The 57,278-nt window shown below is 47.3% G+C and carries 61 protein-coding genes and 4 tRNA genes (2 of these 65 only partly in view); 54 read left to right on the top strand and 11 right to left on the bottom strand.

Annotation, left to right across the window (positions count from 1 at the left end; genetic code table 11):
- On the top strand, nt 1-338 hold the 3' portion of the coding sequence (gene ileS, locus AB3N00_RS17025; RefSeq protein ID WP_413035643.1) for an isoleucine--tRNA ligase. The gene continues 2,761 nt to the left of window position 1, outside the view; 338 of the gene's 3,099 nt are visible here — the last part of the coding sequence; the start codon falls outside the window, past its left edge; it ends in the stop codon at nt 336-338.
- Between the two features lie 146 nt (nt 339-484).
- Nucleotides 485-835: a DUF5665 domain-containing protein gene (locus AB3N00_RS17020; protein WP_413035642.1), complete on the top strand. Its 351-nt coding sequence runs from the start codon at nt 485-487 to the stop codon at nt 833-835.
- Between the two features lie 17 nt (nt 836-852).
- Here AB3N00_RS17020 and AB3N00_RS17015 read toward each other — a convergent pair whose 3' ends face one another.
- Nucleotides 853-1,596 carry a TraR/DksA C4-type zinc finger protein gene (locus AB3N00_RS17015; RefSeq protein WP_413035641.1) on the bottom strand — a complete coding sequence of 248 codons (744 nt, stop codon included), beginning with the start codon at nt 1,594-1,596 and terminating at the stop codon, nt 853-855.
- A 219-nt stretch (nt 1,597-1,815) separates the two neighbouring features.
- Here AB3N00_RS17015 and lspA point away from each other — a divergent pair, with 219 nt between their 5' ends.
- The 8 genes from lspA to AB3N00_RS16975 all read left to right on the top strand — a co-directional run bounded on the left by lspA (nt 1,816) and on the right by AB3N00_RS16975 (nt 8,398).
- On the top strand, nt 1,816-2,310 hold the full coding sequence (gene lspA / locus AB3N00_RS17010) for a signal peptidase II (RefSeq protein WP_413035640.1): 495 nt from the start codon (nt 1,816-1,818) through the stop codon (nt 2,308-2,310).
- Between the two features lie 55 nt (nt 2,311-2,365).
- The gene (locus AB3N00_RS17005; protein ID WP_376768977.1) at nt 2,366-3,286 is read left to right on the top strand and encodes an RluA family pseudouridine synthase; all 921 of its coding nucleotides are present in this window, start codon (nt 2,366-2,368) and stop codon (nt 3,284-3,286) included.
- A gap of 109 nt (nt 3,287-3,395) precedes the next feature.
- Nucleotides 3,396-4,649 carry an LL-diaminopimelate aminotransferase gene (locus tag AB3N00_RS17000; RefSeq protein ID WP_110821237.1) on the top strand — a complete coding sequence of 418 codons (1,254 nt, stop codon included), beginning with the start codon at nt 3,396-3,398 and terminating at the stop codon, nt 4,647-4,649.
- 186 nt (nt 4,650-4,835) lie between these two features.
- Nucleotides 4,836-5,750, top strand: coding sequence for a decaprenyl-phosphate phosphoribosyltransferase (locus AB3N00_RS16995; RefSeq protein WP_413035639.1), 915 nt, complete (start codon nt 4,836-4,838; stop codon nt 5,748-5,750).
- Between the two features lie 35 nt (nt 5,751-5,785).
- Nucleotides 5,786-6,418 (top strand): HAD family hydrolase, encoded by a 633-nt coding sequence (locus tag AB3N00_RS16990; protein WP_413035638.1) that lies wholly within the window; start codon nt 5,786-5,788, stop codon nt 6,416-6,418.
- A complete protein-coding gene (locus AB3N00_RS16985; protein WP_175397621.1) occupies nt 6,415-6,735 on the top strand; it encodes an EamA family transporter in 321 nt (106 codons plus the stop codon). Before AB3N00_RS16990 ends, AB3N00_RS16985 begins: the two co-directional genes overlap by 4 nt.
- Nucleotides 6,725-7,042 carry a permease gene (locus tag AB3N00_RS16980; RefSeq protein WP_413035637.1) on the top strand — a complete coding sequence of 106 codons (318 nt, stop codon included), beginning with the start codon at nt 6,725-6,727 and terminating at the stop codon, nt 7,040-7,042. Before AB3N00_RS16985 ends, AB3N00_RS16980 begins: the two co-directional genes overlap by 11 nt.
- A gap of 54 nt (nt 7,043-7,096) precedes the next feature.
- Nucleotides 7,097-8,398: a DUF6080 domain-containing protein gene (locus AB3N00_RS16975; protein ID WP_413035636.1), complete on the top strand. Its 1,302-nt coding sequence runs from the start codon at nt 7,097-7,099 to the stop codon at nt 8,396-8,398.
- A 140-nt stretch (nt 8,399-8,538) separates the two neighbouring features.
- Here AB3N00_RS16975 and AB3N00_RS16970 read toward each other — a convergent pair whose 3' ends face one another.
- Complete coding sequence (locus AB3N00_RS16970) at nt 8,539-11,214, bottom strand: YhgE/Pip family protein (RefSeq protein ID WP_413035635.1); 2,676 nt, start codon at nt 11,212-11,214, stop codon at nt 8,539-8,541.
- 657 nt (nt 11,215-11,871) lie between these two features.
- On the opposite strand from AB3N00_RS16970, the gene pyrR reads away from it, so the two are divergent.
- The 15 genes from pyrR to AB3N00_RS16895 all read left to right on the top strand — a co-directional run bounded on the left by pyrR (nt 11,872) and on the right by AB3N00_RS16895 (nt 29,148).
- Nucleotides 11,872-12,435 carry a bifunctional pyr operon transcriptional regulator/uracil phosphoribosyltransferase PyrR gene (gene pyrR / locus AB3N00_RS16965; RefSeq protein WP_413035634.1) on the top strand — a complete coding sequence of 188 codons (564 nt, stop codon included), beginning with the start codon at nt 11,872-11,874 and terminating at the stop codon, nt 12,433-12,435.
- Nucleotides 12,435-13,346 carry an aspartate carbamoyltransferase catalytic subunit gene (locus AB3N00_RS16960; RefSeq protein ID WP_413036061.1) on the top strand — a complete coding sequence of 304 codons (912 nt, stop codon included), beginning with the start codon at nt 12,435-12,437 and terminating at the stop codon, nt 13,344-13,346. The genes pyrR and AB3N00_RS16960 overlap by 1 nt, the downstream gene beginning before the upstream one ends.
- A gap of 125 nt (nt 13,347-13,471) precedes the next feature.
- Complete coding sequence (locus AB3N00_RS16955; protein WP_413035633.1) at nt 13,472-14,776, top strand: dihydroorotase; 1,305 nt, start codon at nt 13,472-13,474, stop codon at nt 14,774-14,776.
- 390 nt (nt 14,777-15,166) lie between these two features.
- Nucleotides 15,167-16,309: a glutamine-hydrolyzing carbamoyl-phosphate synthase small subunit gene (gene carA / locus AB3N00_RS16950; protein ID WP_413035632.1), complete on the top strand. Its 1,143-nt coding sequence runs from the start codon at nt 15,167-15,169 to the stop codon at nt 16,307-16,309.
- A gap of 1 nt (nt 16,310) precedes the next feature.
- Nucleotides 16,311-19,529: a carbamoyl-phosphate synthase large subunit gene (carB, locus tag AB3N00_RS16945; protein WP_413035631.1), complete on the top strand. Its 3,219-nt coding sequence runs from the start codon at nt 16,311-16,313 to the stop codon at nt 19,527-19,529.
- A 101-nt stretch (nt 19,530-19,630) separates the two neighbouring features.
- Nucleotides 19,631-20,371 carry an orotidine-5'-phosphate decarboxylase gene (pyrF, locus tag AB3N00_RS16940; RefSeq protein ID WP_413036060.1) on the top strand — a complete coding sequence of 247 codons (741 nt, stop codon included), beginning with the start codon at nt 19,631-19,633 and terminating at the stop codon, nt 20,369-20,371.
- Nucleotides 20,368-21,009 (top strand): orotate phosphoribosyltransferase, encoded by a 642-nt coding sequence (gene pyrE / locus AB3N00_RS16935; RefSeq protein WP_413035630.1) that lies wholly within the window; start codon nt 20,368-20,370, stop codon nt 21,007-21,009. Before pyrF ends, pyrE begins: the two co-directional genes overlap by 4 nt.
- Nucleotides 21,010-21,448: 439 nt before the next feature.
- The gene (locus tag AB3N00_RS16930; protein WP_413036059.1) at nt 21,449-22,222 is read left to right on the top strand and encodes an ABC transporter ATP-binding protein; all 774 of its coding nucleotides are present in this window, start codon (nt 21,449-21,451) and stop codon (nt 22,220-22,222) included.
- On the top strand, nt 22,185-23,300 hold the full coding sequence (locus AB3N00_RS16925) for an efflux RND transporter periplasmic adaptor subunit (RefSeq protein ID WP_413035629.1): 1,116 nt from the start codon (nt 22,185-22,187) through the stop codon (nt 23,298-23,300). The genes AB3N00_RS16930 and AB3N00_RS16925 overlap by 38 nt, the downstream gene beginning before the upstream one ends.
- Nucleotides 23,300-26,224: an ABC transporter permease gene (locus AB3N00_RS16920; protein ID WP_413035628.1), complete on the top strand. Its 2,925-nt coding sequence runs from the start codon at nt 23,300-23,302 to the stop codon at nt 26,222-26,224. The genes AB3N00_RS16925 and AB3N00_RS16920 overlap by 1 nt, the downstream gene beginning before the upstream one ends.
- A 2-nt stretch (nt 26,225-26,226) precedes the next feature.
- Complete coding sequence (locus tag AB3N00_RS16915; protein ID WP_175397568.1) at nt 26,227-27,090, top strand: ABC transporter ATP-binding protein; 864 nt, start codon at nt 26,227-26,229, stop codon at nt 27,088-27,090.
- 20 nt (nt 27,091-27,110) lie between these two features.
- Nucleotides 27,111-28,559, top strand: a complete 1,449-nt coding sequence (locus tag AB3N00_RS16910; RefSeq protein ID WP_413035627.1) for an ABC transporter substrate-binding protein — start codon at nt 27,111-27,113, stop codon at nt 28,557-28,559.
- 149 nt (nt 28,560-28,708) lie between these two features.
- Nucleotides 28,709-28,873: a hypothetical protein gene (locus tag AB3N00_RS16905; protein WP_413035626.1), complete on the top strand. Its 165-nt coding sequence runs from the start codon at nt 28,709-28,711 to the stop codon at nt 28,871-28,873.
- A gap of 71 nt (nt 28,874-28,944) precedes the next feature.
- Nucleotides 28,945-29,018 (top strand) — tRNA-Met (locus tag AB3N00_RS16900).
- 56 nt (nt 29,019-29,074) lie between these two features.
- Nucleotides 29,075-29,148, top strand: a tRNA-Ile gene (locus AB3N00_RS16895).
- A gap of 91 nt (nt 29,149-29,239) precedes the next feature.
- On the opposite strand, the gene AB3N00_RS16890 is transcribed toward AB3N00_RS16895, so the two are convergent.
- Nucleotides 29,240-29,911 (bottom strand): SOS response-associated peptidase, encoded by a 672-nt coding sequence (locus AB3N00_RS16890; RefSeq protein WP_413035625.1) that lies wholly within the window; start codon nt 29,909-29,911, stop codon nt 29,240-29,242.
- Between the two features lie 197 nt (nt 29,912-30,108).
- Here AB3N00_RS16890 and AB3N00_RS16885 point away from each other — a divergent pair, with 197 nt between their 5' ends.
- From AB3N00_RS16885 to AB3N00_RS16865, 5 genes are all read left to right on the top strand, one after another.
- On the top strand, nt 30,109-30,534 hold the full coding sequence (locus AB3N00_RS16885; RefSeq protein ID WP_413035624.1) for a hypothetical protein: 426 nt from the start codon (nt 30,109-30,111) through the stop codon (nt 30,532-30,534).
- A gap of 197 nt (nt 30,535-30,731) precedes the next feature.
- Nucleotides 30,732-32,285, top strand: coding sequence for a tetratricopeptide repeat protein (locus AB3N00_RS16880; RefSeq protein WP_413035623.1), 1,554 nt, complete (start codon nt 30,732-30,734; stop codon nt 32,283-32,285).
- A gap of 301 nt (nt 32,286-32,586) precedes the next feature.
- Nucleotides 32,587-33,270, top strand: coding sequence for a hypothetical protein (locus AB3N00_RS16875; RefSeq protein ID WP_413035622.1), 684 nt, complete (start codon nt 32,587-32,589; stop codon nt 33,268-33,270).
- Between the two features lie 93 nt (nt 33,271-33,363).
- Complete coding sequence (locus AB3N00_RS16870) at nt 33,364-33,489, top strand: YjcZ family sporulation protein (RefSeq protein ID WP_413035621.1); 126 nt, start codon at nt 33,364-33,366, stop codon at nt 33,487-33,489.
- Between the two features lie 165 nt (nt 33,490-33,654).
- Entirely contained in the window at nt 33,655-33,984 is a 330-nt protein-coding gene (locus AB3N00_RS16865) for a DUF1904 family protein (protein ID WP_413035620.1), read from the top strand.
- A gap of 93 nt (nt 33,985-34,077) precedes the next feature.
- Here the strand turns inward: AB3N00_RS16865 and AB3N00_RS16860 are convergent, their stop codons facing one another.
- Together AB3N00_RS16860 and AB3N00_RS16855 are read right to left on the bottom strand one after the other, a co-directional pair.
- Nucleotides 34,078-35,313 carry an MFS transporter gene (locus tag AB3N00_RS16860; RefSeq protein WP_413035619.1) on the bottom strand — a complete coding sequence of 412 codons (1,236 nt, stop codon included), beginning with the start codon at nt 35,311-35,313 and terminating at the stop codon, nt 34,078-34,080.
- Nucleotides 35,314-35,484: 171 nt separating this feature from the next.
- Nucleotides 35,485-35,673, bottom strand: a complete 189-nt coding sequence (locus tag AB3N00_RS16855; RefSeq protein WP_413035618.1) for a DUF6199 family natural product biosynthesis protein — start codon at nt 35,671-35,673, stop codon at nt 35,485-35,487.
- Nucleotides 35,674-35,959: 286 nt separating this feature from the next.
- On the opposite strand from AB3N00_RS16855, the gene AB3N00_RS16850 reads away from it, so the two are divergent.
- Nucleotides 35,960-37,114, top strand: a complete 1,155-nt coding sequence (locus AB3N00_RS16850; RefSeq protein WP_413035617.1) for an ATP-binding protein — start codon at nt 35,960-35,962, stop codon at nt 37,112-37,114.
- A gap of 115 nt (nt 37,115-37,229) precedes the next feature.
- Nucleotides 37,230-37,715 (top strand): DNA-entry nuclease, encoded by a 486-nt coding sequence (locus tag AB3N00_RS16845; protein WP_413035616.1) that lies wholly within the window; start codon nt 37,230-37,232, stop codon nt 37,713-37,715.
- Between the two features lie 75 nt (nt 37,716-37,790).
- On the opposite strand, the gene AB3N00_RS16840 is transcribed toward AB3N00_RS16845, so the two are convergent.
- Nucleotides 37,791-38,027, bottom strand: a complete 237-nt coding sequence (locus AB3N00_RS16840) for a hypothetical protein (protein WP_413035615.1) — start codon at nt 38,025-38,027, stop codon at nt 37,791-37,793.
- 225 nt (nt 38,028-38,252) lie between these two features.
- Between AB3N00_RS16840 and AB3N00_RS16835 the strand changes: the two genes are divergently transcribed.
- The 7 genes from AB3N00_RS16835 to AB3N00_RS16805 all read left to right on the top strand — a co-directional run bounded on the left by AB3N00_RS16835 (nt 38,253) and on the right by AB3N00_RS16805 (nt 44,746).
- Nucleotides 38,253-38,711: a hypothetical protein gene (locus AB3N00_RS16835; RefSeq protein WP_413035614.1), complete on the top strand. Its 459-nt coding sequence runs from the start codon at nt 38,253-38,255 to the stop codon at nt 38,709-38,711.
- Nucleotides 38,712-38,999: 288 nt separating this feature from the next.
- Nucleotides 39,000-39,085: transfer RNA gene (locus AB3N00_RS16830), tRNA-Leu, on the top strand.
- Nucleotides 39,086-39,351: 266 nt separating this feature from the next.
- Complete coding sequence (locus tag AB3N00_RS16825) at nt 39,352-42,273, top strand: insulinase family protein (protein WP_413035613.1); 2,922 nt, start codon at nt 39,352-39,354, stop codon at nt 42,271-42,273.
- A 306-nt stretch (nt 42,274-42,579) separates the two neighbouring features.
- A complete protein-coding gene (ung, locus tag AB3N00_RS16820; protein WP_413035612.1) occupies nt 42,580-43,248 on the top strand; it encodes a uracil-DNA glycosylase in 669 nt (222 codons plus the stop codon).
- Between the two features lie 19 nt (nt 43,249-43,267).
- Nucleotides 43,268-43,687 (top strand): hypothetical protein, encoded by a 420-nt coding sequence (locus AB3N00_RS16815; RefSeq protein ID WP_413035611.1) that lies wholly within the window; start codon nt 43,268-43,270, stop codon nt 43,685-43,687.
- Nucleotides 43,688-43,911: 224 nt separating this feature from the next.
- A complete protein-coding gene (locus AB3N00_RS16810; RefSeq protein ID WP_413035610.1) occupies nt 43,912-44,499 on the top strand; it encodes a TIGR00730 family Rossman fold protein in 588 nt (195 codons plus the stop codon).
- Between the two features lie 115 nt (nt 44,500-44,614).
- Nucleotides 44,615-44,746, top strand: coding sequence for a YjcZ family sporulation protein (locus AB3N00_RS16805; protein ID WP_217506391.1), 132 nt, complete (start codon nt 44,615-44,617; stop codon nt 44,744-44,746).
- A 231-nt stretch (nt 44,747-44,977) separates the two neighbouring features.
- On the opposite strand, the gene AB3N00_RS16800 is transcribed toward AB3N00_RS16805, so the two are convergent.
- A complete protein-coding gene (locus AB3N00_RS16800; protein ID WP_413035609.1) occupies nt 44,978-45,250 on the bottom strand; it encodes a hypothetical protein in 273 nt (90 codons plus the stop codon).
- Nucleotides 45,251-45,487: 237 nt separating this feature from the next.
- On the opposite strand from AB3N00_RS16800, the gene AB3N00_RS16795 reads away from it, so the two are divergent.
- From AB3N00_RS16795 to AB3N00_RS16775, 5 genes are all read left to right on the top strand, one after another.
- On the top strand, nt 45,488-46,225 hold the full coding sequence (locus AB3N00_RS16795; RefSeq protein ID WP_413036058.1) for a glycerophosphodiester phosphodiesterase: 738 nt from the start codon (nt 45,488-45,490) through the stop codon (nt 46,223-46,225).
- Between the two features lie 235 nt (nt 46,226-46,460).
- Entirely contained in the window at nt 46,461-47,516 is a 1,056-nt protein-coding gene (locus AB3N00_RS16790; RefSeq protein WP_413035608.1) for a FecCD family ABC transporter permease, read from the top strand.
- Between the two features lie 2 nt (nt 47,517-47,518).
- Nucleotides 47,519-48,550, top strand: a complete 1,032-nt coding sequence (locus AB3N00_RS16785; RefSeq protein ID WP_413035607.1) for a FecCD family ABC transporter permease — start codon at nt 47,519-47,521, stop codon at nt 48,548-48,550.
- 297 nt (nt 48,551-48,847) lie between these two features.
- Nucleotides 48,848-49,162 (top strand): hypothetical protein, encoded by a 315-nt coding sequence (locus tag AB3N00_RS16780; RefSeq protein ID WP_413035606.1) that lies wholly within the window; start codon nt 48,848-48,850, stop codon nt 49,160-49,162.
- Between the two features lie 104 nt (nt 49,163-49,266).
- Nucleotides 49,267-49,854 carry a DUF3221 domain-containing protein gene (locus AB3N00_RS16775; RefSeq protein WP_413035605.1) on the top strand — a complete coding sequence of 196 codons (588 nt, stop codon included), beginning with the start codon at nt 49,267-49,269 and terminating at the stop codon, nt 49,852-49,854.
- A gap of 164 nt (nt 49,855-50,018) precedes the next feature.
- Here the strand turns inward: AB3N00_RS16775 and AB3N00_RS16770 are convergent, their stop codons facing one another.
- Nucleotides 50,019-50,921 carry a manganese catalase family protein gene (locus tag AB3N00_RS16770; protein WP_413035604.1) on the bottom strand — a complete coding sequence of 301 codons (903 nt, stop codon included), beginning with the start codon at nt 50,919-50,921 and terminating at the stop codon, nt 50,019-50,021.
- A gap of 215 nt (nt 50,922-51,136) precedes the next feature.
- On the opposite strand from AB3N00_RS16770, the gene AB3N00_RS16765 reads away from it, so the two are divergent.
- From AB3N00_RS16765 to AB3N00_RS16750, 4 genes are all read left to right on the top strand, one after another.
- Nucleotides 51,137-51,409, top strand: coding sequence for a hypothetical protein (locus AB3N00_RS16765; protein ID WP_413035603.1), 273 nt, complete (start codon nt 51,137-51,139; stop codon nt 51,407-51,409).
- Between the two features lie 74 nt (nt 51,410-51,483).
- Nucleotides 51,484-51,804 (top strand): DUF3889 domain-containing protein, encoded by a 321-nt coding sequence (locus tag AB3N00_RS16760; protein ID WP_413035602.1) that lies wholly within the window; start codon nt 51,484-51,486, stop codon nt 51,802-51,804.
- Between the two features lie 250 nt (nt 51,805-52,054).
- Nucleotides 52,055-52,267: a hypothetical protein gene (locus AB3N00_RS16755; RefSeq protein WP_175395735.1), complete on the top strand. Its 213-nt coding sequence runs from the start codon at nt 52,055-52,057 to the stop codon at nt 52,265-52,267.
- A complete protein-coding gene (locus AB3N00_RS16750) occupies nt 52,261-52,542 on the top strand; it encodes a hypothetical protein (protein ID WP_413035601.1) in 282 nt (93 codons plus the stop codon). The genes AB3N00_RS16755 and AB3N00_RS16750 overlap by 7 nt, the downstream gene beginning before the upstream one ends.
- Before the next feature lie 189 nt (nt 52,543-52,731).
- Here the strand turns inward: AB3N00_RS16750 and AB3N00_RS16745 are convergent, their stop codons facing one another.
- From AB3N00_RS16745 to AB3N00_RS16735, 3 genes are all read right to left on the bottom strand, one after another.
- A complete protein-coding gene (locus AB3N00_RS16745) occupies nt 52,732-52,968 on the bottom strand; it encodes a DUF3892 domain-containing protein (RefSeq protein WP_413035600.1) in 237 nt (78 codons plus the stop codon).
- Between the two features lie 109 nt (nt 52,969-53,077).
- Nucleotides 53,078-53,521: a GNAT family N-acetyltransferase gene (locus AB3N00_RS16740; protein WP_413035599.1), complete on the bottom strand. Its 444-nt coding sequence runs from the start codon at nt 53,519-53,521 to the stop codon at nt 53,078-53,080.
- Between the two features lie 236 nt (nt 53,522-53,757).
- A complete protein-coding gene (locus AB3N00_RS16735) occupies nt 53,758-54,006 on the bottom strand; it encodes a hypothetical protein (RefSeq protein WP_413035598.1) in 249 nt (82 codons plus the stop codon).
- 140 nt (nt 54,007-54,146) lie between these two features.
- Between AB3N00_RS16735 and AB3N00_RS16730 the strand changes: the two genes are divergently transcribed.
- The 6 genes from AB3N00_RS16730 to AB3N00_RS16705 form a co-directional block, all read left to right on the top strand.
- Nucleotides 54,147-54,219 (top strand) — tRNA-Val (locus tag AB3N00_RS16730).
- 325 nt (nt 54,220-54,544) lie between these two features.
- Entirely contained in the window at nt 54,545-54,964 is a 420-nt protein-coding gene (locus tag AB3N00_RS16725; protein WP_413035597.1) for an organic hydroperoxide resistance protein, read from the top strand.
- 194 nt (nt 54,965-55,158) lie between these two features.
- Nucleotides 55,159-55,725, top strand: coding sequence for a YdhK family protein (locus tag AB3N00_RS16720; protein WP_413035596.1), 567 nt, complete (start codon nt 55,159-55,161; stop codon nt 55,723-55,725).
- A 102-nt stretch (nt 55,726-55,827) separates the two neighbouring features.
- Nucleotides 55,828-56,007 carry a hypothetical protein gene (locus tag AB3N00_RS16715; protein WP_413035595.1) on the top strand — a complete coding sequence of 60 codons (180 nt, stop codon included), beginning with the start codon at nt 55,828-55,830 and terminating at the stop codon, nt 56,005-56,007.
- Between the two features lie 188 nt (nt 56,008-56,195).
- Nucleotides 56,196-56,810 carry a TetR family transcriptional regulator gene (locus tag AB3N00_RS16710; protein ID WP_413035594.1) on the top strand — a complete coding sequence of 205 codons (615 nt, stop codon included), beginning with the start codon at nt 56,196-56,198 and terminating at the stop codon, nt 56,808-56,810.
- A gap of 4 nt (nt 56,811-56,814) precedes the next feature.
- Nucleotides 56,815-57,278 carry the 5' portion of an SDR family oxidoreductase gene (locus AB3N00_RS16705; protein ID WP_413035593.1) on the top strand. It continues 277 nt past the right edge of the window, so only the first 464 of its 741 coding nucleotides appear in the window; it begins with the start codon at nt 56,815-56,817; its stop codon lies off the right edge, out of view.

Below are 57,278 nucleotides of genomic sequence, written 5' to 3'. Positions count from 1 at the left end.
TGGTGGAAAAACAAGCCAAATCCGGTTTTGCCTCGGCGTCCGGGTATGGTCTGACGGTAGCCCTCAACACCGAAATCACAACTGCATTGGAACAGGAAGGCTGGGTACGTGAAGTTGTACGTTCCGTACAGGATACACGGAAGAAATTGGACCTGCCAATTGAGAAAAGAGTACGTCTGACATTGGATGTTGATCCTGAGCTTCAGGCGGCAATCGAGGCATTTGATGAGGTGCTGCGTGAGAATGTACTCGTTACTGAAGTTACATTCGGTACCCACGAAGATATGCAACGCATTGATGCAGGCGGCAAAGCGATTGGGGTTTATATCGAGGTGTAATTAGGACAGAATATAGAGAATAAGCCAACGAGCCTTAGACGCAGGGAGGGATTCCCTGTATCTTGGCTCGTTTGGTTTTTGTGCAATTGGGCAATGATTTCTATTGTGCAGTCACTCTATAGATACCAAAGGAACTGAGCGAACTCATGAATGAAGACAAGCAGCCATCATCCGCTTCACAATCTGCACCGCCACAGACCCATAATGACAAAATTGAGGAACTTCATACACTGACCAATCGGCTCGCGAATGAGCTAGAGCGTTCACGTATCGCACAGTATACGGAATTGCTGAATCGGCCGTGGAAACTGATAGGGCTCAACCTTTTGTCGGGTGCAGCGCGAGGCGTGGGGATCGCCATCGGTTTTACGTTTTTTGCAGCCACGATCATTTACGTGTTGCAGGTGCTGGGAGCGCTCAATCTGCCGATTGTCGGAGATTACATTGCGGATATCGTACGCATTGTTCAGCGTCAGCTTGAACTAAACACATATTAGTAAGCTACAAGAGTTGGTTAGTATAGGTCATCCGAATCCGAGTCCATATCCGGCTCAAGCAGACCGTCACCTTCGCGATTCTCCATATACTGCCGGTACTGTCGGTTGCGAACGATGGACACGTCATGACCGTAGATATCGGTTGCCACGAAGCTCTCATATGCTTCGACGCAGCCTTCAACCTCGTCTGTAGCTTCAATGGCCATTACATCGTAACTGTCGATGTCGCGGCCTTCAGCCATGGCTGGTGTGTTCGAAGTGCCCCAGCTCTCAACGATTTGCCAGGCATCTTCACCATCGAAGCCGTTTTGTTCATCACGCTCATCAAGGCTCGTGCGTCCAAAGGCAGGAGCAAGAAATTCTTCCTCGACCGGACGGTTATCGGAAACGACAGTTTCAGGCTGATGTTTTTTGCAATACTTGGTGTAGGGAACAGCTTCCATCCGCTCATAAGGGATGGGCTGCTGACAAACTGCGCACGTACCGTAATGTCCTTCCTCGATGGAATGCAGGGCAGAGTCAATGCGCTCCAATTGAAATTCATCATGCTCTAAAAGGGAGATATCTTTCTCGCGGTCATACATCTCGGTGGCTACATCACCGGGGTGATTATCAATAGGAGATAATTCACCTGTCTGAAATCTCATTGACCCGCTGAGGCCATAATGATCATTTTGCTCAAGCCGATGTTCAATTCCACGTTTTTCATCCAGCAATTGGGAACGTAAGGATTGTATTTGTTGTGAAGTAAGATGTGCCATCGTTTTCCCCTTTCTGTCCGTATGGAATCCGAAATTTGTCTCTGGTCTAGCATGTGCCAATCAGGCCCTGATTACAGAAGGGAATTGTTATCGTTTTTGCCATTTGGATTGGGGAAAAGCACTTCGTGGACGACTTCCAAACAGCTGTGCTACAATGAACAAGTCTGGCGTAAAGCCTGGTATGGTTTGGAAAAGACAAGAACGGAGTGACGAACAAACGTGGTGTATTATATCCTCGCTTTTATCGTATTTTTGGTGGATCAGGGAACAAAGTTTTTAATTGCGACCCGAATGGAGCTTCGGGAAGAGATCCCCGTCATAGGTAATTTCTTTGTTATTACTTCACACCGGAACACGGGTGCGGCTTTTGGCATTTTGAAGGATCAGCGTTGGTTCTTTATTGTTGTTACCGTGATTGTGGTAATTGCTTTGATCTGGTATTTGCAAAAGGTGAAAGATGCTCCGCACAAATTGCTGCCTGTGGCATTAAGTTTGGTGCTTGGTGGGGCAATCGGCAACTTCCTTGATCGGGCTTTGACCGGAGAAGTCGTGGACTTTGTCCAGCTTAATTTTGGCAGTTACACGTTTCCCATCTTTAATATCGCCGATTCAGCGATATGCATCGGGGTAGCACTGATTATTGTGGAAACGTTTCTGGAGGGACGGCGTGAAAAGGCCGCCGCAAAGATTGAAGGGAATGAACATCATGAGTAAAATGCACAACGAAGAACAAACTAATGGGGACACGTCTTCACATGACGAGGACCTGATGAATGACAATGAACGACTGGAATGGACCGTTTCCTCTGAACACAAGAAGGAACGCATTGACAAATATATTACCGAAGCAATGGACGATGTATCCCGCTCACAGGTTCAATTATGGATCGGAGACGGTCTGGTAACCGTGAACGGAGCCGTAGTGAAAGCGAATGCCAAATTGGCAGAGGGTGATCTGATCGAGCTTCAGATTCCTGAGCCGACGGCTGTAGAGATCATTGCCGAAGATATTCCGCTGGAAGTGGTTTATGAAGATAGTGATGTCATTGTCATTAACAAACCGCGTGGTCTTGTGGTGCATCCGGCACCAGGACATACGTCGGGTACACTTGTTAATGCACTCATGTATCACTGCAAAGATCTTTCGGGCATTAATGGCGAGCTGCGTCCCGGAATCGTGCATCGGATCGACAAGGATACTTCAGGCCTGCTGATGGCTGCCAAAAATGATCGTGCACACGCCTCATTGGCTGCGCAGTTGAAAGACCATAGTGTAAACCGCCGGTATATTGCACTTGTTCATGGTCATTTAAGTCATGATCAGGGAACGATCGATGCACCCATTGGACGAGATACTTATGACCGTAAAATGTATACGGTGACAGAACGCAACAGCAAACATGCAGTTACGCATTTTAACGTTACGGAAAGAATTAACGACTACACGCTACTTGAACTGAAGCTTGAGACAGGTCGAACTCACCAGATTCGTGTTCATATGAAATTTATTGGACATCCGCTTGTTGGAGATCCGATCTATGGACGCAACAAGGGCATCAAAATGAATGGGCAGGCGCTGCACGCCGCGATTCTAGGTTTTGTTCATCCAACAACAGGTGAGTACCTGGAATTCACTGCTCCGCTTCCTCAAGACATGGAAGATGTCCTTGCCTCACTGCGCAGTCGCTGACCTCTCGGGAAAGTACAAATGTTCGGATACTTTGTCCATGGCTAAACATGGGTAAATGCTTCATATTAGATTGTAGAAATTTGCGTCAAATGAGGAGATGAACATGGGTATGAGTATCGATAAATATCAAGAAACTTACATTCAAACCAATTTTGCCGACCGTATTGGCGGCTCCAACTATGGTAAAGACACCAACATTTATAAATTCGAGAAAATCAAACGTGCGAAAGCTTCAGCCAAGAAAGATTTCCCGAATGTGGAACTGATTGACCTTGGCGTAGGTGAGCCTGATGAGATGGCGGATGCAGGTATCGTAGCTGCACTGGCACAAGAAGCTTCCAAACCAGAGAACCGTGGTTATGCGGATAACGGGATTCCCGAATTCAAGGAAGCAGCTGCCGCTTACCTGAAAAATGTGTTCAACGTTGAAGGCATTGATCCGGCAACGGAAATTGTACACTCGATCGGTTCCAAGCCAGCTCTGGCCATGATGCCTTCCTGCTTTATCAATCCAGGTGACGTAACTATCATGACAGTGCCTGGTTATCCGGTTATGGGGACTCACACCAAATACCTGGGCGGCGAAGTGTACAACATTCAGCTGACGAAGGAAAACAACTTCCTGCCGGATCTGACAACGATCCCTGAGGATATCGCAAAACGTGCCAAATTGCTGTATCTGAACTATCCAAACAACCCAACTGGTGCAGGTGCAACGGTTGAATTTTTCACTAAAGTGATTGAATGGGCGAAAAAGTACAGCGTAGTTGTTGTTCATGATGCTCCATACGCTGCACTGACTTATGACGGCAATAAACCGTTCAGCTTCCTGTCTGTACCTGGAGCAAAGGATGTTGGCGTAGAGCTGCACTCCTTGTCCAAGTCTTACAACATGACAGGCTGGAGAATCGGATTTGTCGCAGGGAACCCACTCGTCGTTAAAGCCTTCAGTGATGTGAAGGATAACAACGATTCCGGTCAATTCATCGCAATCCAGAAGGCTGCTGCCTACGGTCTGAACCATCCGGAAATCACGGAGAAAATTGCAGAGAAATATTCCCGTCGTCATGACCTGCTGGTTGCTGCACTGAATGAACTGGGCTTCCAGGCTGAGAAACCGAAAGGTTCTTTCTTCCTGTATGTTGAAGCTCCAAAAGGTGTAGTAGGCGGACGTCGCTTTGAATCCGGGGAAGACTTCTCCCAATTTCTGATCCGTGAAAAATTGATTTCGTCTGTACCTTGGGACGATGCAGGTAACTTTGTACGTTTCTCCGTTACTTTTGAAGCCAAAGGTGAAGAAGAAGAGAAACGTGTAATTGCTGAAATCAAACGTCGCCTGAGTGACGTGCAATTCGAATTCTAATTCTAATTGGAATTCACCTTGACATGTGATGTGAATAGATAAAAAAGGAGACCGGAGACGGTCTCTTTTTTTGTTCGAAAATAAAAAAATCCATTTACTCCCTTTACAAAATTATACAAGCAACTTATGATTAGATCTTTACGTTATTTTATATACAGAAGTAGTTTTGGAAGGGAGTCATGGAAATTGTTGTCTTCAAGAACAAATACGGTATCCTCACAAGCAGCAGGAACTGGCAATGCCATTTCAGGGCTGTTCAAACTGCTGAGGCCGAAACAGTGGACTAAAAATTTGCTGTTATTTGCTGCGTTACTGTTTTCCTTTGAGGAAATACGCACTGAAACCATTGTATCGACGTTGCTTGGTTTTATATTATTTAGCCTCGTTGCAGGCTGCGTGTATATTTTAAATGATTACGTGGATCGGGACAGGGATCGGCAGCATCCAGTGAAGCAGTTCCGGCCGATTGCCTCTGGGCAGGTTCAACCTGGCCATGCTCTGTTGTTTGGTGTTGTCCTGTTGATCCTCTCGGTGGGAATTGCTTTTGTAATGAACCCGCTTTTTGGTGGACTATGTATAGTGTATTTCCTGTTGAATGTGTCTTACTCTTTTATACTGAAACATCTCGTGATTGTGGATATGATGACCATTGCAGCCGGATTTGTCCTTCGTGCCATAGCAGGTGGAGTATTAATTCATGTGCCCTTTACGCCTTGGTTTCTGATCTGCACCATGCTATTGTCATTATTTCTTGCAATTGGCAAGCGGAGAAATGAATTAACACTGCTCGAGGGCAATACCGGATCGCATCGTAAGGTGCTGGATAACTACTCCGTCACATTGTTGGATCAATTTAATACCATTGTGACGACAGCGACCATTATTAGTTATTCCCTATTTACCTTTACGTCTGACCGTACCATTCATCTGATGTGGACCATTCCGCTGGTGATATACGGGATGTTCCGTTATCTATATCTCATTCATATGAAAAACCAAGGGGGCTCACCGGACCGTGTTTTGTTTGAGGACAAGCCCATTCTGATTACCGTAATTCTGTATGTGATTAGTGTGGTAGCCATTTTTGCGATTTTTGAATAAGGAAAATGTAGATTGAGGGTTAGAGGGGGATCAGGGTGAAAAGCACCAAAATTGCCATCTTTGATATTGATAAAACAATTATACGCAGGGACTCCATGTTTCAGTTTGTGCACTATGGTGTTCGCCGCTACCCTGGTCAGGTATGGAGACTGCCGCTCATCGCGATTCATACCGCAATGTTCAAGGCAGGCCTGATGAGTGTGGAACAAGTCAAGCGTTCGTACTTTAAAAGCATTGAGCGCATGTCAGAGGAAGATCTGGAGCATTTTTTTGATACCCGGTTGCGCACCGCCATTTTTGCTGAAGCCAGTGTGGAGATGCAGCATCGCAAGGAGGCTGGTTATCATGTGTTGCTGGTAACTGCGTCTCCGCATGCCTATATGAAATATTTCAACAGTTTCCCTTGGGTAGATCATGTGATTGGCACAGAACTGGTCCGGCATCAGAATGGATACACCTGTACCATTGAGGGCATCAATTGCAAAGGGGAAGAGAAGGTACGCCGCATACAGGCCTATCTGCAAGAGAAAAACATGGTCATTGATTATGAGCAGTCCTGCTCTTACTCGGATTCTCTGTCCGATCTTCCAGTAATGCAGCTCGTGGCACAGCGATATTTTATTAACAGACGTGTTCCGGATATGGAGGCATTATCGTGGGGGAAATGAAGGGACGTCACACGGGCAAATGGTTCATGCTTGCATCCGCTTTTCTAACGGCAACGGGACAGCTGTTCTGGAAATGGGGGCTGACAGAGTGGATCTATCTTGGCATTGGATTTGTCTGCTATGGGCTTGGAGCCATCTTGATGATTAAGGCCTTTGCTCTGGAAAAGCTGTCTGTGGCTTATCCGCTGATGTGTGCAAGCTACGTTTTTGCACTCATTTATGGTCACTTTTTGCTGGGAGAAGAAATGACGTTACAGAAGCTCGCAGCGGTTGTGCTGCTCGGAATTGGGGTGACATTAACCAGTGTTGACCGATAGCTGGATGGTGGTTGTACTGATTGCGATGACGCTGTGCGGAGCAATGGGTGGTGCTGGCTTGAAAGCCTATGCGACAAGCCGCAGAAAGCTGCATGTTCTCGTGGGGCTCGGATTTTATGGAACGGGCGCTTTGCTGAATATTGTGCTGCTGAAATTTCTTCCCTTGACTGTGGTGCTGCCTGCCAATGCGCTGACATATGTATGGACCCTGTTGATTGCAAAATTTGCTTTCAAAGAGACCGTTGGGCGGCTTCGCTGGCTGGGGGTGATATGCATTATGGGTGGTTTGTGTTTTTTGGTTTGGTAACGCGTATAAGAATAACGCAGAGAATTTTGAATATGACATACTGGATGTGATTGTATGAAGTTTCTGGATTACATATTTTATAATCGGAAAACGAACTGGACGGCACTATGCCTGTTTGCGGGATTCACTCTTTTTTACGCTCTGATGAATGCATCTTACGTGATGTACATTGCGGATCAGGGACAAGTTCTTGGAGCATATACACCATTTAATACTCATGAATTTCCAATCAATTTGTTTAATTTTGATCCTTCCATGTATTATGGTGCGAACAGCTCCTCGGTCATTCACCCGTTAATATCCTTTCTTGTTGTTACCCTGGGAGCCGCAGCGGAGCTGCTGGGAGGGAACTGGTTCTTTCTAATTCTGCAATCTCTCGTGAACGCCGGATCCGTGGTGCTGGTTTTTCTTTTTCTCAATCAAAAAGACAGACAGATCACCACACCACTGCTCTTCGCGCTGTTGTTTGGATGTAGTTCCTACCTGATGTTTACCGCACTGATTCCGGACTCCTATCCGTATGTGCAGTTTTTTATCCTGTTGTCGGTGCTTTACATGCAATATACGCGTGATCGAAATGACGTGCGTTATATGCAGAATGCATTGCTTGCATCCATCAATTTTGGGCTGACTTCCACGAATATCGTTCCTTATGCCGCTGCGATGTTTTTCAATCTGCGAACCTGGCGTAAGGCTTCCGCTTGGAAAAAGTACATCGGGATTATGGCACTCGCGGTTGCTTTCATTATCGTATTAACGGGTATTCAGTATGTTGCGTTTGGGGGAAGAAGCTGGGTTAGCAATTGGCTGCTCGGGATACAAAATGGAGGGACAAGCTATGCAACGCCTTTTCAGTTTACAGTTCATTGGAAGGCATTGACTCTGTTGACGATTAATCCGATGCTGTCTCCCAAAGTACACCTTCTCGATCCGGGTCTGGTTGCATTTGTAACGGACCTGTCTCGTTCCAATCCAATCCATGTTCAGATTGTCGGTATTTTTATATTGCTGCTGGCGCTAGCCGGATTTATCCAAGGTATTCGTGAACGTGAAGTGTGGACACTTGCTCCGTATATTTTATTCGCATTTTTGCTTCATATCGTAGTTGGGTTCGGGCTGGCTGTTTTCCAATATGATATGTATCTGTATGCAGGTCATTATCTGTTTGCGTTTTTCCTGCTGGGTGGGGGATTGGTGATCCGTCTTCATCCGGGACTCGGGAAAAAAGCAATTATTGGTATACTCTTCATATGTCTACTGGTAATGGTGACGAACAATATTTACCGTCATGTAGAGACATTGACCACAATCAAACAGTCTTACAATCAGTTGGAGAAGACGCACAACTTGAACTGATTGGAAGAAGTTTCTCGTGAGTTATAAAAGGGACAAGCAACTGGAGCATGATATCCATAGGTTGTCTCTTTTCCTGATTGGATCTGAATGACAAAATAAACCCTCCACATACCTTATGCGGAGGGTTCTACTTATTTGAATTAAGCTATGATTTTGGTCTTCTTCGCATTCTCGGCTGAACGCTTGGTGAGACTGCTGAGGGGCCGTTTCAATACGAGAGCTAGGACGAGGCTAAGGGCAATAAATACACATAGCCAGAGAATATCCTTCAAGGCTGTAGACCACAAAATGCCACCAACCGATTCACGAAGTAGACTTATGGCATACGTGAAGGGCATGAATGGGTTCAATGCCTGGAAAAAAGGGGAAGTCATACTGATCGGAAACGTTCCTCCCGAGCTGGAGAACTGAAACACCATGAAGATTATGGCAATTCCTTTCCCGATGTTTCCAAATACGGACAGCAGGGTGTATGTGATCGTGACGAACACGGCACTCACCAGCATGGCAAATAAGACGAACCACACTTTATCCGCAACATAGGTTCCGAGAATCAACATATCTCCCAAGGTTACGCATACGGCCTGAAGCAGCCCTATCGTCAGGAATGTGCCCAAACGGCCGAGATACAATTGATATCCGCGAAACTTGCCGTCCGGATTTTCTGCTTCTGCCCGAAGCAGGGAAATCAGCAATGTAGAGCCGACCCAAAGGGACAATACGCCATAAAATGGCGACATGGCCGAACCGTAATTCGGGATGGGATACAATTGGTTTTCCTTGATGTGAACCGGACTTGCAAGGAAAGCACTCTCATCCTCGATATCACCGCGCAGCAGCTTGGCAAGTTCGGCAAACTGATTATTGCCTTCCACATCCCTGAGTTTGTTTGCAGCCTTACTGATCGCACTTTCCAGAGCGGGCAGATCCTCTCGTACAAGTGTGGCCACGCGGTGCACGCCTTTTTCGACTTCAGGCAGCTGATGCTGTACAAAATCGGATGCCTTTCCAATCTGTTTCTCTGCAATGGGCAGGTCACTTCGGACAAAATCGGCTGCCTCGTTCAGTTTGGCTCCTACTTTGGGAAGGTCGTTCTGAATTAATGGAGCTACCGTGTTCAGCGCTTGAATGAAAGCTTCACTTTTGCTCTGAAGTATCTGGGAAATTTCATGTATTTTGGTCTGGATTTGAGGCAGATCGCTTTGAATTTTTCTCAGTTCCGTCTGTCCAAAAGTAATCCCTTCCTTGGTTGCGGACAGTATGTCCGCAACATCCGGAATTCGGTCCTGGGCACCCTGTAAAGTGTCTGCTGATGCCGATAGGATAGATTTCAGTTTATCTGACCCAGCAGAAAGGGCAGGCGCGATTTCAAGATCATACACACCAAGGATTTGGCCAATGCCGCTGTTGATGTCCTTAGACAATGCATTGAGCTGAGCGATAATATCGGCAGGCGGAGTTGTATGGCGACGCATGGCATCACTGATGATGCCTGCGAGTTTTATTTGAAGTTGAAGCTTGTCCGAAACAGTGTTCAACCGGGTAATGTTGTCGGCTGACGGGTGGCTTGGAAGGAAGTTGTCCATTTTTTCTAATAATTCAGCCATACTATCAACCAATTTTACAGCTATTCCAAGCCGAACAGCCATTCTGTCCAGATCGTCTGCTGTTGGAAGTGCACTGAGGTCCGTATTTTGCAATCGTCCGAACATGTCTCCCCCAGCACCAGCGATTTGCTGTATCAGCAATAGATTTTGCCGGATAACCGGGCCGATAGCCTGAAACGCTTCTTCGCTCGAATCCAGGAAACGGTTCAACCCTTCAGATAGTTCTACTCCGTTTCCCGCGATGCTGGCTAACGTGTCAAGATCATCCTGGGCAGCTCGTATGATGGTAAGGGCCTTGTCCATTTTGGATAATGCCGTATCGATGACACCTGATACTACACCGAAATGTTGATCCACTTCCTGAATACGTTCCACGGCTTGGCGAATATCCGGGATTCGTCCTTGAATGGCGAGTACCTCGGAAGAAGCTTCCATGATCTGCGGCCAATATTTCTGTACCTTAAGTATATATTGTGCTGCTTCGTTAATTTCGGGCAATCGTTTTTCAATCTCTACAATTTTTTGGGCTTCTTCTACAATGGCTGGCATTGCTTTTTCGACTTCCAGCACTTTTTGTCCCGCAGACTGTATGGCTGGAAGGTTGTTTTCCAGCGCAAAAATTCCATTCTCCATCTTACGCAGGGTTGGCAGCTGAGCATGGATCTCCACACCAGCTTCCTTTAATTTGGTCAACACTGCCTCGCTGACCGCTTCGGTAAAACTCTCATTAATTTGCGTTGTAATGGCAGAGACGCCAGAGCCTGTAATTTTGGGCGCAATGGCGTTGACCTTTTCATTGACCGTGTAGATGACTTCGGGGCGGTCCAGTTTTCCATCAACGATGCCGGTAATTTTAGATGAAAAGTCACCTGGGATCAGCAGGCTTGCATAATACTCACCAGTCTGAACGCCGCGATTCCCCTCAGTCTGATTCACGAATGTCCACCCCAGCTTATCGTTCTGCTTCAGGCTGGACACCAATTCTTCTCCAATATTAACTGTTGTCCCGGCAACTGTTGCCCCTTGGTCTTCCGTTGTCACCGCGATTTTAATCCCTTGTGTATTGCTGTATGGGTCCCAAACCGATTTGACATTGACCCAGTCATAAACCCCAGGCAGTAAAATAATCGCCACAATTAAAAATATGCCAGTAGGTACTTTTAAAATATGCAGCCAATCTGTTTTGTAAATACGCCATATGTTACGCATGATTTCCTCCTAATACCAATCAAAGTTCAGGTCCTATATCATTCCCATCTCGGGAATATACAAATCTATATGTATATCGGTTTCTTAGAACGGAATATAAACTGATCCGCGTATAAGTCTTTACCCTCTTCATTTGAGCATAATCGGACCTATATTCAATCTTTGATACGAAAACAGAAGGGTTATATTGCCTGCATCCAAGTTTGCAATTACCTATGGATAAATATACAGAATTATTGTATAATTATGAGTAATGAATGAAATGTGAAGGTTGTGGATGCTTTTCAGCCGAACTGTTGATTCTAAGTGGAATACAGCAGGGGAGTTCGCCTGTTAAGGTGAGGTGTTGACAGGGGGTTGTCTTTCTGTCATAATTCATGAAGATAAACGGACATATTGATCAACAGCGCCCTGTGAGGCACTGCGATATGAACGACATGAATAGCACCTTTAAATCAGTCCCGTGAGACTGGCAAGGTAACGTGAACGATACATCGTTTTTTGCTGCGGCAATAGAACGGTGCATCCCGAGAGTAAACTTTCTTCAGAGCGGTCTGAAGTTCGGAGACTCCTTGCCAATAAACACGGCAAGGAGTCTTTTTTGTTCTCCTGTCACGGGGCCATGATCTGGAGGGAAATCCTGAGGAGGCTGAACGCATGAGCACAGAAACACATGTCATTATGGATGAAACGGCGATCCGCCGCGCATTAACACGGATTGCCCATGAGATTTTGGAAAAAAACAAAGGGATCGACGGTTGTGTGCTGGTCGGGATCCGTACGCGGGGTGTTTATCTCGCAGAACGGATCGCCGCGAAAATTGAAGAAATCGAGGGCGCCAAGGTCCCCTGGGGAGAACTGGATGTAACTCCTTATCGCGATGACCGCCTGGACGATAACCAAGCGAATCGCAAGGAACTGTTGACGATGACACCTGAATCACTGTCGATTCATAACAAGAAAGTGATTTTGTTCGATGATGTGCTCTATACCGGAAGAACGATTCGTGCGGCGATGGATGCCCTGATGGACTGTGGTAGACCGCAGAACATTCAGCTGGCAGTACTCGCGGATCGCGGACACCGGGAACTTCCGATCCGACCTGATTTTATCGGCAAAAATGTGCCGACTTCCAAATCGGAGGAGATTGAAGTAGCACTGATGGAAACGGACGGACAGGACGAAGTCAAAATCATTCAGAACCGGGGGGAGCAGGCATGATGATTACACAGACAGCATTGAAGGACCGGAGCTTGCTTGGACTGAAGGAACTTAATCGCAGTGAAATTGAATCGATTCTTAACAGAGCAGCCCACTGGGAAGCTCAGTCGAATAAATTGGTCCCCGTACTTGAATCACGCTTTGTTGCCAACATGTTCTTCGAGAACAGCACGCGTACTCGCTTCTCATTTGAAATGGCTGAGAAACGATTGGGTGCACAGGTGCTGAACTTCACGGCAGCTGCTTCGAGTGTAGAGAAGGGCGAGTCCATCTATGATACGGTGCGAACACTTGAGTCGATGGGCATTGATGCAGGAGTCATCCGGCTGAAACCGGCAGGTGTTCTGCAGCAGCTGGCTCAGAAGGTAAATGTTCCACTGGTAAATGCGGGTGACGGGAATAACGAACATCCAACCCAGGCACTGCTGGATCTGTACACCATGCGAAAAGCTTTCGGTGAGCTGAAAGGTTTGCGTGTATCGATTATTGGCGACATCCTGCACAGCCGGGTTGCACGCTCCAACTTGTGGGCCCTGCAAAAGTTCGGAGCAGATGTACGCTTCTGTGCACCCCAGACGATGCAGGCACCGGAACTGGCAGAGCACGCTCCTTATGTAGGTCTGAATGAAGCACTGGATGCGGATGTAGTCATGATGCTTCGGGTTCAGCTCGAACGTCACAAACATGGTCTCATTACCTCGGCTGAGGATTATCGCGAACACTACGGATTGACGGAAGAACGGGCGGCACGCCTGAATCCCAACACCATTATCATGCACCCTGCACCAGTTAACCGGAATGTTGAAATCGACGATTCGGTTGTGGAAAGTACAGCATCGCGGATTTTCCCACAGATGGCGAACGGTGTTCCAATTCGCATGGCGGTTATGGAACGCGCATTAAAGCTGTAACAGGGTCTGGCTATGGGTCATAGGCTGACGAAGACGGAACTTTCTATAGGACGGTAAGAGTACACGATAAATCAAATTATCCGGATTCTCCCGGAATCCGGTCAGAACCGAAGCGGAGGGCAATTATGCTACAGATTATTAAAAACGCGAATGTCTTGAATGGTCAAGGGGAACTTGAACGGAAAACGATCGTTATAGATGAAGGCAAAATTCAAAAGATCGCTGGTGTGGAAGATGAAGTGGTTCTTAAAGCAGAACAATCGGCACACAGCGTAACGGATGCGTCAGGCAAATTGGTCATTCCCGGTTTGATCGATATGCACGTACATTTGCGTGAACCTGGATTCGAACACAAAGAGACCATCGAGACAGGTGCCCGTTCAGCGGCACAAGGTGGTTTTACGACAATCGCCTGCATGCCTAATACAAGACCGGTAACAGATAGTCCGGATGTAGTTAAGCTGGTTCTGGATAAAGCCAAAGAAGCCGATTTGGTCAAAGTGCTGCCTTATGCAGCCATTACCAAAAATGAGCTTGGCCGTGAACTTACCGATTTCGCAGCTTTGAAAGAAGCAGGGGCAATTGGCTTCACGGATGACGGTGTAGGCGTGCAGAACGCACAAATGATGAAAGACGCGATGAGCCTTGCTGCAAGTATGGATATGCCAGTCATTGCCCACTGTGAAGACGACTCATTGGTAGTCGGTGGGTATGTCACAGAAGGAGAATTCTCGAAGCGCCATGGTATCAAAGGCATTCCGAATGAATCCGAAGCGATCCACGTTGGCCGTGATATCCTGCTTGCCGAAGCAACGGGTGTTCACTACCACGTCTGCCACGTAAGTACGGAACAATCGGTTCGCCTGATTCGTCTGGCGAAGTCCATCGGCATTAAAGTGACAGCTGAGGTATGTCCTCACCATCTGGTACTGTCGGATGAAGATATCCCGGGCATGGATGCCAACTGGAAGATGAACCCGCCACTGCGCTCACCGCGTGATGTGCAGGCTTGTATCGAAGGTTTGCTGGACGGCACGCTGGACATGATCGTAACGGATCACGCACCGCACAGTGAAGAGGAGAAAGCCAAAGGCATGGAGCTGGCACCGTTCGGAATCGTTGGGTTCGAAACAGCCTTCCCGCTGCTGTATACCAAGTTTGTGGAAACAGGGCTCTGGAGCCTGGACTTCCTAGTTAAACGCATGACAGCCGATCCGGCACGGGTATTCCGACTGGATACAGGCAAGCTGGAAGAGGGAGCGCCTGCGGACATCACCATGATTGACCTGAACGAGGAAAAAGCAGTCGATCCTGCAACGTTTGCAACCAAAGGAAGAAACACCCCGTTCACAGGCTGGAAGCTGAAAGGCTGGCCGGTACAGACCTGGGTAGATGGCAAAAGCGTGTGGAGCAACACGGTACAACAGTAAATTGGTATCTTAGTAAATCGATAAACCTTACATCTTTAATTCTTTAAAGATAAATAAGTCTTAATAACTCTAAATCTACAACCTTACACCAGTAACATCTTTACAACTAACTTGAGGCAGATCATGCCGAGAGTTCAATATACGAAACAAGCAAGTTGAATGTCATGGTTTTGAACTTGGACACCAACGTAACTGCGGAGCGGACAGAAAAGACCCGAAGAAACGAAGTGTTCGCCTTTATCAACAGATTCAACCCTATGAGGGTTAAATTCAAATGAATCTGTTGATAACAGCGATCGAAGGGTTTTCTGTCCGCGGAGCCGCACAAATGTAACTCCATGTTCAACTCGAGTGCATTCAACGTTGATAAACACAGAGGAGTGAAATGGGATGCAGGCACAGGCAAGATTATTGTTGGAAGACGGCACACTGTTCACCGGGAAAGCATTCGGTGCTGAAGGTGAAACGACAGGAGAGGTCGTTTTTAATACGGGAATTACAGGCTACCAAGAGGTGCTTTCGGATCCTTCTTATTGCGGTCAAATCGTAACCATGACGTATCCGCTGATCGGTAACTACGGGATTACGCGTGACGACTTCGAGTCCATCCGTCCATTCGTCCATGGCTTTGTGGTTCGTCGCCATGAACCGGTGCCGAGCAACTGGCGCGCTGAATACAGCGTGGACGATCTGCTCAAGGAGTATGGCATCGTGGGCATCAGTGAAATTGATACACGCATGTTGACTCGCCGGATTCGTCATCACGGAACAATGAAGGGAATTCTCACAACAGGATCGAAGCCTGTGGAAGAGCTGCTGGAGATGATGGGAGATACGAGCATCGCCGAGCTTCGCAACCAGGTTCCCCTGACGTCCACACAGCATGTATACAACAGCCCGGGAACGGCTGAACGCATCGTCCTGGTAGACTATGGTGCAAAAACAGGGATCTTGCGCGAACTCAGCAAACGCAACTGTGACGTTGTCGTTGTGCCTCATGATGTAACAGCAGACGAGATTCGTCGCCTGAACCCGGATGGCATTCAGCTGTCCAACGGCCCTGGGGATCCGAAAGACGTGCCACATGCCGTTAACATGATCAGTGAGCTGCTTGGCGAGTATCCGATCTTCGGTATCTGCCTCGGTCATCAACTGTTTGCACTGGCAGCAGGTGCTGATACAGAGAAGCTTAAGTTTGGACACCGCGGTGGGAATCACCCGGTCAAAGAACTGGAGAGCGGACGCTGCTTCATCACATCCCAGAACCATGGCTACACCGTTAACGAAGAGTCAGTGAAGAGCACTGACCTGGAAGTTACACACATCAATAACAATGACAAGACCATTGAAGGTCTGAAACATAAAACATTCCCGGCGTTTTCGGTACAGTATCACCCGGAAGCTGCGCCAGGACCTTACGATAACAGCTATCTGTTCGACCGTTTCATCGAAATGATCCGGGAGCACAAGATCACTAACCCGCAAAAGCCGCGTCAAGCCGTATTGGCAGCCGCAGTGAAAGGAGCGCAATAACATGCCGATTAACAAAGACCTCAAAAAAATCCTGGTGATTGGTTCCGGTCCAATCGTCATCGGTCAAGCGGCCGAGTTCGACTATGCCGGTACACAAGCTTGCCAGGCACTGAAAGAAGAAGGCGTGGAAGTTGTACTCATCAACAGCAACCCGGCAACCATCATGACTGATACCAACATGGCTGACAAGGTGTACATCGAGCCGATTACACTCGACTTCGTAACTCAGATCATTCGTCAGGAACGTCCAGACGGATTGCTGCCTACACTCGGCGGTCAAACCGGTCTGAACATGGCCGTGGAACTGGCTCGTGCCGGTGTCCTGGAACGTGAAAATGTGAAACTGCTCGGAACACAGCTTACGTCCATCGAGAAAGCGGAAGACCGTGACCTGTTCCGTGATCTGATGCGCGAACTGGAACAGCCTGTACCTGAGAGTGTGATCGTAACGACACTCGAAGAATCCCTTGATTTTGCAAATGAGATTGGTTATCCAATCATCGTTCGTCCTGCCTATACGCTTGGCGGAACAGGCGGCGGGATCTGTGCCAGCGAAGAAGAATTGCGGGAAACGGTAGTAGCGGGTCTGCGTTACAGCCCGATTGGCCAATGTTTGGTCGAGAAGAGCATTGCGGGCATGAAAGAAGTCGAGTATGAAGTCATGCGAGACAAGAACGATAACTGTATCGTAGTTTGCAACATGGAAAACTTTGATCCGGTAGGCGTTCATACAGGCGATAGTATCGTTGTGGCCCCAAGCCAAACCCTGTCTGATCGTGAATACCAAATGCTGCGCTCGGCATCCTTGAAAATCATCCGTGCGCTCAACATTGAAGGTGGATGTAACGTGCAATTTGCACTGGATCCGCACAGCTTCCAGTACTATGTCATCGAAGTGAATCCACGGGTAAGCCGTTCCTCGGCACTGGCTTCCAAAGCAACCGGTTATCCGATTGCCAAAATGGCTGCCAAGATTGCCATGGGTTACACGCTGGACGAAATCGTAAACCCGGTAACAGGTCAAACCTATGCTTGCTTCGAACCAACACTGGATTATATCGTAAGCAAGATTCCCCGCTGGCCGTTCGATAAATTTGTTTCAGCGAACCGCAAGCTGGGGACACAGATGAAAGCGACAGGCGAAGTTATGGCCATCGGCCGTACGTTCGAAGAGTCGATTCACAAAGCAGTCCGCTCCCTGGAGATCGGTGTACATCGCTTGTATCTGAAGGAAGCAGAAACGCTGGATGAAGCTACGCTGAACGAGCGTCTGGTCAAAGCAGATGATGAGCGCATGTTCCTGATTGCGGAAGCGTTCCGCAGAGGTTATACATTGCAGCAACTTCAGGATCTAACCAAGATTGACTGGTGGTTCCTGGACAAAATTGAGGGTCTGATCGGCTTCGAAGATCGCATTCGTGAGGAATCCGAGTTGTCTTCCGAAACACTGTATCAAGCGAAACGCCTCGGATTCACGGACCGTGCCATTGCTGAGCTGCGCGCTGAAGGTCAACCAGGCAGCAAGCTGACAACAGAAGCAGAGGTAAGAGCACGCCGTGAGCAGGAAAACCTGCGTCCGGTATACAAAATGGTTGATACTTGTGCAGCCGAGTTCGAAGCAACAACGCCATATTACTACTCGACTTACGAAACCGAGAATGAAGTAATCCCTTCAGACAAGAAAAAAGTGGTCGTGCTTGGTTCCGGTCCAATCCGGATTGGTCAAGGGATCGAGTTTGACTATTCAACAGTTCACGCGGTATGGGCGCTGCAAAAGGCAGGCTACGAAGCGGTTATCATCAATAACAACCCGGAGACGGTGTCTACGGACTTCAATACATCGGATCGACTGTACTTTGAGCCTCTGTTCTTCGAAGATGTCATGAATGTGATTGAACAGGAACAGCCGGTAGGGGTTATCGTACAGTTCGGTGGTCAAACGGCCATCAACCTGGCAGCACCACTGCGTAATGCAGGTGTAACGATTCTCGGAACAGATCTGGAAAGCATCGATGAGGCAGAGGATCGCAAGAAATTTGAACGTCTTCTCTCCCGTCTGGAAATTGCACAGCCTAAAGGTAAAACAGTCATTTCCGTAGATGATGCGGTAGAGACGGCACAAAGCCTGGGTTATCCGGTGCTGGTTCGTCCATCCTACGTACTCGGTGGTCGCGCCATGGAGATTGTATACTCCGATGCCGAATTGCTGACATATATGGAACAGGCGGTTAAAATCAATCCGGAGCATCCGGTACTGATTGACCGTTACATGCTGGGTAAAGAGGTTGAGGTGGATGCCATCTGTGATGGTGAGACGGTACTGGTTCCAGGCATCATGGAACATATCGAACGCGCAGGGGTGCACTCCGGTGACTCTATCGCAGTTTATCCGCCACAGCACCTGTCCGAGGATTTGAAAGAAAAAATCGTCGATATCACGATCAAAATTGCAAAAGAACTGAAAACAATCGGTCTGGTCAACATCCAATTCGTTATCCATGATGGCCAGGTGTATGTCATTGAGGTGAACCCGCGTTCATCCAGAACTGTACCTTTCCTGAGCAAAGTAACGAACATTCCGATGGCGAACCTGGCAACACAAGCGATCTTGGGTGTGAAGCTGAAAGACCTCGGCTATGTTGACGGTCTGTGGCCTGAGTCGGATCACGTATCGGTCAAAGTTCCGGTCTTCTCCTTCGCGAAGCTGCGTCGTGTGGAACCAACCCTTGGACCTGAGATGAAATCCACAGGTGAGGTTATGGGTCGTGACCCGAATTACGCCAAAGCGTTGTTCAAAGGTCTCATTGGAGCAGGAATGAAAATTCCGGCAACCGGAGCGATTGTAGTTACTGTGGCAGACAAAGACAAAGACGAAGCAGTGCCACTGCTTGAAGGTTTCTACAGATTGGGTTACAAAATTATGGCTACCGGAGGAACGGCAGCTGCGCTTGAAGCAGCAAACATTCCGGTAACGACTGTGAACAAGTTGAGCGAAGGTTCGCCGAACATTCTGGACATGATCCGCAGCGGTGAAGCGAACTTTGTCTTCAATACACTGACCAAAGGCAAAACACCGCAGCGTGACGGATTCCGAATTCGTCGTGAAGCGGTAGAGAACGGCATTGTATGCATGACTTCCCTGGATACGATTCGTGCCCTGCTGATCATGCTGCAAACGATCAACTTCTCTTCGGAGGCAATGCCAGTCTTTGTAAAATAAAAAGGTACTGATGAAGGACATCAGTCAGCCTGCGGGCTGGCGGGATGTCCTTTATATCGGGCAAAAACGGAAAAAACAAGCATGTGGAAGGAGCGGACTGGATGAATCACCCTAATTTCAATGAAATGGCTGGCCGTTTAATGGTCGCCCTGGATTATCCTGATGCGGAACAGGCGCAGGAGCTGGTACAGGCACTAGAAGGCATTCCCTGTTATCTGAAAGTGGGGATGCAGCTGTTCTACGCAGCGGGTCCTGATTTTATCCGGGAGCTGAAAGCGAAAGGATACTCCGTGTTTCTTGATGTAAAAATGCACGATATCCCCAACACCGTTCGCGGTGGTGCCGAAAGTATAACCCGCCTTGGTGTGGACATGTTCAATGTGCACGCAGCTGGCGGTACGAGCATGATGCGTGCTGCACGTGAAGGAGCGGAAGCGGCCCTGGCTGCAAACCCTTCTCTATGCAGACCGGAGATTATCGCGGTTACCCAGCTTACCAGTACAAGCCAGGAAACGATGAACAGTGAGATCGGCATCGAGGGAAGTGTGGAAGCGGCAGTGGTTCGTTATGCTGGACTGGCCCATGAGGCGGGTTTAGATGGCGTAGTTGCTTCTCCGCTCGAGGTGCCGGCCATTCGGGCAGCCTGCGGCAGTGATTTTCACACCGTTACTCCGGGAATTCGGCCAGCAGGAAGTGGACTGGGTGACCAGACTCGTGTCCTCACACCGGGTGAAGCCATTGCCAGAGGCAGCCATTACATTGTTGTAGGCAGACCGATTACAGGTGCCTCCAATCCACGTGAAGCAGCAGAAACCATTTTGAAGGAGATGTTGAACGCATGATCGCACTGAACGAGATTCCCAACCACATTGCTTCCCAGCTTTTAAAAATTAACGCCGTGGCACTGCGCCCGCAGCAGCCGTTTACCTGGACTTCCGGTATAAAGTCTCCAATCTACTGTGACAACCGTCTGACGATGTCCTATCCGGAGATCCGCAATGATATTGCTGAAGCCTTCGCAACCATTATTCGTGAGCAATATCCTGATGCAGAAGTTATAGCAGGTACAGCAACCGCGGGTATCCCGCATGCAGCCTGGGTGGCTCAGAAGCTGGATCTGCCAATGGCCTACATTCGTGACAAAGCAAAAGGGCATGGCAAGGAAAACCTGATTGAAGGCATCATTACTGAAGGTCAAAAAGTGGTTGTTATTGAGGACCTGATCTCTACAGGAGGCAGTTCCATTAAAGCCGCAGAAGCGGTACGTGCAGCAGGTGCTACGCCTCTCGCCGTGCTTGCGATTTTTAGCTATCAGCTGGATAAAGGGGTAAAAGCATTTGAAGAAGCTGGCATTCAGCTGCAAACCCTTTCCAATTATACAGCTCTAATGGACGTAGCATTGGCTCAGGGGACGATCCAGGAGAGTGATTTTGAACTGCTCAAATCCTGGCGTGAAGATCCTGCTTCATTTGGTAAATAATATCATCTGCTTATCAACAACTTTTCGGTTGTAAACAGTATCAAAATTGTAATGTTTGCCGTCATAGAGGCAAATTCATGGAATAGGCAAGAAGCATCCCGCACTTTGGGATGCTTTTTTCGTTTGTTCATCAAAATATTAACTTTTTCCCGGCAACGTTGTAAAAAGCTTGTAACTTTTAGTTGGGATCGGTCGTTTATAATGCAGTGTAGTATGGAATAGATTTCTATTTTTAGTACCCTTAAAGAAATGAACGGGATGTTAAGAAAGGATGAGCGTGATTGCTGGCATGAAGAAGTTATTTTCCAGAACCAGATCTGCCAAAAGCCAGACGGGAGAGACTCATGCAGAGGGACAAGCGGAACAGCAGAACACAGCCGGGCAGGAGACCTTGGCATACATAAGTAAACCCGAAAGTCCTTCGAATAACTCACAATCCATGACCGATGGAACAAGCAAGGATGAGGTGGCTGTTGCAGCTGCCGAACCGGAAGCGAAGTCCAAGTCTGTGGCAAAAGCCAGTTTGCTGCCTCCATATGATGGGCCTGTGCTGGAAGTTCGCAATGTACATCGCAGCTTTCAGACGGGCAGCCGGATTATCCATGTGCTCAAAGGCATTGACATGGAAGTCAACCCGCAGCAGCTTGTCATGCTGAAGGGGAGATCCGGCTCGGGCAAAACGACTCTGCTTAATATGCTTGGTGGGCTGGATCAGCCTTCAAGTGGTGACATTTTATTTTCCGGACAGCCTTTGCAGGATTGGGGGGACCGGAAACGGACTGCTCTGCGGCGCAAGGAAATCGGCTTTATTTTTCAGGCATATGCACTGATGCCCTTGCTGTCGGCCTGGGAGAATGTCGAGTTATCGCTGCGAATGGCGGATGTGCCTCGTTCGGAATGGAAGGAACGGGTAGGTCATTGTCTGGATCTGGTCGGACTGACCAAACGGGTGAAACATCGGCCATTCGAAATGTCCGGGGGGGAACAGCAGCGGGTCGCGATTGCCAAGGCCATTGCGCATAGACCCCGACTGTTGTTAGCGGATGAGCCGACAGCCGAGCTGGATTCCAAGATGGGCGCACAGGTGATGGCCGTATTTCGCAATATTATTGAAGTGGAACAAGTAACGATATGTATGACGACACACGATCCTACGATTTTGGAGGTTGCGGACCATGTTTATGAAATGGCGGACGGCAGATTTATCAAGTAAAGGGGCCGCTCCGAAAAGGGGGAAACGTGCAGCACTTGTTGTGATTGGTGCAATCGTGGCTGCAACGATGACAGGCTGCTCATTGCTGCCGGCAGAAACAGAGGAAGAAGTACTTCCGCCGATTACACCGCCTACGATTTCCAAAAAGCCGGAATATGAAGTCCGGACAGAAACACTGGAGAAAAAGGTTAGCGGCAGCGGCAAAATGATGAGTCAGCGGGAAGAAAAGGTGTATTTCACGCTGGACGGCATGCACATCAAGGAATTGAATGTGAAGCCGGGGGATAAAGTGAAAAAGGGTCAGCTCCTCGCCGTACTTGATGTGGAGAGTGTGGAGAAGGAAATTCGAGCCAAGAAACTTCAGATTCGGAAATCGGAAGTGCAAATGAAAGAAACACTTCGCAAGCGTGACGAAATGGATCCGGTGGAATTCGAAGAAGCCACCATAGCATTTGAAGAGCTGCGCCAAGAACTAGCTGATCTGGAGGAACAGATTGGCAAAGCGACGCTGACCGCTCCCTTTGGCGGAACGATTATTGCGGTCCAGGTGGAGAAAGGCGCAGCTGTCAAAGCCTACGATCCAATTGCAACCATTGCAGATACATCGAATCTGGTTGTAGCAGCTACGTTTGCGAAGGAAGATCTGGAAAAGTTCTCAGCTGGCATGAAAGCAGATGTGGACATCAACGGAGCAGGCAAGGTTTCTGGCAGAGTTAAAGTAATGCCTGTCGCTCAAGCAACTGGAAATGGAAGCGGAAACGGTGAAGGTAGCGGCGAAGGCGGAACGCCTCCGGTCAAAGAGACCCTCGACCAATATGTCATCGTCTCTCTGACGAAAATGCCCAAGGGCGTGGAACGCGGAACCCCTCTAACGGTATCCATTGTAACCCAGCGTACGGAGGATGCCATTGTCATACCTGTCTCGGCGCTGCGCTCCATCGGTTCCAGAACGTACGTACAGGTCGTTGAGAGCGATGGCAGCAAACGTGAAGTGGACGTTGAAGTGGGACAGCAGACCTCTACGGATGTTGAGATTCTGAAAGGTCTGACCGTTGGACAGAAAGTGGTGGGCCGCTAATGGGGCTGCCATTGCTCAGGCTGTTGTTCCGCAAAATGTGGAACACCCGTTGGATGACATTCAGCACGCTGATCGGACTGATTGTGGCGGTTGCGTTCACCGTCAGTATTCCGATGTATGCCGATGGTGCGTTGAAACGGGTGGTGGCACAGACCCTGCAGGATAACAGTGAGGGGTTGCCTGCAGGTTCATTGCTTATGAGTTATCAGGCACCGGGTGGAGTCAAGACAGACACACGCGGTCTCGATGAGGTGGATCGTTATATTCGTGAGGATGTGCCTCGTGATATCGGTTTTCCGTTCCATACGTATGTAAACTCTAGATCCATTCGCAGTACGGAGGTGAATCCGGAGGATCCAACCAAGGTGGATGCCAGTCGGGTTCGAAGCATGACGCTTGGCACGATGAGCGGACTAGACGCACAGGTGAATTACTCTGCCGGTGTGAAGCCGGGCAATCAGGTCAAGGATGACATTATTGAAGCCGTCATGCTGGAGGAAGGCATGTATCGGAATGATCTGCATGTCGGAGACATTCTGGAATACCCGGTGTACAGTGGACTGGATATTACACTGCGTGTCAAAATCACCGGTTCCTTCAAGGCAGATGATCTGAACAGCCCGTATTGGGTTCAAGGATTTGATGGCATGATGAACGGTCTGTATGTGGATGAGTCGGTATTTAACGATGTTTTATTGAAGGAAAAAGGGATTCCGCTTCAGAATTCGCGCTGGTATTATGCGTTTGATCTGAAGGAAATTCAAACCAGTCAGCTGCCGGGTCTGACTTCCATGCTGGAACGGCTGGATATTGATCTGTACCAGCGGCTTAAGGATACGAAGGTGGATATCACCTTTGGCGATCTGCTGAAGCAGTTCCGCAGTCAGAGTCTGCAACTGCAGACGATGTTATTCACATTGGCAGCGCCGATGATTGCCATGGTCTTTTATTTTATTGCCATGAATGCCAGGCAGTCACTGCAGAAGCAGGAAAGTGACATTGCGGTATTGCGAAGTCGCGGAGCTTCTGCCCGGCAGATTTTCTCCCTGTACCTGCTTGAAGGTATCTTTCTCGGGGCAATTGCTCTGGTGATCGGACCCATGCTGGGTTGGTTCATGGCTAAAAGCATCGGATCAGCCAGTGGATTCCTGTCATTCGTGGATCGGAAATCGATTCCAATTGGTGTATCAAAAGAAGCCATTCTGCTTGGCCTTGTGGCAGTGCTCGTAGCCATCATTGCTTCACTCATTCCGGCAATAACCTATGCACGAGCGACGATTGTTTCGGCCAAAAGACGTCAGGCACGTACGGATCGTGCTCCGGTATGGCAGCGCTGGTTCCTGGATATTGTACTGCTGGGTCTCGCTGGTTATGGATACTACCTGTTCTATGAGCGTCAGATGTTAACTTTCCAGACGGGTATGACGACAGATCAGCTGCAGGTACAGCCATTCCTGTTTTTTGTACCTGCACTGGCCATCTTTGCACTGGGTCTGTTCTTCCTGCGGTTATTCCCGTGGATATTGAAACTCATACAGTTGATCGGGCGCAAGTTTTTGCCGGTTCCGCTGTACTTGACCCTGACGCAGCTGTCACGTTCATCGTCGTCATACTATCCATTGATGATTCTACTTGTCTTGACTCTCGGGCTTGGTGTGTACAACTCGGCTGCAGCCCGGACGATTGATCTGAACTCCACCGAGCGTACGCTGTACCGTTACGGCTCCGATGTGATCATGCAAACGGTGTGGGAAGGGACTCCCGAGGTTAAACCCGGGGGTTCCGGTCAAAATGGCGGATCAGGTGGAGGCCAACAAGGTGGTGGAAACGGTGGCGGTGGCGGTTCTGCTGGGGGCGGAGCTTCCGGTGGAGGCAATGGTGGTGGCACCCCAGGTGGGGGCGGCGGAAACTCACAGCCATCCAAAGTCATCTATTCCGAACCGCCATTCGAAGTATTCCGCAGGCTGGACGGTGTGGAACATGCAGCAAGAGTGCTGCAGACGAAAGGGAATATCATTGTATCCGGCAAATCCGGCGGCCAGGGCATGCTGGTCGGGATTGATAATGTGGACTTTGCTAAGGTGGCTTGGTTCCGTAACGATCTTTTCCCTGCACACCCCTATAAGTATCTCGATTTGTTGGGCAAATATGAAGGTGCGGTTTTAATCTCCTCCAAATTTGCCGATAAGTTCAAGCTCAAAACCGGGGATTTGCTCTCCATCGGTGTTCAGGGACAGGCGATTGAATTTGTGGTGTTTGGCATCATTCCTTACTGGCCTGCCCAGTACCCGGATCAGACGCCATTCTTTGTGGCCAATCTGGACTATATCTATGATCAGGTGCCTCTGACCCCTTATGAGGTTTGGCTGAAAATGGAACCGGATGCGAAGGTTGCACCATTGATGGAGAAACTTGCGGCGGAGGGCATTGAGCTATCGTCCGTACGTGATGTGCGTACAGAATTGGTATCCCAGGGCAAACATCCGTCACGTGGCGGTGTGTTCGGCATACTGAGTCTGGGCTTCCTGGTGTCGGTCATTATCTCCCTGATCGGATACATCCTGTACTGGTTCTTCAATCTCTCAGGACGTGTCGTGCAGTTTGGGGTGTTACGGGCCATGGGATTATCACGTGCACAGCTGAGCGGTATGCTGCTCCTTGAGCAAGTGTTTACCGCTGGACTATCCATTCTGCTCGGGATTGGAATCGGCCAGGTATCCAGTCGTCTGTTCCTGCCATTCCTTCAAACGACGGACAATGTATCTGCACAGGTGCCTCCGTTCCGGATTGTGTTTGAAGAACAAGACATGCTGCAGCTGTATGGCGTGACGGTGGTCATGCTGGTAGTTGGAGCAACAATGCTGCTGTGGCAGATTCGCAGACTGCGGGTTCACCAGGCGGTCAAAATGGGAGAGGAGAGGTAAACGTGATCCAATGCGAAGGACTTGTGAAAATTTTTAAATCCAGCGATGTGGAAGTCGTTGCCCTTCAAGGTCTCAACCTGACCGTCAATCAAGGTGAAATGATGGCGATCATCGGCAACAGCGGCAGTGGTAAATCCACACTGCTTAACATTCTTGGGGGGCTGGATCGCCCGACAGCCGGTACCGCAGTTGTGGGAGACTGGGACTTGCTCAAAATGACGGATGCCCAACTGGTAGAGTACAAACGTCATACTGTAGGTTTCATTTGGCAAAATAACGGACGTAACCTGCTGCCTTATCTAACGGCCCTGGAAAATGTGGAAACACCCATGATTCTTGGGGGCAAGCGGGATCGCGCCTATGCGATGCAGCTGCTGGAATGGGTTGGTCTCAAGGACCGGATGCACAACAAGCTGCATCAATTATCAGGGGGAGAACAGCAGCGGGTGGCTATTGCCATCTCGTTATCCAATCGTCCCAAAATTTTGCTTGCCGATGAACCAACAGGCTCGGTTGATTCCGAGACATGTGATACGATCATGAACATATTTCGCAAGATGAACAAGGAACTGGGCGTTACGATCGTCATCGTTACCCATGACTTGACGCTTGCCGGCAAGGTGGACCGAATTGTAGCCATTCGTGATGGCTTGACCAGTACCGAATTTGTGAAGCGCAATCCGAATCTGGATGATGAACATGGACTATCTGAAGCAGGTGCGCCGGATATCCATGAAGCCTTTGTCATCATAGATCGGGCGGGACGCCTTCAGGTACCCAAAGAGTATTTGGAGGCACTGTCCATCGACAATCGGGCAACATTGGAATTTGACGGTGAACGCATTGTGATCACACCGCCAAGATAAATTTGAGGGGGAATTGGGAGATGAAGAACAGGTTTTGGGGAAAACGTGTGCTGGCCGTACTGGCTACAGCCAGTCTGGCATTGCCGCTAATTGCGGGCTGTACAGCAAGTGAGGCCAAGGATACAGAGCAGCGTGTATTGCGTGTGGCTACGTTATGGGGAAACCAGGATGATAGTTATTTCCGCCAGCAGTTTACCGATGCGTTTGAATTGACACATCCGAATGTCACGATTGAAGTGGTGGCCGCAGTAGACCAGGGAAGCATGTATGGTTATGGAAATCAGGAAGAACAGCAGGAAATGCCGGATAGCCTGGAAAATCTCAAGAAAATCATGACTGGGGATAATCCCGTAGATGTTGTCGTGGCTGACACGGCTACGATCAAATCACTCATCCAGGAAAATATGGTAAAACAGCTTGATCCGCTGATCCAGGAGGATAAATTCGATACCAGTGATATTGTGCCAAGTGTCCTTGAAGGCATCAAGGATTTGGGTGATCAGAGTATTTACGCACTGACACCGACCTTCTCTTCGTCCGCCCTGTTCTATAATAAGGCGATGTTCCAGAAAGCAGGCGTAGAGCCGCCAACAGACAATATGACTTGGGATGATATTTTCAACCTGGCAACACGTCTTACAAAAGGTGAAGGCAAGGACCATGAGTTTGGATTCTCCTTCACAACATATCAAGGGGGTTCCCCATACTACTCCATGCAGCAATACTATAATTCTTTGCAATTAAAAATATTTGATGACAAAGCAGAGAAAATGACCGTTGATTCGCCGCAATGGGAGAAAGTATGGAGTACCATCAGCAAACTCGCTATCGATAAAGTCATTCCTAAAGGGGACGAAGCACAGGATCAGGATCCAAACGGGCGTTATAACCCCCTTCAAGGCGATCTGTTCCTGAGCAGCAAGGCAGCCATGGTAATTGGGGATTACAGCTACATTAACCAATTGATTGATGCCAACAAAAATGCAGATAAAATGGAAGGCTTCACTAAGGTAGACTGGGACGTAGTAACTCCTCCAGTTCACCCGGAAGCACCCGAAATCGGGGGTAACATCTACTTGAGTAGCCTGATGGCGATCAACAGTTCGGCTCAGAATCCGGATGATGCTTGGGAATTGATCAAGTATATGAACAGTGAAGATTGGGCGAAGATCAAGGCGCGCAGCAGCTACGAGATGGTATCACGTAAAAGCTTCATTAAACCGAAGGACGGTATGGATTACAATATCCAAGCGTTCTATACACTGAAGCCTGTGCCTCCGACCAATACGAACCTGGATAAACTGTACCAGAAAATGCCTAGCCTCTGGCAGGTGAGCGAAAAAGGTATGGAATACTTCACTCAGGTACTTGAAAACAAGAAAACACCAAAAGAAGCGCTGGGCGAGTGGGCAGCCAAGGGTAATGAAATGCTGGAGAAATTGAAGAAAGATCCCAAGGCTACGTTCTAAAAGCCTATTACATTTTTAATTTTATTTATGCAGTATTATAAAAAAAATAGTCGCTGGGGTTTTGAGTCCTCTTGCGGCTATTTTTTTTGAAATTGGGGTACTCTACAATAAGCAGAGATGAAACATAACTTTCGGAAAGGAAGAGAAGGATGCGCTGGGTATATTTCAGCAAGCTATATGCAACCAAATTTCAGGCGGGATGTCTTGCCAAACGCATGGAACAGGATGGGTGGATTTACGGTCATAATGAGCCAGCGGAAGTCGAGGTGTACCGCTCGAAAAAAGGAAGATACGGCGTACGTTTTATTCCCTGACATTACCCCTTGACTTATTAGGATGTAATGGTGTATATTAATTAAGTCGCTGTTTTAATATTTTTTACTGACGCGGGGTGGAGCAGCCCGGTAGCTCGTCGGGCTCATAACCCGAAGGCCGCAGGTTCAAATCCTGCCCCCGCAATTTAGTTTTACTTGGATGATTCACAGCCATCATCTGCACGTTATATATTATGTCTAGGGCCCTTAGCTCAGTTGGTTAGAGCGGTCGGCTCATAACCGATTGGTCGGGGGTTCGAGTCCCTCAGGGCCCATTCTCTTAAAACCCTTGCGCAGCAAGGGTTTTTTTCTGTTCTCTTTTAAGGATGAACGACAGAACATAGGGAAATGAAATTGCTGCTAATTCTATTCCACTGCCTTCAACAATTCTACTGAATTATTTCTAACGTTGCCTACATCCCTGGAGACCTTGTATGCCCGCATTTCCGAGGCTTTGTATGGCTTCAGCAGACCAAGCAGGGAAGAAACATCGTTATGGCTTCTTTCCAACCATTCACCTTCATCCTGCGGTCGTAAGATAACCGGCATGCGGTTGTGTATACCTGACATCAACTCATTAGGTTCCGTCGTAATAATTGTACACGTGCTTAACTTGTTGCCTTCCGGGTCTACCCAAGTGTCGTATAATCCAGCGAGCGAAAAGATGCTTTCGTCCTTCAGCAGAATGCGGAGTGGCTGATTTTGGGTTCCTTCCTTTTTCCATTCGTAGAAACCATTCGTGGGAATAATACAACGTTTGGAGCTAATGAGGTGTTTGAATGAGGGCTTCGTGTCTATGGTCTCTGCCCGTGCATTGATCATTTTGTTTCCGATTTTGTCATCTTTGGCCCATGCAGGGACCAAGCCCCAGCGGAGAGAACCCAATCGATTTCCTTGTTTGCTTCCAATAATGGTTGGAATGTATTGCATAGGTGCTGCATTATAATTGGGTTGGTATTCGAAGTCATCACTTATTGAAGCCATATACCTGTCCATTAATTCCTCTATAGGATCAACAATTGTAAATCTGCCGCACATACAAATCACCTCCTCAAGTATCATTATCATATTTAATCATACATTTAAAGGATTAAACACGGAAATAATTAGATGGGAAGTATCATTGTAAATCTAGTTTATAATCAATGCCTTTTTTTGCAAAAATCATTGTCTGTCCATGCCATCGCTATACTCTCGCATATACTATCCTATTCCAACAATAGGAGGTAGATTTCATGAGTCAATTTATTGATGCGAGAACTTCGCAGAATGCCAGCTTGGCAAACTCCATTTCCGTACCTATACTAGTTGTTAACACGCCCCAATTATTTGGACAGATCGGTTTGATAACGACTGCCGGCATCGGAGCGAATCCGCGTGTACAAATGAAAGGAACGGTTTCCGTACAGCTTCCATTGGCACTCGTAGGAATCACAATTACAGTTGTTCGTGGTACTGCTCCAACAGACCCTATCATTTATTCCGCAACGTCCACATTCAGCTTAAGTGTTCTGGCACCTCAAGTTATTACTTTCTCCGCGGATGATTTTAATCCACCGGTTCTGCCGCAACTGACGTACACCGCTTTTATCAGCTCCAACTTGCTGGGTACTGTTCGTGTAGGTCCTGAGAACTTCGATGGAGCACTGTACTCGGATTAATAGCCAGACGTTCTTGCCTACTGGATGATTATAAAAAAAGGTTGTCGTCTAACGATAATTGAAGTTTGTGTTTGTCGATGCCTGCCTGTTAAGGCGGGCTTTTTTTGTAATGGGAAGCTGTCTTCCTGGGATCGTGTAATGTTTATGATATAATGAGAGCCAATGAATTTATGGACAGAAGGCGGGTTTTATATCACATGATGGAAAACGAAGGACAGCGCTTCCGCTTCAGCGAAGCTCCGGTATGGGATTGGCAGCGGGCGTATTATGAACAAAAAGGGTTGAAGGCTTGGACGGATAATCAGGTTCCGCAATACATTACGAGCAATCCCATGATTGCAACTGCGTATGCGGAAATGATCTTTGGGTTTCTCCAAGACCTGGCTACCAAGGGGAAAACAACAGAGACAGTAACCATTCTGGAATTGGGAGCTGGTGTAGGTCGCTTGGCTTTTCAAATTTTGATAAAACTATGTGAGTTGAGGGACTACGCTGCAACAGAGCTGCCTTCCTTCCGTTATATAATGACGGATCTCGCCTCAGACAATGTTTTTGGCTGGAAGAACCATCCGTCCATGCAGTCTTTTATTCAGCAGGGACTGCTTGATTTTGCGCAATTTGATGCCATGCATGACACGGAACTGAACTTGACGGTAGCAAGTACGGTAATCCGCCCGGGTGAGCTGAAGCAGCCGTTACTGATCATTGCGAACTACTTTTTTGATAGCATCCCTCAAGAGTTGATCTATGTTGGTGAAGGCAAAATTTATGAATGTGATGTGATGATCTCCAACGCTGACAGCTCCTCGAACCTTCAGCCTGTTGAAAGGTTGGAGAACATGCAGCTGAGTTATGCCTACCGCCCTGCGCCCGAATACAGTGCAGATACCTATCCGTACAGGGATGTCATCTCACTTTACCAGGAGGAACTGGAGGATTCTCATATTCTGTTTCCGGCAGCCGGACTGGCCTGTCTTGATCGTTTGGAGACGCTATCCCAATCAGGGTACGTATTGATAACAGCTGATAAAGGGGATCATCGACTCGATAACTGGAAGTTTGCAGAGCCGCCTGAATTTGTTCTTCATGGAAGCTTCTCGTTAACCGCGAATTATCATGCAATTCAACACGTTCTGGAGCAGCGTGGGGCCTATGCTTGTTTTACTTCACATCATTACAAAGATCTTAATATCGGATGTATGTTGATGGTGAAAGAGCCCATGAGTTATGTGAATACGAGGCTCGCGTATCTGCGGGAAGTGGAGCGTTTTGGGCCGGATGATTTTTTCAGTATAAAAGAATGGTTCGACCACCAGGTGAGCAGGATGGAACTCAAACAGCTCTTGCCTTTTTGGCGTTTGGGCAGGTATGATGCCGAATTTTTGATACATAGCGCTCAGCGAATATCCGATCTTCTTCCTGATGCGAGCGATGAAGAGATGCTCGATATTCAGCATGGTATTCATATGATGTGGTCTTCCTATTACTCTATGGAGCAGATGGGGGATATTGCATTTCTGTCAGGGCAATTGATGAATGAAATGGCGATGTATGAGGACGCCAAGCATTTTTTGGAATTGTCTCTTCAAGCCGATGGATTGAAACACAACCCGGCAGTATTATACGATTTGGCAGTTTGCTGTTATGAACTGGAACTGGAAGAAGAGGCGTTGGATTATACCCGTAAGGTGCTGGCTATGGATCCGGATCACGAAGAAGCGCATTCCTTGCTTCAAAGTTTTGAAAGCTGATGATCGTTCTGTGTATCATCAGCATCCTCTAATTAAGGAGGATTACTTCGAGATGTGGTTACGGATCCAAGCTATGATGGACAAGCGCTATGTGATAAACTAGAACACAGATATAGTAATCACATTCTTTAACTACATACCACGTGAACTGTAAAGGTAATTGTTTTTTTACACGTTGTGTAATAGACAGTTACTCTTGAAGCGATGTGCAAAAAGCAGTGACTCTGCTGTGCAGCCTTTAAGCCGGTTTCGTACCTACTCAGGTATGAACCGGCTTTTATTGATGAATGGGGGACATGAGATGAAGATCATGATTGGGCAACCGAAGCTGGAACAAGCACTTGTACAGTTGGAAGAAGAACTGAGATCCCATCCTGAAGTGGATATTCTGTTGTATCCGGAGGGATACCTCAATCAGAATGTGGAAGAGGCATGCAGGTTGGCTGCGAGATATGAAACGATGATTATATCGGGGCACCGTAGATTGGACGAACGACCCAAGGATCGAACCATCATCATCAACAAGGCAGGGGAGATCGTTCTCGAAAAGGCAAAGTACACGCCTGCTGCATTGATTGTGGAACAGGGCTGGACCATCAGTACGTTGTTGTGTGACGAGATCGTGCTGCAGGGTTTTCGGAATGAGCATATTGGACATGTGCATATAATCATGCACTCCATCGGTGTCGGGATGTTCAGTGAGGAGCAATATGTGGAGTGGCTGGAGAAGGCGCGGCAGATTGCCATGACTGAGCAGTCTATTATCATGGGAACAAGTCATGCGGACGGATCTTACCGGGATTGTGATACCAGTATTCCAATAGCCTACTGCATTGCGCCTAATGGTGAAGTCCTCCTGCAGTCGAGAAATGATACACGAACCCGGATCATTGATCTGGAGTTGATTGGTATAGAGGATGGAGGCAAGGCAGCAACTGGAACCAGTGTGAACATCAGTGTACGTCACATGGGGAAATCCGTGTAGGAATGGGCGCTGCAGATTGGGGAGATGCCCGGTCATTTGTGCTGAATTGGCATATGTTATGGCATACCTTGAAATTCAAAGGAGGCCAATCAAATGAGTCATGTTGGATACGGTTGTGGTAATGTTGGAGGAGTAGGGCATGGTATGTGTACTTCCACAGCTGCAATTCTGGTACTCTTCATCCTGCTCGTCATCATCACAAAATCGTTCTGGTGTTGAGTCACATTTAGTTAGAAATGGATGGTTACACCAAGCTCCGCTGAAATTTCGGCGGGGCTTTCCTGTGTCAGCGAAGTGAGTAACAACGAGTCTTTCATTTGACAACCGAAAACAATGTGCTTAAAATCACATAAGAGACTAAATTTAGAGATTGAAGGGATCGTAATGCCGTTTATTCGCTTTAGAGGATTCACAGGTCATCAACTGGAGGAAGTTGTTCCCCGGATCACCGAGCAGATGGCTCTTATTTCCAATATTCCACAAGAAAGAATGAAGGCAGAGCGTTATGATGTACAAGCTCTTACGCCATCTCCCGCATCGGTAGAAATTTTAATGTTCCAGCGTGATCAGGACGTTCACAATCGCATCGCATCTTCCATCCATGGTATTCTGGCAGACGAAGGCCTTTCAGATGCTCATATTTTCTTCAACATCCTGTCCCCGACTTTATATTACAAGCAAGGCAAGCCGCTAACCGATTACCCGTTGGATTAAATATTGCTAAGACCAGTGCATGGTTTGCAAAATAAAATGGCTGTTCCGCCTGTGTTCGGAACAGCCTGGGACGAGCAGAAATCTGCTCGTCTTTTATTTTATCCAGGAAACACCTGTACCCTCATCGGAACTGCTCTGCTGGCGTACTTGGTTCAATCCGAACATGCAGAGTGCAGAGATGACCAACAGGGCTCCGCCGATGAAGTAGACTTGCCTCACACCAAACTGATCTGCAACAAATCCGAAGAAAAGGGCCGACGAGCTCATGGATGCAGTCAGGAGCATGCTTCGAGCTGCATATACATCGGACAGTGATGCTGTAGGAACCGTATTTTGAAACGCATTCTGTAGTTCGATTTCCCGTATCTGGCCAGCGGAACCTATGAAGATACTCAGTACAAGTGCCAGCCAGGGAAGGCTGTTTAACCCGAAAGCCAGGGTCGATAGGGTAAAGAGAAGCGAACTGACAGCCATGCTGGAGATCAGATGTCGCTGACCAAGTAGTGTCAGACTACGTGTGAGAAAAATTCCGAGGATGGCGCCGGCAGCGTAACTCGAATGGATGAGGCCCCACCAGTGCACCCCTTGTCCAAGGGATTCTTGGACAAAAGCGAGTGTAATGGCACCGACCCAGATGGACCCGGCCAGTGCTTTTAATACATCCACGTAGGTAAGTAGCCGCAAGGTGCGCTTGTTCCGTAACAGAAACCAGCCTTTCCGCAGCATGACTCGTTTGACATGGGTATTATCCGCTTGTCCCACTATTTCACTCGATAGCAAGGCAATGGCGATCATCAAAACCAAGTTGGCCCACGACATGGCAACAGCTGCCCAAAATGTCTGTGAAGCTCCCCAGTGAAAGACGACAAAGCCCGTTATCGCATATCCAACCATTGTTGCGGTTTGATTGGAGAAGGTTAGCAGGTTGTTCGCCTTCACGAGTTCCTCGCCTTGAGCGAGACGTGGGGGTAAACTGTCAAGGATGGGGGATTCCCAGCCCTCCAGAAAGGAAAGAACAGTGATGATAACCAGTAAGACAGGGATATGTACAGTCAGATAAGCCAATGAGATGCCGATTCCGGTGAGTATGAAAGTCTTCGCTACAGCAATGCCGATGATGAATTTGGCGAAAGAAAAACGGTTCACAAGCCATGGAGAGGTCACGCCTGCCACGATACGTACAGTCATCTGAATAAAAGGAAACAGTGCGGCATAGAGCACCGAGCCAGTCTGACCGTAGATCAGTAAAGTCATAACCATAATATATACAACTTGAATAAAGGATAGGAGTGTCTTGGCAGCCCAGTATGGATAGAAAGTGATGTTCATGCATAGATGCCCTTTCACGAATCATATATATTCACTACATATAAATAACAATACTAATAGTAATGGGACGGAGGGCAACGCACCACAAATAAAATTATCATATTCTCTTCATTGATAGCTCAAAAAGCAGTTATCCACGTGGATAACTGCTTCGTTAAGTATAGGATACCTTTAGGCGGCTACAAGTGTAAAAGCGATAAGCAGCATGACTAGACTGGTCATTCGGGTGAACGTCATGTAAGGCTTGCTCGGCTCGGACTCTCCCCTGGAAATCCATCCATAGCGCAAATACCATCCAAACTTGGGGAAGCACAGATTGATAATGCAAAGTGTCATGAAAATAAAAAAGAGGGTTCTCATGCCCGATCTTCCTTCCTTGTTTTGCATGACCCGGATTGATATTAACGACGTCTGCGTCTGGTGAAGAAGAACAATACCAGAATAACGATAATAACGATCAACAGAAATTTCATGATGTTTTCCTCCTGACGGATTGGTGTGAGTTATTCGTATTTACCCACGAACCACATCATTTGAATAACTGTGTTACAATTAATTATATTGATTTCGGTTGATCAAAGACCTAATTATTATATGATGATATATGTACTTACCGGAACGGACCATACGAAACAGGAGGGGAAGCATGAGCATACAAAATCGGCACTCCATACCCATTCAGTGGGAGTTTTTGATATCAAAACTTAAATCTTCCGTAACTGTGGTCGACGCCACCTCACCAGAACTGCCTTTGATATTCGTCAATGAACAATTCACGGCTCTTACCGGGTATACCTTCGAAGAAGTGGTTGGACAAAACTGTCGATTTCTTCAGGGCAGAGACACGAATCACGAAACCGTAAGCAGGATTCGTGAGGCTATCAAGCAGCGGGAATCCATTAAAATCGATATTTTAAATTATACTAAAAGCGGTCAGCGATTCTGGAACGAATTGAACATTGATCCCATTTTTGATGATGAAGGACAGTGTCTCTTTTTTGTTGGCATCCAATACGATATTTCTGAACGGAAATATGCCGAGGAGCAGCTTCGTAGGGCAGCCAAATTGGCGGAGATGAACAGCAGGGGGCATCTGGAGTTTATCGGGAAATTAAGTCATGAACTGCGCACACCACTTAATGGAATTATGGGCATGATCGAGTTAACGAGCATGGGTGAAATCAGTGAGGAGCAAAAAGAATATTTGGAGCTTGCCCGTCAGTCGGGTGAAGCCTTGCTGAACATTGTGAATAACAGCCTCGATATGGCAAAGCTGGGGCGCGGTAAGATGAAAGTTGAACAGATTGAATTTCAGCCGCTCAAACTCGTTCAACAGATTGTTAGAACGCACGAACCTGCGGCTGAACAGAAAAAGATTCATTTGCGTTGTCAAGCTGATATGCAGGTGCCAGATGTTTTGATCGGAGATCCTCTGCGATTGCGTCAGGTATTGGATAATTTGCTGAGCAATGCAATTAAATTCACCGAACAAGGTGAGGTGTTACTGCAGCTGGATGTGAAGGAACAGCATGGAGACGAGGTTACCTTGGTGTTCTCCGTAAGTGATACGGGAATCGGTATTCCGGAAGAGAAGATCAATCAGTTGTTCGAAGCGTTTACCCAAACGGATATCTCTCATGCTCGCAGATTCGGTGGCAGCGGACTGGGATTGACCATCTGCAAGGAACTGCTTGAATTGATGCAAGGGGACATAACGGTAGAGAGTGTGCAAGGACAGGGTACACAATTCCATGTTACACTGCCGCTGTTGCGGCAGCAGGTTATTCCGCACGTGGGATAACAGTCTGGTAGAAGTGAACGTTGAGGACAGTTCGGAGTTGCTGCGGACTGTCTTTTTGGTATTGTTTCGCGAACGAATGTTCTGGTATAATGCAAGAGGGAACGGGGGAAACAGCATGAAGAGAAAGCGCACAAGGAAGAGAAAAAACAAAGTCATGAGCAGGCTCAAAAAATCGTTTATTACGCTGGCGACCCTCGTGGTTGTGGCGTTCTTTGCCTGGTTTGAGGGAGAATTACCGCTGGATCTGCCATCGCTGTTCAGTGGGAGCAGTCAGGGTGTGGATCACACCATTACCTTCCCATCCGACCGGTACCCGGAGACGGCCAATCATATCAAGGCCGCCATCAAGGCAGGGCACTCGGATGTATGCACGATCGATCGTGACGGCGCAGACGCCAATCGCGATTTGTCACTCAAGGGTGTACCCGTGAAGAAAGGGAAGGATCGGGATGAGTGGCCCATGGCCATGTGTGCTGAAGGCGGGGCGAATGCAGATATTGAGTATATTACACCCAAGGACAATCGCGGAGCGGGTTCGTGGGTTGGTAATCAGCTGAGTACATATCCGGATGGAACACGGGTGAAGTTTGTTGTGAAGTAGCTAGTAATAAGGAAACATAGAACAGACAAGAGCCAGACCGATGTGGGTCTGGCTTTTGTCTGTTCATCTATACCATTACAGATCTGCAATACATAACTGCATACCATTCATGTGATGGGAACGGATACTCAACAAGCGGGTAATCTGCTCCACCTCATCAAAAGGAATCCAAAGGTTTCCCTGTACCGTGCGCAGGGTAAGAATGGATGAGTCGGCAGAACGCTCGGGATAACCGGTCACGGTTTGACCGCTGGTGTTACGAACAACGATTTGCTGATTGCGACGAATGGCAATTTCTACCTCTTTTTTCATAAGACATTGCTCCTGGTTATGGGATGGTTACTTAATATGTCAATAATTTCAATGGTTAATTTGTCTTCTTTATCTAGTCTATCAGAACTAGGTATGGATTTCCAGAAAAGAAATGATGTTTCAGGTTAGGTGGATTGACTTATTGTAAGGATTGGGTTTTTGACCGCTAATTCCGGTTTATAAAAAATGTTGGGTTATGCACGAGTGATTAAGGGAGGGAACGGAATGACACAATTACTGGTTGGACTGGTCCGTACGGAGAACGAAGCGATTGTGATGCTTAACAAGCTTAGGGAAGCAGGGATGGAAGCAGAGGCGATGGGGGTTGTGGCGAAGGAGCATTTGGATCTCGATTTGATCAGCGAAAAAGCAGGTCTGGCCAAACCTTTGAAGGGGGCAGGTACAGATGGTGCATTTGGCGTCTTCAAGGGTGTGCTGGCAGCGTTGGGAAAACGAATGGATCAGACGATCTCTGCCGGTAAAGTGGTTCGCCGATTGGCAGGCAATGAAATTGGAGGAGAAACGGATGATCTCGTACTTACCCTGGCTGAAGCCGGGGTAGCCGAAGAGGATGCCCAGTACTATGAACAGTGGCTTCTCCAGGATCATTTGCTTGTCGTGGTGGAATGCGGAGAGGATGATGCTGCCCGAATCGCACCCATCGTAAAGGGAGAAGAATCATAAACAACAGGCCGTACACTTTTTAGTTTAATTTAAGCCTGATTTTAGGTTTCTTTAATGTTGAGGAGGTATTATGATCTCACACCTCCCTTAATATAGATGGTTTATAGAAAGTCCGGGACCGCAACTCGGACTTTCTAGGCACTGTCAGCTGATGCTGGCAGTGCCTTTTCATTTTCGTGATATTCAATTTGAAAAAATGCGAATTTAATAAAATATGTGTTGCATAATGTTTAATCCTATGATAAGATATTTCTTGTCGCCTCAAGTGATAAAGTAATGCATACATATGCCGGGGTGGCGGAATTGGCAGACGCACAGGACTTAAAATCCTGCGGTAGGTGACTACCGTACCGGTTCGATCCCGGTCCTCGGCATCTATTTAAAGAAGATCGCATGACGCTTGTTAAACAAGCTGTCCATGCGATCTTTTTTTATGTCAATATCTAATGAAATTCCTAGCTTTTCGGGTTCATAAACCCAAACTGTACATAATACATATCAGAAGGCACCTATATGCCTCAGACTGTAAGTTATGAAGACATGAATCGATGGTGTATACTATTATCCATAGGCATAAATTACCTTTATCTTGCGGAACTCAAGAAAGCAAAATAAATTTCTTTTGATGGAGGATCAGCACATGTTGAAACAGCTTCAGCCTTACCAGGTTTTACAGGAACGCAGGTTGGAAGAACTGAAATCAGATGGTTATCTGCTTGAACATAAAAAGTCAGGCGCCAGAATCGTCGTTTTATCCAACGAGGATGACAATAAAGTATTCAGTATCGGTTTCAGAACTCCTCCTAGTGACAATACGGGCGTGCCACATATTTTGGAGCATTCCGTGCTGTGTGGGTCCAAAAAGTTTCCGGCAAAAGACTCCTTTGTTGAACTGTTGAAGGGTTCACTGAATACCTTCCTGAATGCCATGACATACCCGGACAAAACGATCTATCCGATCGCCAGCCGCAATGATCATGATTTTCATAACCTGATGGATATTTATCTGGATGCGGTATTAAATACCAACATTTATGAGAACGAGAAAATATTCCTGCAAGAAGGCTGGAATTACAATCTGGCCTCGGCAGAGGATGAATTGACATATAACGGTGTAGTATACAACGAGATGAAGGGTGCATTTTCTTCACCGGAGCGTGTTGTACGCAGAGCCGTACTGAATTCACTTTTCCCGGATACGACCTATTCCTGCGAATCAGGAGGTATTCCGGATGAGATTACCGATCTGACCTATCAGGGATTATTGGATTTCCACACGAAATACTACCACCCTTCCAACAGCTACATCTACCTGTACGGGGATATGGATATGGAAGAAAAGCTGAAATGGCTGGATGAAGCGTATTTGAACCAATATGACCGGATCGTGACAGACTCGGAGATTGGGTTGCAGCAGGCCTTCAGCGAGCGGGTTGATGTGGTCAAAACCTATTCTGCCGGAAGTACCGAGTCGGAAGTGAATAACAGCTTTTTGACTTATAATGCGGTGATTGGAACAACGGTGGATCAGGAACTGAACATCGCCTTTCAAATTCTGCAGTATGCGCTCCTGAACGCACCAGGAGCTGTATTGAAGCAGGCACTGCTGGATAAGGGCATTGCGAAGGAGGTCTACGGCTCGTATGACGACAGCTTGTATCAGCCTGTACTGACCATCGGTTTGAAGAAAAGTAACCTGGAGAGCAAACAGGTATTTTTGGATACAGTGAACGAAGTTCTCCAGCGTGTTGTGAAGGAAGGAATTGATCCCAAAGCACTGCTTGCCGGAATTAATTCCTATGAATTCAATCATCGTGAAGCCGATTTTGGAAGAATGCCAAAAGGGCTCATCTATGGTTTCTATGCCCTTCAGAGCTGGCTCTATGATGATCAGGCGCCATTTGCCCATTTGGAGGCCAACGAGGTATTTGCGACGTTGCGTACCAAAATGAATGAAGGATACTTCGAGCGGTTGATTGAGCAGTATTTGCTGCAAAATACACATACTTCGTTTGTCGCAGTTACCCCGGATAAAGGGTTGAATCAGCGGAAGGAAGAAGCGCTGCGTACCCGATTGAAATCCTATCAGGCAAGTTTGAGTGAGGCAGAAATAGCGCAGCTGGTGCAAAAAACGAAAGAGCTCGCGGATTATCAGAATGAGCCTTCGACCAAAGAACAGCAGCAGGTCATTCCGACCTTGTCGATTGAAGATATAGAGCCCAAAGCATCAACCTTGTACCAAACCCTGAGAACGGTAGAGGGTACAACCATTCTGCATCACAATCTATACACCAACGGGATTGGTTATCTGAAGCTGTTATTTGATATCAAGGAGATTCCGCAGCATCTGCTGCCTTATGCCGGTCTTTTGAAAAGCGTGCTCGGTTATGTGGATACAGCGAACTTCACATTTAACGAGCTATCCAATGAAATTCATATCCATTCGGGCGGGATCAGTGCAAGTGTAGGTGCGAGTGCCGATGCGAAACAGTACAACGCCTACCGGGCCAACTTTGAATTTGGGGCCAAGGTTTTATACAGCAAGCTCGGATTTGCGTTTGACATGATCAAGGAGATCATTCTGACCTCCCGTTTCGATGATTCAAAGCGCTTGTATGAAATCATCTCCCAATTGAAGGGGCAATTGCAGCGCAGTCTGATCAATAGCGGACACTCCGCAGCAATGGGCAGATCATCTGCGAAACATTCAGCCGTGGCTGCCTTCCGGGAAGCGGTTAGCGGAATCGCCTTTTACCAGTGGCTCGAAGAGCTTCAGGCAAATTATGAGGATAGAAAAGAAGAACTTGCCACCCGTCTTCAGGAATTGACAGGCATTATCTTCAGACCTGAGCACCTGCTCGTCAGCTATACCGCGGATGAGAAAGGATATGAAGGATTGGAAGAGCAGGTGTCTGACCTGAAATCGAAGCTGTTCACACATGAGGTGTCTAAGGAGCAGGCTGTATTCACGGCGGTTCATCATAACGAGGGCTTCAAGTCACCGTCGGAAGTGCAATACGTGGTTCAAACAGGCAACTTCATTACGAAGGGATTCCAGTATACAGGCTCACTGCGTGTTCTTCAGGGGATTTTATCGCTCGATTATCTGTGGACCAATATCCGCGCCAAGGGTGGGGCATACGGGTGCATGAGCGGTTTCAGACGGAATGGTGACAGCTATCTGGCTTCATACAGGGATCCCAATCTTGAAAAAACCTACAAAGTGTATGAAGACATACCGCAATATTTGAAAAATTTCAAAGCGGATGCTCGTGAAATGACGCGGTATATTATTGGTGCCATTCAGGATCTAGATACCCCGAGAACACCTTATTCGGAAGGAACTTTCTCGCTTGAATGCTACTTGTCCAACGTTACCGAAGCGGACCTTCAACAAGAGCGGGATGAAGTGCTGCGTACAACGGAAGCCGATATCATTGATTCGGCTGCCCTGGTATCTGCCATCCTTGAACAAGGGAATCGCTGTGTTGTCGGCAATGAAGGCAAAATTGAGGAGCAAAGCTCTTTGTTCGACGAGACATTGGATCTGATCAAGTATTAATCGCAGAAGTTGCGCATGTATCCTCGTAAGTCGAAGGTATTCATAAGAAGCGGGTTCCTGGTTGGCTTGGCCACCTGGGAGCTCGTTTTTTTGATTATTGCACATGAAATTTGCTTATAGAGTAAACAGAGTGTAAATCATCAATGCGTGGAAGAACGTACGCCTGAAGCACATTTCTGGCCTGCCGCCCGGAGGTATGTTAAAATGATGGATAGTCTACGAGCTGTTAAGACAAGGCTCTCTCAGGGGCAGCCTATGGTTACGGGCTGCACGGGTATAATTCATCAGGGAAAGGAGCATATACATATGTTTGGAAACGATTGGGACACTGTTCTTAAAGAAGAGATTGAAGCGGAGTATTTTAACGATATTCGTTATGCACTGGCAGGGGAACATAAAACACAAACGGTCTATCCGTCCAAGGAAAACCTGTTCTCCGCATTAAAGCTGACTCCCTATCATCAGGTCAAAGCCGTTATTCTGGGTCAGGATCCTTATCATGGGGCCGGTCAGGCCCACGGACTCAGTTTTTCGGTCATGCCCGGTGTACGTATTCCGCCTTCACTATTAAATATATATAAGGAACTTCATGCGGACCTGGGGCTGCCGATTCCCAAACACGGATATCTGGTGCATTGGGCGGAACAGGGTGTACTACTGCTCAATAATGTGCTTACGGTGCGCGAGGGACAGCCGAACTCTCATCAGGGGCTGGGCTGGCAGACATTTACCGATGCAGTCATCCGCGCATTGAACGAACGCTCGGAACCGATGGTATTTATGCTGTGGGGCAGTCACGCACAAAAGAAAGGCGCTTTTATTAACCGGGATAAACATCTGGTACTGGAATCAACACACCCTAGTCCATTAGCGGCTCATCGTGGATTTCTCGGCAGTCGTCCGTTCTCCAAAGCCAATGACTTCCTGACCTCCAAAGGTATTCAACCGATTGACTGGACCATACCGGAAAACTAGATAAGTGGGGGTGAGGACATTGCGGCATTGGGTAGGACGAAAAGTGGCAGTATACCGGGCAACGGGCATACGAGAGCCATTGAAGGGGACACTGGTAGAGTGGGATGAAGAAGCGGATTGCGTACGAATTGGACCGAAGCGGATTAAGGTATCGTTCGACAATATCGCAATGATCAGACCTCTGCCCGAAGAGAGCCTTCCCCTAAAGAAAGCACGTTCTGAGGTGCATAAGGTCGGATATGTAATAAAAAAGGCAGTTCAGTTTGACAATGCCATCTATTTTAAATCACAGGTGATGATATGGCGGCGGGCCAAAATTGTAGCATTATCCACGATGATTCTTCGTCATGATGAAGATCATGTCGAGCTTGCAGATGGCCGGATGCTTCGCAAGGACAAGCATCTGTTTGTTGTGCGTTCCAGACGAGGCATACGCTAATACGCTGATATTTAATATTCATTTCATGTAAAGATCATATGGATTTAATCTTCGGCCTTTATATTAAATGTAACAACCCCTTCTAAATGATGTGTAATAACATGGGAGCCCGGCCGGCTGCAAACGGTCGGGTTTTTTTGTCTCCATCGGCCGTGAAGGGTAACATAGCAATGACATTCTTGTTATATACTAATGAGATAGACAACGAGAAGGAGTGAAGCCCCTTGAAACGTATATGTGTTTTTGCAGGTTCCAACCCCGGGAATCACCCGGACTATACACAACAGGCAGTCAACTTGGGCAAACAGATTGCGGATAACGGATTTTCACTTGTATATGGCGGTTCATGTATGGGATTAATGGGCGCGGTTGCCGATGCTGCTCTGGAGAATGGTGGAGAAGTTATAGGTGTTATGCCGACAGGACTGTTCCGTGGAGAAATTGTGCATGGAGGCCTTACACAACTGATCGAAGTGGGAACCATGCACGAGCGGAAGGCAACGATGGCTGAGCTTTCGGACGGATTCATAGCCCTTCCCGGTGGCATGGGTACCTTTGAAGAGTTGTTCGAAGTGCTGTGCTGGGCTCAGATCGGCATTCACCGCAAACCGGTTGGTTTATTGAACGTAAACGGATATTATGAGCCATTGATGAAGCTGGTGGAGCATAGTGTACATGAAGGGTTTTCGAATACCTCGCATCTCAGCCTATGGAGTCTTGAATCCGAACCGGCCGAGCTGCTTGCGAAGATGTCGGCTTACGTTCCCGCACAGTTGACTCAAAAATGGACTCAGCTTAATGAACAAAAGTAATCCAAGAGATTGGATTTAACCACCGGCATTCGCGGAAAACTTTCCATTCTGCCCAAGCAAGTTGTGACCTGAGACATAGTCTATAGTGTACTTTCTTAAGAGGGGAGTGTCACTCATGAGCGAAATCAAAGGCACAGGTTACGGGTATGGATACGGAGGCTTCGGCGGCGGAGCATGGACATCTACAGGCGCAATTCTGGTATTGTTCATTCTGCTGGTTATTATCTCCCGCACCTTCATTCTGTAATTCGGTCAGTCATTCCCGGATGGGGATGGATTCATCTGAAGCGCACCGGATGAGGAATTAGCCTTTCCATAGAAACGCCGGCAGCTGTCGGCGTTTCAGGGGAACGGTTTTTTGTTTTTTTTCTGCGAAGAAATGGTTAGAACTTAAAATAACAAACCCTGCTCCAACAGTGAAAATTAGGAGCAGGGTCAACCGTCTGGCATGCAGAGCTGTTTTACAATTTGCACTGGCCTATACCACAACGGCGGTCTCGTCTGGTACACTCAGTGATTTCCAGGCGATATACAGCCCCAGGGCAGCTGCGATCAAGGAGAGAATGGCAGCGACAACAGCCAGTTGATCCAAGGTTCTGGCTGAGATGTAGTTCGTGTTCCGCTGATTTGACGCTGTTTTTTTGCTAGATTGGTTTTTGATGTGCGCAGAGGGACTGGAATGCCTGGAAGCCGACTGTGATTGGGAGATGCGAGAGCGCGGGGGAAGGGGTTTGTTCCTTAAGGGCTTCAATAGTCAACCTCCTTATGGCGGAGTGCGGAACTTCTATCGCTCATATTATGTTATGTCGATTTGCAGATTGAGTTCGCAAAAATGAGTGAATCCCCCAGCCTGACTGGATATTTCCCTATACCTTTTGAATTGGATGTAGAACCGAACATGCATTAAACATTCTGTTAATACAGGAATGACAAATCGGTCGTATAGTGGAAATGGTAGAGTTGGCGTTTGAATTCAGGGGGTGCTGGAATAATGGCTATTGAGATTATTGCTCATAGGGGAGCTTCCGCCGTCTGTCCCGAAAATACGATGGCTGCGTTCGAACGCTGCCTGCAACTGGGAGCGACGGGCATTGAAACGGATGTTCAGATGTCCAGTGACGGCAGGCTGGTACTGATTCATGATGAGACGTTAAACCGTACTGCGGGTGCACCTGGCTGGGTTAAGGATACAACATACGAACAATTGCGCTTGCTCGATGCGGGAAGCTGGTTCCATTCGGATTTCGCCCAGGAGCGCATTCCTTCCCTGGAGGAGCTGTTTGATTTGGTCCAAGGGAAAAAAATTCTGCTTAATCTGGAACTGAAAAATGGAATTGTCGGTTACAGGGGCATGGAAGAAAAAATCGTGCAAGCCATTCGGGATTGGGATCTGGAACAGCAAGTCATCCTTTCCAGCTTCAATCATGCGTCATTGGTAAAGTGCAAACGTCTTGCACCGGAGATTCGTACAGCACTTCTGTACATGGAAAAACTGTATCGCCCTTACGACTATGCAGCCAAATTGGAGGCTTCTGCCCTGCATCCCTATAAGCTGGCTGTAACACAGGAGGAAGTAGCTGCCGCACAGGCTCAGGGAATTTCGACACATCCTTTTACCGTAAATGATCCTGCGGAGATGCAGGCTCTAATCCAAATGGGCGTGGAAGCCATCATTACCGATGTGCCGGATGTACTATCCGCATTGGTAGGAGTACATAGCCGCTAACACTATAAAATGGTCAAGCTGCACCCGAGCTCAAATGCTCAGTGCAGCTTTTTTTGTATCAAAAATGATTAATACTATAAACTTGTCCCATTTATCCATTGCCAGCGAGAGCTTGTTGACATACAATGATGTATGGGAATGAGAATCAATATCATTAACAGATCGGCAATAATAGAGGGGTGATTGTTATGTACATAGGATTGGTCTACTCCACTCATAACGAGGGTGGGCGCATATGAGTTCGAACGCTTCATCGGCAGGTCACAATACGGAATCACCGACAGCCAAAATACATACTCGTCCCTGGGCTGCTACCCTGATCCTGACAGGCGGTCTTGTGCTGCTCGCCCTGGGCATGGCTCTATCCATTTCCTTTGGCGCTGCAGATATCAAGCTTGGCGTGGTATGGCAAGCCATCTTCAACTTTAATCCGGATCTTACCCCGCATCAGATTATCTGGGAGATTCGATTGCCGCGTATTCTTGGCGGGGCGATGGTGGGTGCCTGCTTCGCCGTAGCTGGTGCGATCATGCAGGGGATGACCCGCAATCCACTGGCGGATTCGGGCTTACTCGGACTGAATGCCGGGGCGGGATTCGCCCTTGCACTGTGTTTCGCTTTTTTCCCGGGCATGCCTTACATGCATATCATCATGTACTCCTTTATCGGCGCAGGACTGGGCGTGCTCCTTGTATATGGATTCGGGGCCGCGTCCAGATCCGGCCTTACACCCCTCAGACTTGTGCTGGCAGGAGCAGCTGTGTCCGCCATGCTGTCTGCGCTTAGTGAGGGAATTGCATTGTATTTCAAAATCGGACAGGACCTGGCTTTTTGGACAGCGGGCGGTGTCGCGGGCACGAAGTGGTCTCAGCTGGAGGTCATGTTCCCTTGGGTTTTGGCTGCGCTCATTGGAGGCTTACTCATCTCCCGTTCCATAACGCTCCTGAGCCTCGGAGAAGAGATTGCCGTTGGACTGGGACAGCGTACTGGCCTGATCAAACTGATTGGTCTTATCGTTGTGCTTATTCTTGCGGGTACGGCCGTCTCCGTGGTTGGAGCAGTCGGTTTTGTTGGACTCATCATTCCCCATCTTACACGTAAAATCGTTGGGGTCGATTATCGCTGGATCATTCCATGTTCGGCCGTGATGGGTAGTTTGCTGCTGGTGTTCGCCGATCTGGCTGCACGCATGATTAATCCGCCATACGAGACGCCAATCGGCGCTCTGGTTGCCTTAATCGGGGTACCTTTCTTCCTCTATCTGGCACGTAAAGAAAGGAGGTCTCTGTAATTATGGGATCCTCAACTCTCGCTGGTGCAGAGCGTAAAAAGAGAACAAAAAGCACCATTGTCATGATTGTACTTGGTGCGTTGATTATAACTGCTTTTATTATCAGCATGAACACCGGGTTTACCAGGCTAACCCCGTTTGAGGTGCTTCGTACTTTATTTGGTGGTGGAACGGCGAAGCAGGAGCTCATTCTGTTTGAGTTCCGCCTGCCCCGCATCGTGATTTCAATCATGGTTGGTGCCGGTCTTGCATTATCCGGATGTATTCTGCAGGGCGTATCCCGCAATGCACTCGCGGATCCCGGTATACTTGGCATTAACGCTGGTGCCGGACTCGTCGTCATGCTGTTTGTATCCTTTTTCCCGACGACAACGGCGGCTCCTGTATTTCTGCTGCCGATTCTGGCCCTGATTGGGTCCAGTTTTGCCGCTTTCCTCATTTATGTACTTTCATATAAAAAAGGAGAGGGCATCATGCCTACCCGCATGCTGCTTACAGGGATTGGTGTAGCCGCTGGGATCAGTGCTGCGATGATTGTACTTACGCTTCGACTTAGCCCTGAGAAATATCAGTTTGTGGCGACTTGGATGGCGGGCAGCATTTGGGGCTCAAACTGGAAATTCGTCACCGCACTTCTGCCATTCCTCGTTGTTCTCATACCACTTGTTCTATATAAGGCGCGTGTGCTGAATGTGCTGAACCTTGGGGATCAGACAGCGAGTGGTCTCGGTGCGCCTGTTGAGCGTGAGCGGCTGATCCTGCTGGCTGCTGCTGTAGGTCTTGCCGGAACCTGCGTATCCGTTAGTGGAGGAATTGGTTTTGTGGGCCTGATCGGGCCGCATTTGGCCAGACGTCTCGTTGGTCCAAAACATCAGTTTCTTTTGCCTGCATCTGCCTTGGTTGGTGCGCTGCTTGTTCTAATTGCGGATACATTGGGCCGTGTCATTCTGCAGCCATCCGAGATCCCGGCCGGAATTCTGGTTGCGATCCTCGGTGCACCGTACTTCCTGTATTTGTTGAGCAGATCTAAATAGCAATTCTAATTGTAAAGGAACGCCTTCGGATGGCTCTTGTAGAGCTGTTCGAAGGCTTTTTTGTCCCAGCAAGTTGCATATTCGATTCCACTCGCTCCAAGGGCAATATATAGACGAATAGACCATTTCGATCTATACATTGGTGCTTGGAAGTTCTCTTTGGGTTTATGCAAATTGCTTGTTTGGATTATTTTCGATGTGATTAATTACCGGAGAGGGGCGAAAATACAATAGATAGACAGGTGAAAAGGCTTTGGATAAAAATAAGAGGATTTACTTTCCTTGGAGGAGAACGAGATGCTGCAGATTCTAGGCACGTGGCTGATATTTATTCTACTTCTGATCATCCTGCATCAAGGCATCAAAAAGCAATCTGTAATGGATGGAAAGAAGGGATACAGAGGTTGGCGTGGGTGGTTAACCGGACTATTTGTGGTGGGAGCCCTGCCGTTGGGTTTTGCTTTATACACCAAACTAACCGATGAGCGTCTGGATGCCAATATTGGGCTGGGTATTGCGATGCTGTTTGCCTGGGGGTATTGTGCTCTTTTATGTTGTGTGGGATTGATTGTATGGGGAAGGTATGGGTACAAGAGGTACCAAAGGAAGTGAATGGTGTCTATGCTCTTTTCTTGCAACATTGGGCCGTTAGAGGACGTTTACTTAGAGAGAAAGAGTGGCCAAAGTTGTTGTATCACAAAGAGGGGGATTTACATATGTCCAATCGTGTTGTAGTTCTCGTATTGATCGTGGTCATAAGTCTTACAGGATGTACGGGACAGATCCAAGATGAACAAGTACAGCCGCCACCAGATGCTCCTAAAGAGAAAGGGTTTACCGGCTATGTGGTGGATCGCAAAGATGACTCTATCCTTGTTGTAAGTCCGGAATATGAGGATTTCGGTTCCAATGGAGGGGCAAGTCGATATTATCCGGCAAAATGGTTCTCCAACGCACCTGATCCACAGGTGGGATCCTATGTTGAAATCTGGACGGACGGAGGCCCTGAGAATGAGCCTTATCCAGGTCGGGCAAGAGCAGAATCCATTGCGGAATATACCGCCGCTACTCCGGATGGGGCAAAGATCAGTGAGGCGGATGCAATTCGCGGCGGACTTTATCTGCCTGATGGAGAAAAGATAAGCGTTCCCGTCATTGAAGATGTCGAGTTTCAGGCGGGTACAGGGACCTGGAAAGTGCGCATGCGAGATGCGCTGGCAGTGGATCAAGATCAGTCGCAGGTTGAACTCGAGGTTCGAGACGTGGAGCCGGTAGAACCGGTGCAAAAACATGAAAGCGAATGAAAAGAGCTGATCAATTGTGGGGTCGAGAAGGATAGAAATGGGGCTCTGATTCATAGATAACGCAGACGAGATTCAAGAGTAAGTATAAAACATAAGCCCTCAGATCCCTTTTTGGCAGGATACGAGGGCTTATATAATGTATGTCATGATTATGCTAATGCTTATCAATCCGAAATGTTACCTGCCATTTTCAGACGACGTGCAATTTCTGCGAAATCCTCATGGGAAATGCCAGGAGCAAATTCTTCTTCCACCGCAGGTGCTTCAGGAATCGGGAATCCTTCTGGAACACCTTGAATGACTTCCAGAGGTTGTCCATCTTCAGGGTGTGTTCCTTTCCAAATTTGGCTGATGGCATTAAAGTCTTTATCGCTATAGGTATAGAGCTTCGTGTGTACACCTTTTTCTTCGTATTTCCGGGCTTCGGTAAATGCTTTGTTGTTCAGAGAAGGGATCGGAACCAATTTGGTTACATTCACCCCGGTTGCAATTTCAAGCGCTTTGGCATAGGCGACTACGTGTACACCGCCGCGTACGAGCAGGAAACCAACAACTTCCCGGGCCGCGGGATGGTCGGTCATCTCGTAAACTTTCATCTTATGTGTTCTTGCTCCGCATTCGAGGAAAAAGTTATGCAGCAGGTCCTCGACCAGGTTGCCGCTGTTGAACACATTTGCACCAGTCCACGGATTGCCCATGGAGTCAAAAGGCATGGCTCCCTGTGCCCCTGCCAGGTAGTGATAGGATAGACGTGCATCCTTCACGGAACCCAAAGGAGTATCATCTGGCTCCTTGTACTCGGTGGAACCTCTGAGACATTGGTTAATCCCGTGGGACACCAGCTCCACGTGACCCAGCTCTTCGGCTGTAATACTCATGACGAGGTCATAGAAAGGCTTCAATTTTTCCTTGGAACGAAAATTAAACGACTGATAGAGGTAGTTGTTCAACGTTGACATTTCTCCAAATTTGCCACCCAGCAGCTCCTGTATGGATGCGGCTGCATTTGGATCGGGCTTCTCGACATTGGGGATCTCAATCAAGATTTCATCCATTCGTTTGAACATTCGGGCATAACCTCCTCGAAATGGGTGTTCAGATAGTAGAGTGCGCCATCAAGGCCTATTACACATAGAACATGGAAATCAAACCCAAGATATCATAATTGGGCCTAAAGACGTACGCAGTATATTGGATTTCTGGTTTCCAATTAAATGCAATACAAGTACAATCAGAACAACTAGATATTTTTTGCTATGGAAGCAAAAGGGAGGACAAGTTTTTGTTTAAACGTTGGTTTATCGCTGCATTTGCTATATGTATTTTTTTATTTCATTCCGGCGAGCAGGTTACTGCATATGTTAATCACCAAGTAGAATTGGATCAACAAACGAGAGAGGCTCTGGAGGAAAAGTACGGACTGGATAAGCCGTCTGATCCTTATCCAACGAATGATCTGTGGTCAGGGGACTGGGGAGCAAGTTTCAATCCTCCATTGAATCGACATCAAATCATTATTCAGATTGTCCGCTGGGTTCAGCAGCCTCTAAACTAAATCATCTACCTAATGGTGTAAAACGAACTCCCCCAGGGCAGGCTAACGAAAACAAGCCCCAAGGAGTGATTGATATGAGAATGTTCATCGTTACCCTGATGACGGTTATGCTGAGTTTGACGGGACTAACCACCAGTTTAGCGGCACCCGTTCCCGATTATGCGAAATGGGGAATCATCGCAGTAAAAGAAACACAGACCAAGTATAATGTGGACATCTTGGACTACAAACACATTGGACGCACCTCACTGACGGCCAATCAATCCCGAGAACAGTTCAAGTTGTGGGTGCGGGGCAAAGACGGCAAACAATTTGCAGTGTATGTCAATGTTGATTTTAATCCGAATACGCAGCAGTTAAAAAAAGTCCAATTCAGTGAATCAGACCGACATTAAAGAAAAACCAGGCTTCCCTGATACAGAGGTGAAGTCTGGTTTTTTACTGTCGTTATTTCGCATTATTCGATTCTTCTAGCCCCTATATGGACGAAAAAAAACCTTGATTTATATATTGAATGTTAGAAATCGCTAAATGGATATATGCAAAATCCCCTGTATAAAAATCCTTTTTTTAGTCATTGAATAAAGAACTTATGTTCGCATATAATAGGATATACAAACAAACGTTCTTATTGGAGGGATGATTATGCTGGGAAAGTATATTGGTCAGATGGTGGAACTCGTGTACATGGATCGTGCAGGGCATATCACGCAGCGGCAGATTCGAATTAACAGTGTGCATGGGGGGAGGATCAGAGCATCCGCAGGCGCAGACGGGTCACCCCGAACATTTCTGGAGCAAGGCGTTCTGGCATGGCGTCCGGTACTTCATAAGGATGGGGAGGCAGGGATATGTTAAACGATTTTGAACGTAAAATTTTACGAATTATCGTCAATTATGCTGGACAGCGGCGACGTGTGCCCCGAATGGATGAGCTGGAGAATAAGACGGGACGAAGTCGGGCACTCATTCACGAATCATTGCTGGAACTTGAGCGCAGGCAGCATATTGTGTGGGAGAACAAGTCCACCCTGGAAGGGATACAAATCTTGCAGGCATGGGAACAGGAGCCGCAGCCGATCCGCAAAAGCCAGCCTGCCGGCGATGCTGTAAAATATTTTTTGGAGTACTAGGAAAGACATCATATAGAATTAAAAACGCCAACCCGGTATGCCGGATTGGCGCTTGCGCGTTCATTTATTTGAGCATTTTGCATAAATCCAATAAGCGACTTCCATCTTCAATATATAGATCGAAATGGTCCTATTCGTCTATATATTGAACCCCGGAGCGGGTGGAATCGAATGATGCAAAATACTGATTTAAAAAGTAGGGAGTTGGTCGAGATTGTTGGATGGGTCGCCGTCCGCGTCACCACGAATGTACATTTCCCCATCCTTACCTTTGAATACATTCACACCGGCAATGGCTCCTGCTTGTACTTCTGTCAGGGCTTGTTGGTAATCCAGTATGCGTCCGGATGAAGTTTGAAAGCCAGTCAGATTGCCGTCACCATTTTTTTGTACTGCCGTGAAGCTTTCGCGTGTCGTTTGATCCATAATGTCACACTCTCCTTGTCTGACTAAATGGGAATTTGAGTTCCTCTTTAGCCTGTCCGAATCAAAGATAAGTATGCATTACATGTAGATTCACACCAGGGATAAGGTTTTACAAACTCTTTCTCATGCGGACGTGCAGAATGTCTGCGTCATAAAAAGGTTCTTCCGAAATCACTTCATAACCAAGTTTCTCATAGAATTTCTGTGCCTGGCATTGAGCATCCAGCACAGAGTAAGCCAGGCCAAGCTCGCGTGCCCGCTCTTCCATGGCCAGTAGGAGAACACGTCCATAACCGAATGAACGATGAGACTCGAGCACAGCGATTCGCTGCATTTTGGCGGTGTCCTTGCTGTAGTAGATAAGGCGTCCTGTGGCTACAGCCTGTCCGTCTGTACTTAATAACACATGGTGTACATCAGGGCTGATGACGTCATATTGATCAATTTCAATTTCTGCAGGCACCTGCTGCTCCAATACAAAAACGTGATGGCGAATGCCCAATGCTTGCTGGAGTTGTTCTTCTGTCGTTACATAACTAATTTCGGCTGCCAATTCCATTCCTTCTTTCTGCTCATGCGAGACATATCAGACTGCATTATACAAAAAATCGCTTTTCCTGTATAGTTGAGTCTGGAACATAATGGGAGAGGAGGTGAGAGTGATGGGCATGGCAGGGATTATGACCATTACACTCTTAATGTCCGCCGGAATGATTGCTTTATTGTATTACGTGACCAAAAAAGCCTACTCCAGGAAATGGGACGAAGATGAGTGAGGATTGCAGCAGGTCAGGGCAAAAATTCACTGTCTCCCTGAGGTGAGTAAACATCCTGATTGACGGATTTGGAATAGACGTCAAGCCATACCGGCAGATCATCCGTTTCATTGGGTTGCTGTAATTGTTGGAACTGTACTGTATGCTCATCTCGCTCTAGACTGCAGGCAGAAATCGTGAGAGCGACGAGTATGATAAGGGTCAGTGTGAAGCCAAATCTTTTGTTATGTAACTGCGGCTTACGATATTTTACGTTTTGCACAAAGGTCACCTCGTGGTTGAAATGGTAATCATTCCTTAGTTTGCTCTAATTTCATTGATTATAACCAACAAAACCATTGACATTGTACGCGTTTACTTGGTATGATACTGTTACTTCATTGGAAAACCATATGATATCATGATCTGTTAGCTCAGCTGGGAGAGCACTATCTTGACAGGGTAGGGGTCAGTGGTTCGAGCCCACTACAGATCATAACGAAAAGTCCTTGCGTAGCAAGGGCTTTTTTCTTATTTAGAGTGAACATGAAAAGGAAGTTAGAGAGATCTTTTAGAGCAGATTGGGGAGGAACGATAATATTCGTTCATGTCTGATAGGGAGCGAGGTCTTCCATTTCTATAAGGTACCTATTGAAATAAAATACAAAAAATCAGAAGTCGCCAGATGGGCGGCTTCTTTTTTTATTACAAATAATTATTTACAACCACAATTAAATTGTGTACAATCTAATTGTAAACAAAACGAAAGAATAATCACTTAACAAAAAATAAAAAATAATCATGCAGAGGAGAAAATAAAAATGAAAACATTATATGAAACAACAGTAATTAATACAGGTGGACGTCAAGGGATCGTGCAATCGCCGGATAACGTGTTTATGCTGGATGTTGCTGCACCTCCAGAGCTTGGCGGCCAAGTGACCACGGCTACGAATCCGGAACAGCTGTTTGCAGCCGGATACAGTGCTTGCTTTAACTCTGCCTTGGAGTTTCAATTGAAGAAACATAAGGTGGAAATTGAGAGAAGCACAGTAGCTGCAACCGTAATGCTTGTTACGGATCCTTCAGATAACGGAGTGAAGTTGGAAGTTGAGCTGGAAGTTAAAATCGAAGGCTTGGACGAGGAGACAGCAAATAAGTTTGTCAAACTGGCCCATGACTATTGCCCATACTCCAAAGGCATCAAAGGTAATGTGAATGTAACTGTAGAAATGGCGTAATTACGTAGATCACATAAATGCTCACTCAGAAATCTAAAGCACCTTCAAACGGCTGTCCTTTGGCAAAAAAGGGATACCGATGTTGAAGGTGTTTTTTATTTTTAAACCAGTAATGGGAAAAGCATAACGATTGAAATATACCCGTATGGGGTATATTATTAACATTGAGATTCATAACCCAAAGGAGTGTAACTATGAAGAAGTACGCAATGATGATGATGATGACGCTGTTGATCACTGGAAGTCTAATGGTAAGTGGATGTGGCAAAAGTGAAAGCGCAGATCAGAACAGCAGCAGTAACGATCATGCAGCCACTACGGGAGAAATGCACCATTCCGACTCGGGAGAGCTGCCAGAAGGGATTAAGGAAATGACCGATCCTACATATCCTGTCGGCAGCCAGGTGACAATGAGTGCCGACCATATGTCTGGAATGAAAGGGGCCCAAGCGACGATCGTTGGAGCGTATGAAACGACCGCTTATGCTGTTACGTATACACCGACAACGGGGGGAGACCCGGTGAAGAATCACAAATGGGTGGTCCAGGAGGAGATCCAGGATCATACAGATCAACCCTATGCAGCCGGAACGGATGTTGTACTGAACGCTGATCACATGTCTGGTATGGATGGGGCCAAGGCCACCATTGATTCCGCTGAACAAACGACAGTATATATGGTGGACTACACACCATCCAGCGGCGGGCATTTGGTGAAAAATCATAAATGGGTTACAGAGAGTGAATTGTCTGCCGAATAGATTACAGAATCACTAAGATTAGATGAATAACTAATTCTGTACTCAATTATGGGTTATAATGGAATTTGATGAAAAAAAGTGCTGGAGAGGGGGATGCATATGATGGATTTTAGCAAGCCACCCCATGCCTCGGAGACCGAAACACACAGTCAGCGTCATCATGAGCGTGAACAACAGCTCGTGTCGGGTGGAGGTAAGGGCATTTGGTGGGAAATCAGCAACTGGCTGATTCTTGGCGGAATTCTGGTGGTTCTATTCTTATTGTTTAAGTACGTTTTCTAAGTCAATTCATAAGTGAAAATAGGTAGAGAGCTCATGATGGGCTCTTTTTTTTGTTTTGAGCAATCCATACATACTCAATCGATAACAAATGACAAAAATCATTATTTGTCATTTGTTAAAATCTGTGATAATCTAACCTCAGGGTGGAGGTGACAAGTAGATGGTTAAACGTAAATCATCTCGTTGATATGGCAAAAGACAAAGCTTCTGAATTTCTAACTAAAGAGCAAATCATTACAGCTGCGCAGGAAACGATCAGGCGTTATGGCGTTTCCAAAACTTCCGTTACAGATGTAGCCAAATTACTTGGGGTGAGTCATGGAACCATTTACAGACATTATGCCAGCAAGAAGGAATTGCTCGAAGGCGTAACTGCGCAGTGGCTGGAAGATGAGATTATTGCTCCACTCGGGAAAGTCGTACGGGAGAGAAGTAACCCGGAAGAAAGAATACAACATCTAAAATTATACATCGAGACTTTGATTCAACTTAAGCGTCATTATGCGAGTTCTGACACAGAGTTATTTGAAATGTATGCCAGGGTCACACAGGAATCAGCAGATATTATTTACAGACATGTGGAGCAGTTAACACAGCATTTGACTGAGATTATACAGCAGGATCGCCATCTTAATATAAAGAGCCCTGGAAAAGTAGCGGCAGCAATCTTACATGCAACGGCTCGCTTTCATCACCCGGCACATGCTTATGAATGGCATAGTCAGACGATTGATGAGGAATTCGAGCAGGTCTGGTTGCTGGTGGTGCTAGGAATGCTTCATCTAAACATAGGGAGGGATTAATTTTATGAAAAAATTATCAGGTAAAGTCGCCATCGTAACAGGTTCGTCGCGGGGAATTGGACGGAGCATTGCGGAACAGCTCGCGGAGCTTGGAGCAGATGTCGTCATCAACTATGCGAACAGCCCAGACAAGGCTGAGCAAGTGGCAGAAATTGCACGGCAAAAGGGCGTTCGTGCCATTACCATTCAGGCTGATCTGGCACGAAAAAATGAGGTGGAGCGTTTATTTTCCGAAACGATTAACCAGCTGGGCAAAGTGGATATTCTGATCAACAATGCGGGGATTATGAAAACGACCCTTCTGGCGGAAGTGACCGAGGAAGAGTTTGACGAGCAGTTTGCGATTAATGTGAAGGGCACGTTTTTTGCCTGTCAGCAAGCGCTGAAGTATATGGAGGACAAAGGGCGAATTGTGAACTTCTCAACCTCCGTGAATGGACAGATGTTTCCTGGATATAGTGTGTACGC

It is taken from the genome of Paenibacillus xylanilyticus (assembly GCF_047246825.1).
GTDB lineage: Bacteria > Bacillota > Bacilli > Paenibacillales > Paenibacillaceae > Paenibacillus > Paenibacillus xylanilyticus_B.
The sequence above is the reverse complement of the archived record's forward strand: the minus strand, read 5'-3'. Positions and strand labels throughout refer to the sequence as shown.

Excerpts from the sequence above, each read along its gene's own strand:
- AB3N00_RS16770 (WP_413035604.1), bottom strand. The coding sequence starts at position 50,921 with ATGTTCAAACGAATGGATGAAATCTTGATTGAGATCCCCAATGTCGAG.
- AB3N00_RS17005 (WP_376768977.1), top strand. The coding sequence starts at position 2,366 with ATGAATGACAATGAACGACTGGAATGGACCGTTTCCTCTGAACACAAG.
- AB3N00_RS16960 (WP_413036061.1), top strand. The coding sequence starts at position 12,435 with ATGATTACACAGACAGCATTGAAGGACCGGAGCTTGCTTGGACTGAAG.
- AB3N00_RS16970 (WP_413035635.1), bottom strand. The coding sequence starts at position 11,214 with ATGCGTAACATATGGCGTATTTACAAAACAGATTGGCTGCATATTTTA.
- AB3N00_RS16750 (WP_413035601.1), top strand. The coding sequence starts at position 52,261 with ATGTTAAACGATTTTGAACGTAAAATTTTACGAATTATCGTCAATTAT.
- AB3N00_RS16835 (WP_413035614.1), top strand. The coding sequence starts at position 38,253 with ATGACACAATTACTGGTTGGACTGGTCCGTACGGAGAACGAAGCGATT.
- AB3N00_RS16855 (WP_413035618.1), bottom strand. The coding sequence starts at position 35,673 with ATGAGAACCCTCTTTTTTATTTTCATGACACTTTGCATTATCAATCTG.
- AB3N00_RS16955 (WP_413035633.1), top strand. The coding sequence starts at position 13,472 with ATGCTACAGATTATTAAAAACGCGAATGTCTTGAATGGTCAAGGGGAA.
- AB3N00_RS17015 (WP_413035641.1), bottom strand. The coding sequence starts at position 1,596 with ATGGCACATCTTACTTCACAACAAATACAATCCTTACGTTCCCAATTG.
- AB3N00_RS16840 (WP_413035615.1), bottom strand. The coding sequence starts at position 38,027 with ATGAAAAAAGAGGTAGAAATTGCCATTCGTCGCAATCAGCAAATCGTT.
- AB3N00_RS16875 (WP_413035622.1), top strand. The coding sequence starts at position 32,587 with ATGAAGATCATGATTGGGCAACCGAAGCTGGAACAAGCACTTGTACAG.
- AB3N00_RS16890 (WP_413035625.1), bottom strand. The coding sequence starts at position 29,911 with ATGTGCGGCAGATTTACAATTGTTGATCCTATAGAGGAATTAATGGAC.
- AB3N00_RS16755 (WP_175395735.1), top strand. The coding sequence starts at position 52,055 with ATGCTGGGAAAGTATATTGGTCAGATGGTGGAACTCGTGTACATGGAT.
- AB3N00_RS16775 (WP_413035605.1), top strand. The coding sequence starts at position 49,267 with ATGTCCAATCGTGTTGTAGTTCTCGTATTGATCGTGGTCATAAGTCTT.
- pyrE (WP_413035630.1), top strand. The coding sequence starts at position 20,368 with ATGATCGCACTGAACGAGATTCCCAACCACATTGCTTCCCAGCTTTTA.
- pyrR (WP_413035634.1), top strand. The coding sequence starts at position 11,872 with ATGAGCACAGAAACACATGTCATTATGGATGAAACGGCGATCCGCCGC.
- AB3N00_RS16780 (WP_413035606.1), top strand. The coding sequence starts at position 48,848 with ATGCTGCAGATTCTAGGCACGTGGCTGATATTTATTCTACTTCTGATC.
- AB3N00_RS16985 (WP_175397621.1), top strand. The coding sequence starts at position 6,415 with ATGAAGGGACGTCACACGGGCAAATGGTTCATGCTTGCATCCGCTTTT.
- AB3N00_RS16745 (WP_413035600.1), bottom strand. The coding sequence starts at position 52,968 with ATGGATCAAACGACACGCGAAAGCTTCACGGCAGTACAAAAAAATGGT.
- AB3N00_RS17000 (WP_110821237.1), top strand. The coding sequence starts at position 3,396 with ATGAGTATCGATAAATATCAAGAAACTTACATTCAAACCAATTTTGCC.
- AB3N00_RS16785 (WP_413035607.1), top strand. The coding sequence starts at position 47,519 with ATGGGATCCTCAACTCTCGCTGGTGCAGAGCGTAAAAAGAGAACAAAA.
- AB3N00_RS16725 (WP_413035597.1), top strand. The coding sequence starts at position 54,545 with ATGAAAACATTATATGAAACAACAGTAATTAATACAGGTGGACGTCAA.
- AB3N00_RS16885 (WP_413035624.1), top strand. The coding sequence starts at position 30,109 with ATGAGTCAATTTATTGATGCGAGAACTTCGCAGAATGCCAGCTTGGCA.
- AB3N00_RS16850 (WP_413035617.1), top strand. The coding sequence starts at position 35,960 with ATGAGCATACAAAATCGGCACTCCATACCCATTCAGTGGGAGTTTTTG.
- carB (WP_413035631.1), top strand. The coding sequence starts at position 16,311 with ATGCCGATTAACAAAGACCTCAAAAAAATCCTGGTGATTGGTTCCGGT.
- AB3N00_RS16865 (WP_413035620.1), top strand. The coding sequence starts at position 33,655 with ATGCCGTTTATTCGCTTTAGAGGATTCACAGGTCATCAACTGGAGGAA.
- ung (WP_413035612.1), top strand. The coding sequence starts at position 42,580 with ATGTTTGGAAACGATTGGGACACTGTTCTTAAAGAAGAGATTGAAGCG.
- AB3N00_RS16845 (WP_413035616.1), top strand. The coding sequence starts at position 37,230 with ATGAAGAGAAAGCGCACAAGGAAGAGAAAAAACAAAGTCATGAGCAGG.
- AB3N00_RS16715 (WP_413035595.1), top strand. The coding sequence starts at position 55,828 with ATGGATTTTAGCAAGCCACCCCATGCCTCGGAGACCGAAACACACAGT.
- AB3N00_RS16860 (WP_413035619.1), bottom strand. The coding sequence starts at position 35,313 with ATGAACATCACTTTCTATCCATACTGGGCTGCCAAGACACTCCTATCC.
- AB3N00_RS17020 (WP_413035642.1), top strand. The coding sequence starts at position 485 with ATGAATGAAGACAAGCAGCCATCATCCGCTTCACAATCTGCACCGCCA.
- AB3N00_RS16825 (WP_413035613.1), top strand. The coding sequence starts at position 39,352 with ATGTTGAAACAGCTTCAGCCTTACCAGGTTTTACAGGAACGCAGGTTG.
- AB3N00_RS16930 (WP_413036059.1), top strand. The coding sequence starts at position 21,449 with ATGACCGATGGAACAAGCAAGGATGAGGTGGCTGTTGCAGCTGCCGAA.
- AB3N00_RS16920 (WP_413035628.1), top strand. The coding sequence starts at position 23,300 with ATGGGGCTGCCATTGCTCAGGCTGTTGTTCCGCAAAATGTGGAACACC.
- AB3N00_RS16760 (WP_413035602.1), top strand. The coding sequence starts at position 51,484 with ATGAGAATGTTCATCGTTACCCTGATGACGGTTATGCTGAGTTTGACG.
- AB3N00_RS16870 (WP_413035621.1), top strand. The coding sequence starts at position 33,364 with ATGAGTCATGTTGGATACGGTTGTGGTAATGTTGGAGGAGTAGGGCAT.
- AB3N00_RS16880 (WP_413035623.1), top strand. The coding sequence starts at position 30,732 with ATGATGGAAAACGAAGGACAGCGCTTCCGCTTCAGCGAAGCTCCGGTA.
- AB3N00_RS16905 (WP_413035626.1), top strand. The coding sequence starts at position 28,709 with ATGCGCTGGGTATATTTCAGCAAGCTATATGCAACCAAATTTCAGGCG.
- carA (WP_413035632.1), top strand. The coding sequence starts at position 15,167 with ATGCAGGCACAGGCAAGATTATTGTTGGAAGACGGCACACTGTTCACC.
- pyrF (WP_413036060.1), top strand. The coding sequence starts at position 19,631 with ATGAATCACCCTAATTTCAATGAAATGGCTGGCCGTTTAATGGTCGCC.
- AB3N00_RS16910 (WP_413035627.1), top strand. The coding sequence starts at position 27,111 with ATGAAGAACAGGTTTTGGGGAAAACGTGTGCTGGCCGTACTGGCTACA.
- AB3N00_RS16710 (WP_413035594.1), top strand. The coding sequence starts at position 56,196 with ATGGCAAAAGACAAAGCTTCTGAATTTCTAACTAAAGAGCAAATCATT.
- AB3N00_RS16925 (WP_413035629.1), top strand. The coding sequence starts at position 22,185 with ATGTTTATGAAATGGCGGACGGCAGATTTATCAAGTAAAGGGGCCGCT.
- AB3N00_RS16975 (WP_413035636.1), top strand. The coding sequence starts at position 7,097 with ATGAAGTTTCTGGATTACATATTTTATAATCGGAAAACGAACTGGACG.
- AB3N00_RS16720 (WP_413035596.1), top strand. The coding sequence starts at position 55,159 with ATGAAGAAGTACGCAATGATGATGATGATGACGCTGTTGATCACTGGA.
- AB3N00_RS16790 (WP_413035608.1), top strand. The coding sequence starts at position 46,461 with ATGAGTTCGAACGCTTCATCGGCAGGTCACAATACGGAATCACCGACA.
- AB3N00_RS16805 (WP_217506391.1), top strand. The coding sequence starts at position 44,615 with ATGAGCGAAATCAAAGGCACAGGTTACGGGTATGGATACGGAGGCTTC.